This window comes from Corticimicrobacter populi (genome assembly GCF_003123725.1).
GTDB lineage: Bacteria > Pseudomonadota > Gammaproteobacteria > Burkholderiales > Burkholderiaceae_B > Corticimicrobacter > Corticimicrobacter populi.
The window spans coordinates 1-57,671 of the sequence record NZ_QETA01000007.1; the positions used below are offsets into that span (position 1 = coordinate 1).

Consider the following 57,671-nt stretch of genomic DNA (forward strand, 5'->3'; position numbering starts at 1 on the left):
TGCCATCCGGCCCGATCCAGTTGGTCGGACTGGCCCCAGGATAAACCTCGACCGCCTGCGCCGCAGGCAAGCGTCCCAGCCACAGCGAAATACCCCCCACCGTGCCCAGCTTGATGAAATCCCGACGAGTAAAACTACCCTGCTTTGCGCTTGACACCCATGACTCCTGAAAATCCTGTGCACGACCGGAAAACCGCGCTGCAAAGACCTATTACAGAGACATCTACATATGCCTCTTTAAAGTACCCAATGTAATGGAATATACACGGGCTTGAGCATCGCCGACAGATCGTTCTGGGCGATTATGCGCCTCCCCCGACATAGCTCTGGATCGATCCCACTTCTTCCCTGATGTGCGCAACCAATCGGGACGCGGCAGGATCACCGGCCGGCAACGACTGGCTCCCATGTGCATCGCCATCGCAGTCTGTCGCGCCACCCGCCAGGCAGGCGGCCAGCCTCTCCAGCTCTGCGGTCTGTGAGGCTGTCCTTGCCGTAGTCGCCGCCATGGAATAGGCTGTGATGGCATCACAAACCCGCTCGGCACTGGTCACGATGGGGAACCACGCAGCGGCCTCCCGACCCGATGGCGGCGGGTCAGCCAGCGTTTTCTGCAGGATGGCCCGCATGTTGGCCAATTGCCCGTATACGGTACGTCGACAGGTGCCCAGTGCTGCCGCATCGGCTCCTTCCTGGCCGAGTCGATCTGTCGCGCGCAGTGTGCTCAACAGATAATCCGCCATGGACTGGCGCGCCTGCTGGAAAGCACCAGCCAGTTGCCGATGGTGGGACTTGGGCCAGATCAGATAGCCAAAAATCAGCACCACCGCGCCACCGCCCAGCGTATCGACCAGACGCAGCAGTGCATAGTCGATACCCTTGGTTTCGGGACTGACCAGATCGATCAGCACCAGAACCAGCGGTGTCATCGTGAGCGTCATCACGGCATAGGAAATCTGGCGTGCCTGCGGCATGAGCAGGGCAATCAGGGCCATGATGCCGATGAACAGCGGCCCGGGAGGCAACCAGGCCAGGATGGCCGCGCCGATCAATACGCCGCCGGCCGTCCCCAGGCAACGCAGCACCGTGCGACCGAAGATCGATCCAAGATCCGGCTTCATCACCAGAAACACCGTCATCGGCAGCCAATACCAGTGGCTGCGATCATCCAGCCAGCGCAGTGCATAGGCAATGCCGACGCATAGCGCCAGCGCCAGCGCCGACAGCAAGACATCGCGCCCCGGCACCAGTCGATCCAGCCACACGCGCAGCCGCGCTTGCGAGTGCATGGCTGCCGCCTGCGAGCCCGGCGCATCCGTCCGCACAGGCCCGACGGCCACTGGCGCGGTCATTGCCATCGGCCCCCACAGAGCCACGCCCAACGCCGCCACGGCACGCGACAGCAACGGAGCCTGGGTATCGAACACAGGGACAGGCAGCCGCTGCGCATGCTTGACGGCCTCGGCCATCTGGTTCAAGTCCCGCGCCGCTGCCGACAACAGGGCAGAGTCACTACATGCCAGGATCGCAGCAAACAGCCCATCGGCCCGCCGCAGCACAGCAGCCCGCCGGTCCGCCTGGCTGCTGCGTCCCTGTGCCTGCGAACGAGTCTGCAGCATCAACGCATACACGGCAGCTAACTGTGTCGTCACTTGGCGGCGCTGTGTCTCTACGGCAGCACCACTGACCTGCCCCTCGGCCAGCCTGGACAAGGACAGCAACAGGGCTGCCAGCATTTCGCGCCGGGGACGGCTGCGCTGCAGCAACGCCTCCACACCCAGCAACAACGCATACAGTGCAGTCCCCACCAGCAACATCAGGAACATATGCAAGGCACTGCCATGCAGTGCAGGATTGCCGAGCGCCACGGTGCCCAGCACCAACGCCTGCATGGTGCCGATCGACAGGGCCGCGCTGTAGCTGCTGGCCACGCTGGCCAGAAACGAAACCCCCATCATCAGCAACACGATCCAGCCCCAGGGCAATCCCGAGGCATAACCCAGCAATGCACCGGCCGCACCCAATGGGGCCGTGATCAGCAGACGCCGGAAAAGATCCTCGTACGGACCGTCTCGTTCGCCATTCATCTGCATCAGGTAACCCAGCGCAACCAGCAGACCCAGCGCCAACTGCTGGGTCGCCAGGCCGACACCCAACGGCACGGCCATGCCCAGCGCCGCCCGCAGCGAAGGCCCCCAGCGCCAAGCGGCCGGCTTGTTGAGTCGGGTCAGTTCACGTAGCCAGGCATTGGGGCCCGGGGCATGCGACACGGCAGGCGGGGAAGCGGCGGTCATGGAGCGGCACGAAATGTCAGAAGAGGAAATGGACGTCAAGGCGATCAGGGCTGGCGGCATGCCACTCCAGCCCTGCAGTCCTGTCGAACGCGGCCTCATTCCAGCACAAACCCCCTGTCACAGGCAACCGTGGTGTAGTATCTGCCCATCCGGGAACCGCCATGATCGACTTCAAGCAAATCGAAACCTTCGTCTGGGTCGCCGAGCTGGGCGGATTTCGCGCCGCTGCGGAAAAACTCAACACCACGCAGCCTGCCATCTCGCAGCGCATCGCCGCGCTGGAGCAGACACTCAACACTCGCCTCTTCACCCGCGATACGCGCGGTATCCAGATCACCGACAAGGGCCAAGAGCTGCTGGCGCAGGCACAGCGCATGCTGGACCTGCGCAACGACATGATGCAGACAGCTTGCGCCCAGAATGCCGTGCGCGGCACCCTGCGTCTGGGCGTGGCCGAAACCATCGCCCATACCTGGTTGCACGCCCTGCTGGAACGGCTCAGCGCGCTTTATCCGGCACTGGTGGTGGAAATCCATGTCGATACCACGCAGGTCATGCGCCCGCAGGTCGCTGCCCACCAGATCGACCTGGCACTGCTGGTGGGCGTGGGTGACGATCCCAAGCTGCAACACCTGCATCTGTGCAACTACCCCGTCGTCTGGGCAGCCAGTCCGGCACTGCACCTGGATGACCGCACGCTCAAGGCTCGCGAGCTGGCTGCGTATCCCATCATCACCTACCCGGCCAACAGCCAGCCCTACCGCGCAGTACGCGGCACGCTGCTGGCGGCCGGCATCAAGACGCCACGCATGTATGGCTGCGCCTCGCTGAGTACCATCGTACACATGACCCGGCGCGGCATCGGTGTCAGTGCCATCGCCCCCGAGGTCATGCAGGACGAACTGGCCCAGGGCAGCATCCGTATTCTCGACGTGCGGGACTCACTGCCGGAACTCAGTTTCTATGCCTGCTGGCTGGATTCGCCCGACAGCTACATCGTGCGCACCGTGGCACAGGTCGCCCAGGAAGTCGCACATGCCGCACACAGCAAGTCTGCCGCCTGATTCCATTGGCTGACCTTCTGTGTGCGCCAATACGCCGACCCAGCCTCTGTTCAGACATCAGGACTTACCCTCATAGCGCTTTCCGAACATAGGGTCGGCCACTGAAAAAATCCTTTTCTTTCAATCTTATAAATTTAATTTATAAGAAAACATCCAAACGAATGATTGGACAGTCATCACCCCGTAGGCTGGAATCGCTGCCATAGGCCGTATGCGTGCTGCACTTCTGCAGGCTGTATGCACGGCACCCTTTCCTGCGAGCCGACATGACTGCTGCCATCCTCCCAGAAATCGCCCTGTCTGCCCCGGAAGTCCGGCAACGCATCCGCCGAGCCGAACTCGACGGCCCTACCGCCGGGCTGGCTCCCGGCCATGTGCAGGCCAACCTGATGATCCTGCCCAAGGATCTGGCCAACGAATTCCTGCTGTTCGCCCAACGCAACCCCAAGTCCTGCCCGCTACTCGACGTATCCAATCCCGGGCAGACGCTGCTGACGGGGCTGGGCGAGGACATCGATATTCGCACCGATACCCCGCGCTACCGCATCTGGCAGGATGGCAAGCTGGTGGCCGAGCCGACCGACCTGATGGACTGGTGGCGCGATGACCTGGTGACTTTTTCCATTGGCTGCTCATTCTCCTTCGAGGAACCGATGCTGGCCGAGGGCATCGACGTACGCCATATCAGCCAGGGCTGCAATGTGCCGATGTACCGTACCAACATCCCGACACGCCCAACCACAGGCCTGCATGGCCCGATGGTCGTCTCGATGCGTCCGCTCAAGGCCGCCGATGCCATCCGCGCCGTACAGATCACCAGCCGACTGCCTTCGGTGCATGGTGCGCCGGTGCACATCGGCGATCCGGCCCTGATCGGCATCCAGGACATCAGCCGTCCCGACTATGGCGATGCAGTCGAAATCCGCCCGGGCGAACTGCCCGTGTTCTGGGCCTGCGGCGTCACGCCGCAATCCGTCATCCAAACCGTGGCCCCGCCTTTCTGCATTACCCATGCCCCCGGCCACATGCTGATCACCGATCTGCTCAACACAAAACTGGCCGTGCTGTAAGACAGGCCATACTCTCAAGGAGAATACCCATGAAAATGTCCCGAACCCTCGCCCTGCCAACCCTGGCACTGGGCCTGCTGCTGGGCGCACAGGCCGGCGCACAGGATGTCACGCCCGACCTGCCCCGCACCGAACTCAAGGTCGTGGGTGGCCTAAGCAACCTGACCGCCTACCAGAACAACGAGCAGCCGTTCTGGACCAAGACCATTCCCGAGCGCTCCGGTGGTCAGGTCACCGCCACGGTCCAGGGCTTCAATGAGATGGGTCTCAAGGGCCCTGAGCTGCTGCGCCTGATCGGCCAGGGCGTGGTGCCCTTCGGCACGGCCACGCTGTCCTACTTCGCGGGCGACAACCCGATCAACGAAGCCATCGACCTGGCCGGTCTGGCCCCCGACGTGGCCACCGCCCGTACCGTGACCGAGGCCTTTGAGCCAGTCTATTCCGACTTTTACGGCAAGAACCGCGTCAAGGTCCTGGGGATCTCGACCTATCCCGCACAGGTGTTGTTCTGCAATGCCCCCATTACCGGTCTGGCCGACGTCAAGGGCAAGAAAGTCCGTACCAGCAGTCGCACCACCGGCGAATTCGTGCAGGCACTGGGCGGCACGGCTGTGACGCTGCCGTTTGGCGAAGTCGTGCCAGCGCTGCAGAACGGCGTGGTGGACTGCGCCATCACCGGCTCCATGTCCGGCTATTCGGCCAAGTGGTACGAAGTCAGTACCCACCTGCTGGAACTGCCGATCAACTGGAACCAGCAGATCCATGCAGCCAATCTGAACACCTGGAATCAGCTTGATCCCAAGGTGCAGGACTTCCTGCAGATCCAGATCGATGGTCTGGTCAACCAGATCTGGGATGCCGCCGCGCGCGAAACCCAGATGGGCTATGACTGCAATACCGGTGCCGCCGCCTGCGACCAGGCTGTCAAGGGCAGCATGACCCTGGTGCAGCCGACCGACGCCGATCGCGAACTGCTGCGCCAGATTACCGCCGAAGTCGTGGTGCCGAAGTGGGCCGCCCGCTGCAACGAACAGTGCGTGAAAGACTTCAACGACACCATCGGCAAGGAACTGGGCATCGTCGCCAGCAAGTAACACCGTCCGGCACATACGCCGCAGCCAGCCTGCCGGAATTTCTCGAACAGGCTGGCTGCCCGGACACCGGCACCCCGCGTGCCAGACCCGCTGCGCCCAATGACGCAGCAGATTTCCCAGAAGACCATCATGACCCACTCAATTGACCGATTCCAATGGATCAGCGCCCTGCTGCACCAGGCCAACCGGCTATCGCGCCTGACTGTCTGGCTGGCCGGTGCCATGACACTGCTGAGCGCGCTCTACGTGGCCGCCGACGTGGTCGTGCGCAAACTGTTCGGCACCAACCTGGGCGGCTCCGACGAATTGTCCGGCTATGCCTTTGCCATCAGCATTTCGTGGGCACTCTCGTTCGTCGCGCTGAACCGCGCCAACATCCGGATCGATGCGCTCTACCAGTTGCTGCCCGTGCGCATCTGCGCCTTCCTCGACTGGCTCAGCCTGGTGGGTCTGGGAATTTTCATTGCCTATCTCACACGCTATGCCATCGACGTGGCGGCGCTCTCCTGGAGCAACGGCTCGACAGCCAACAGCACCATGGCCACGCCGCTGTGGATCCCGCAGTTCATGTGGGTTGCCGGTCTGGTCTGGCTGTGCGTGGTGCTGGGCCTGATGCTGCTGCGCTCCTCGCTGGCCCTGGTCACGGGCGACCTGCGCACGGTGCAGGCCCTCTGCGGCATGCGCAGCACCCGTGAAGAAGCCGAGGAAGAAGCCGAAGCCGGCAAGCGCATGGTTCACGGCGAAGCACAACACGGAGACGCGCGATGATCGCCACTACCCTCATCCTGATGCTCGTATTCCTGGGGTTGAGCATCCCCGTCGGTGCCGCGCTCGGCCTGCTCGGCCTGGCACTCGACCCGCTGTACTCGATGCTGCCGCTGACCATGGCCATCGGCGAAGTGGCCTGGAGTACCAGCAACGAATTTCTGCTGGTCGCCATCCCGCTGTTCATCATGTTAGGCGAAATCCTGCTGCGCTCCGGTCTGGCCGAGCGCATGTACAGTGCCATGAGCCTGTGGCTGTCCTGGCTGCCGGGCGGCCTGATGCACGCCAACATCGGTGCCTGCACCGTCTTTTCGGCCACCTCCGGCTCCAGCGTGGCGACCGCCGCCACGGTCGGTACCGTCGCCATCCCGCAGATCAAGAAAAACGGCTACAACGAGCGCCTGTTCCTGGGTAGTCTGGCCGCTGGTGGCACGCTGGGCATCCTGCTGCCCCCCTCGATCAATCTGGTGATCTATGGCGTGCTGACCAACACCTCGGTACCCAAGCTGTATCTGGCCGGCATCGTACCCGGTCTAGTGCTGGCGGGCCTGTTCATGCTGATCATCATGATCGCCTGCGTGCTGCGTCCGTCCTGGGGCGGCAACAAGCTGAAGGCAAGCTGGAAACAGCGCTTCACGGCACTGGTGCACCTGCTGCCGCCGCTGGGCATCTTTCTGCTGGTGGTGGGATCGATCTATGCCGGCATCGCCACGCCGACGGAAGCCGCAGCACTCGGCGTCGTGGGCGCACTGGTCCTGGCTGCCGGCATGGGCCGCCTGAACCTGATCATGCTGCGTGACGCACTCGAAGGCACCATGAAATCCAGCGCCATGATCATGCTGATCGTGATCGGTGCCGCCTTCATGAACTTCGTGATGTCGGCCACCGGCCTGACCTCGGCCCTGACCAGCACCATCACCGACCTGGGCGTGTCGCCCGGCTGGATGTTGGTCGTGCTGGTGGTGTTCTACCTGGTGCTGGGCTGCTTCATGGAAACACTGTCGATGATGATCACCACCATCCCCATCGTCGCGCCCATCATGATTGCACTGGGCTACGATCCGATCTGGCTGGGCATCGTCATCATCATTCTGGTCGAAGCCGCCCTGATCACGCCGCCAGTGGGCCTGAACCTGTTTGTGGTGCAGAGCCTACGCAGCAAGGGCAGCCTGAATGACGTCATGATCGGTGCACTGCCGTTCGTGCCGACCATGCTGATCCTGATCGCGCTGCTGGCGCTCTTCCCCGGCATGGCGCTGTACCTGCCGACCCTGTTCAACTAGACCTGCCGGGCCGGATGCGCCTCAGCACAGGCGGGTCCGGCCTCGCTTACCACAGATACGATCCACGGATACTTTTGAAGGCCTGTCCATCATGCTGCTGACTTTCTCCCTCCACCATGCCGGCGCTTCGCGCGCTGCCGACATCGACATCCGCCAGTGCATCATCGCCGGCTGGGCCGGGCGCGATCTGGCCGCCATCGAGCACCATATCGAGGAACTGGCGGAACTGGGCGTACCCCGTCCCAGCGCCGTCCCGCTGTTCTACCGCGTAGCGGCCAACCAGTTGACGCAGGACGAAGTCGTCCAGTGCGTCGGCCCGGCCTCTTCGGGCGAAGCCGAGGTTTTCCTGTTCGAGCATGACGGCGATATGTGGGTCAGCCTGGGCTCCGACCATACCGACCGGGCACTGGAAGCACACAGCGTGGCCCTGTCCAAGCAGCTCTGCGCCAAGCCGGTGGCTCGCGATGCCTGGCGCTACGAAGATGTCGCCACGCACTGGGACCAGCTCGTCCTGCGCGCCTGGATTGTCGAAAATGGCGTCGAGACGCTGTACCAGGAAGGCACGCTGGCCAGCCTGCAACCCCCTGAGTTCCTGCTGCAGAAGCACTTCGGGCTGAACCGGATTCCGGCGGGCTCGGGCATGACCTGCGGTACGGTCGGTGCCATCGGCGGCATCCGACCCGCGCCGTCTTTCCGCATGGAACTGCATGACCCGCTGCTGGATCGCCGCATCGGCCACGGCTATACAATCGATTTTCTGCCGGAAGTCGCCTGATACGCCTGCAGCCGCCTCGTGCCCATACCCGCGGCGGCCTGCCGATGAACCGACCGATCCTGTCTTTTCCTTGAAGCGATCCCACCCCATGCTGCCCACCATTTCCCAACTGCAACGCGACCTGGACGAAGGCCGCACCACCTCTCTGGCCCTGACCGATGCCGCCCTGGCCCGCATCGACGATACCGGCGGCGAAGGCGCTCGCGCCTTTACCCAGGTCTACCGCAACCAGGCGCTGGCCGCCGCACGCGCCTCGGATCTATTGCGTGCGGCCGGTCTGCGCCGCTCGGCCATCGACGGCCTGCCGATCTCGGTCAAGGATCTGTTCGACATCACCGGCCAGCCCACCACGGCCGGCTCGGCCGTGCTGCGCGATGCCGAACCGGCCCGCGCCAATGCCCTGATCGTGCAGCGCCTGATCGATGCAGGTGCCATCATTGTGGGGCGCACCAACATGACCGAGTTCGCCTTCTCCGGCCTCGGCCTGAACCCGCACTACGGCACGCCGCGCAGCCCCTGGGACCGCGCCACCGGCCGTATTCCCGGCGGATCGTCGTCGGGTGCCGGCGTCTCGGTGGCCGATGGCATGAGCGTGGCCGCCATCGGCACCGATACCGGCGGTTCGGTACGCATCCCGTCGGCCTTCTGCGGCCTGACCGGCTTCAAGCCGACGGCCAGCCGTGTCTCCCAGCAAGGTACCCTGCCACTGTCGGCCAGCCTGGATTCAATCGGGCCGCTGGCAGCATCGGTTGAATGCTGCGCCATCCTGGACGCCATCCTGAGCGGCTCGCCCTACGCGGCCCCGCAGGCTCCCGACCTGTCGTCACTGCGCTTTGCCGTCCCTGCCAACCTCGTGCTCGACGGTGCCGACGATCATGTCCGTGCGACCTTCGCCGCCACGCTGGAGCGGCTGGCCCAGGCCGGTGCGCAGATCCGCACGATCGATATCCCCGAATTCAACGAACTGGCCCACATCAACCGCAAGGGTGGTTTTACCTGCTCGGAATCCTGGCACTGGCATCAGTCGCTGCTCGAGAGCCGCGAAGCCGAATACGACCCGCGTGTGTCGTCGCGCATTCTGCGCGGCAAGGCCATGAGTGCAGCCGACTATATCGACGTACTTCAAGCCCGTCCGCAGTGGATCGCCGGCGTCGAGTCACGCCTGCAATCGTTCGACGCACTGCTGCTACCGACCGTCCCGGTCACCGCGCCGGTAATTGCCGACCTGGAAGCTTCCGACGAAGCCTACTTTGCCGCCAACGGCCTGATTCTGCGCAATCCGACGCTGATCAATTTCCTGGACGGCTGCGCCCTGTCGCTGCCCTGCCATGCGGTGGGGACTGCGCCCGTGGGGCTGATGGTGGCGGGTATTGGCGGTCAGGACCAGCGGATCCTGGATATCGGCCAGACCATCGAAGCAACGCTGGCATAAGGATGGCAAGACAGGCGACCGGTCAGGCCGCCTGTCCAAGCTGCCACATCAATCCGCCTCGGCACGCCGCTGCAGTACACCAATAGGCGGAGCCCAGCGGGCATCACGCGGCTTCTTGGCCGTGACCAGCGTGATATCCGCCGGCTCGAATACCTCGACATTGTGCGTAATCGGCGTGGTCAGCACATACTGGGCCCGGGTCGATTTAAGGAAATGCCCCACCAACTGGATGTTGCGCACATCCAGGTGAGCAAACGGTTCATCGATGAACACGAAGCCGCCCGGCATCTCGTCGTCCTTGAGCAGGCCCACCAGCAGGATCAGCGACTTGATCACCTGCTGCCCGCCCGAGGCCTCGCCATCGTTCAGGCCAATGCTGCCCTTGCCGTCGAAGCTGAAACCGACCTTGAGTTCGGCCTGGCGCAGCACCAGATCGTCGTTTTCGAGATGTGGCAGATCGGCATGCACCTCCACGCCGGCCAGCAGGCCCAGGTCGACAATATTGCGCCGATAGCGTCGCACCGTGGCGCGCAACACATCGATATAGCGTTCGCGGGCGTTGCTGACTGATTCAGCCGCAGCGGCATTGCGTGCCTTGCACTCATCCAGCCGCAGCGACTGGCTGCCTACGGCGGCCTGCAGCAGGATATGCTTTTCCTCGACGGAGGCATCGGTTTCCCACTGCCCCTGCTCCAGTTCGCGATCAACCGCCTCGCTGCGCAACCGGGCCTGAGTCGCATTGCCGAAACGTTCGTACAGTTCGGCCAGCCGCGCCGGCGCAATCCATGATGCCGGAAAGCCACCCCGGCGTACGCGTGAATCGGCAGCACGCAGGCGCTGCGCCTCATAGCGCTCGCGCCACTCGCGCTCATGCTGGGCCGCATCGCGCTGCCCATCGGACAAGCGCTGCTGCATGCTGCGATAGCTGGCTTCGGCCTTGGTCTTGGCAATCACGGCCTGCGTACATTCGGCGTCCAGTGTATGCCAGCGTTCGCCCGCCGCGAGCCGTGCCTGCCGGAGCGCCGGCAACTGCTGCCGCGCCTGCTCGAATTCGTCGCTGCAGCGGGCCAATTCCTCCGCCGCCCGGTGCCCCTTGCCAGCCTCGACCGCAGCCTGCAACTGCCGTCGGGTTTCCTTCTGCTGCTGGGACACCACCGCCAGCTCCTGATCCAGGACGTCCAGCTTGTGCTCGAGCGCCGTCCGGCGTGCCGACACGGCAGCCGCGCCAAACTGGTGCTGGGCCGGATCGACCCAGACACTGCGCCCGCCCCGGCCATCGCGCCAATAGGCCTGCGGCGTAATCCATTCACCGCCCTGTCGGGCACCTGCACGTGTATCCTCGACCCGGCTGATCTGGGCCAGTTGCCGGAGCAGCCAACCCGGCGCGGCCGCCGAGAACTTCAGTACCGCCAGCAGGCTGTCGACAGGCGGCTGGCTCGGTACGGTCTCCGCCTCGGCCACCAGGTAGTGACGATAGCGTTCCCGTTCGGCCAGCGCCATGGCACGGCCTTCGTCATCGGCGCGTTCCAGCACCACAACCCAGCGAGCCGCACGCAACACGCCTTCGGCGGCCGCACGCCAGTGCTCATCGGTAATCTGAATGACATCGGCCATGACATGATGGCCGATACCTTCCTTGCGCAGCACCTGCAGGAACCGCTGCACTTCGGCAGGCGGGGGAGCCTGGCGTTGTCCCTGCAGCGCATCCAGCGACATCTGCAGTTCATCGCGCTGCCGATTGGCGGCATGCCAGCGGCTGTCCAGCTCGCTCTTTTCCTGCTCCAGCCGACGTACACGCTCGGCCAGTTGCGCGGCATCGGTTTCTACGGCAGCCAGGGCCTGCAGCTCCTCGGCGCGCTTGAGCGCCTCTTCTACCGGTCGCTCGACATCGCGGGCCTGCTGCAAGCGAACCTGGGCATCGCGCTTGTCGGCCTCCAGTTGCGCCACCCTTTCCTTGGCAGCCTGCTGTTCTTCGGACAGGCGCAACAGACGGGCACTGTCGTCCGCCCATTGGCGACGCTGCGCAGCGTAGTTCAGCCGTTGTCGGTGCAACTCCAGAAACCGGGTCGCCGTATCGCGACGTTCTTCGTGCCAGGCCAGCACAGGCATGACTTCGGTTGCCAGCCATTCGCGCTCGCGCAACTTGTCCTGATGCAACCGGTAGCGGGTCACGCGCAGTTCCATCTGCTCCAGCTGCGTCTGGCCATGCACCAGTTCGCGTTCGGCGGTCTCGACCTCGGCAGCCAGTTCTCGCTGGTGGCGACGGGCCTCTTCGTAGCCATCCAGCACTTCCTGATCGCCGAACACGTCGAACACCAGCCGCAACAGTTCCTTGGGCGAGTACTCGCAGAGCCGGTCGGTCTGGCCCTGCTCCAGCGCCAGCACGCGCGCGATGGCCCGCGACAGGCCAGCGCTTTCGAGCCGCTTGCGCCAGTGTTCAATACCCAACCAGTCTTTGCCCGGCAATTCGGCCAGATTCTCGATGGGTTCGTCGCCTTCGACCATGATGTAGCGACGTTGCCAGTCGCCCCCGTTGCGGTCGATGCGACAGGCCAGCGTGACCTGATCCGAATACAGCAGGTTGCGGGCAAACGGCCGGCTCGACAACTGACGCCCATGCGGCCGGTTGTCGACCGTGGCGCGCAGCCAGGTCTGGTCGGCATTGGCATGGCGTGCATAGGTCTTGTAGCTGCGCCCGCCCGAGCATTCCAGGCCCAGCAGCGTGCGCATGGCATCGAGCAGTGTGGTCTTGCCCGAGCCGTTGGGACCGGCCACGGTGATGATGGCACCATCGAGCGGCAGCGTCAGGCGCTGGCAGTAGTCCCACTGCAGCAGTTCAATCGATTGCAGGTGAAACATCAGTTTTTCTCCTGACGGGTACGCGCCAGCACATCGCCCAGCGTGCCATCAAGAATGCGCGGCGCGAGTGTGTCGTAGTCGAGCAGCAGATCCAGCAACGGGCCTTCGGCGATGACATCGCCCCGGCGCACGATGAAGCCGTGCGCCTCCAGGCGCTTGAGATTGGTATCCAGGCGGGTCTTGCGCCCCAGTTGTGCCCCGAAGTCGGCCAACAAGGCCCGGTATGACACTTCCGGGCTCACCTCGGCCGCGCTGGGCATGGGGCGATCGTTGCGGAACAGCTCTTCCTGGCTCTCGCCCTCGGCAGAAGCCGCCCGGGCAGCCTGCCGTTCGCGCTTGGGCAGCACGATCATGGACCACAGCACCACCAGCAGCGAGACGGCATCACGCGGCAGGTCGAGATTATTGTTGGCAGACAGACCGGCCTCGCCGAACACAGCCGTTTCCGCATCGCGCAACAGGGCGACGCTGACATAGTCGGCGTGGATATTGTCGATCAGGCGCAGGCCGATGCGGCCCAGCCGGTCCTGTACCGATTGCCACAGTTCGGCATCGACCAGTGCACGACGCACGCGCGGATGGCGACGCGGCAACCAGCGCTGTGCCAGCAGCTCGGCCGCCAGCAGGGCGGCATCATCGAGAGGTTCAGTCATGGGATGGATTGGAAATATCGGGAATCAGTCGTCCGGCGCTCAGGCGCGCCACATGGGGATCGTCGGTCGGTTCCAGCACCGGATCCAGTTCGGCCCGCCAGGGCAGGCGGGCCAGGTCGCCGGTCTGGCCCTGCAGGGTACGGGCCTGGGCATCGCCCAGCAGCGGTAACAGTTGCATGCGATAGGCGGCCTGCGCAAAGCGTCCGCCCAGCACGGCCTGCGCGACCGGCGGCTGGGCCGGCCCACCGTCGTCGGACGACAGTGATTGCGCATCAGACAACCAGTCGATCAATGCACCCAGTTCGACCGGCATGCGCAAGGCCTCGATCTCGCCGGCACCCGCCGTTGCCGCCGGTGGCAAACCCTGTGCCCGCTGCGGATCGGGACGGTCTCGCTCGAATTCGCCCTCGGCCACGTCGACCATTTCATGCGCACTGACGAACACCGGCTGGACGCCTGTCGCCAGCACATCGGCCAGCAAGGTATGCAAGGCAGGATGCGATTGCAGCCACAGACGCACATCGGAACTGGTCACACCGGTCGATCCCAGCGTCACCCGCTGGCGATCGGCCTGCTGCAACGCGCGCGTGAACTGGCTGGCCATCGACAGCAGCCGGGCCTGGGCATGGCCCAATGCGCGCGCCTCGCGCTCCAGACGGGGATCGTCATGTTCGCTGCGAATCAGGGCGGTCAACGCCTCGCCGGCCCGCCCAACCAGTGCCAGCGCCCGCTCGAAACGCGGTTGAGACTCGCGCAGCCGAGCTTCCGAGCCACTGGCAATGGCATCGGCAAACTCATCATAGAGTCGTGCCAATTGCGCATGCAGGTGCCGTATCTGGGCAGGATCGGACAGGCCCAGCGCCTGGGCACCGGCCACCTGGGCCAGCAATGCGCCCATCTCATCGTCGTCCTCGGGGGTACGCACCAACGGTGCCAGCAGCCCCTGCGCCTGCTGCGCCAGTGGTGACAGATGGTAATCCTGGACGGTAGCGTCCCAGACCAGCAAGCCGAGATCGCGCAAACGCTTGAGGGCCACATCGAGCGCCTCGGGCCTGAGGCCATGAAAAAGCAGGTTCAGGTCTTCACGGGAAAAGCGCCCCTGCGCCTGCGCCGCCAGCTCAAGAAAGACCCACAGCCGCAACCGGGCGGCCGACTGCCCACCGGACATCAGACCGCGCACGGCATCCAGCAGCGCCAGCCGCTGCCCCAGTATCCAGGCCAGCGGTGACTCGGCAGCAAAGCCGGGCTCGCGGAAGTAGCCCTCAAAAGCTGCGGGTTCCTGTTCATCGAACAGGTGGGAATCGGAACGGACAGCAGCCGTCATGACAGGTTCTCCATGCAGGGCGAAATTCTAACGTATCGCCCTGCGCCCTGCCCGGCCTGCCGCTCAGGCCTCGCGTAGCGCCAGCCAGCGTGCAGCCACTGCCTCGGCCAACGCCTGATTGGGATCGACACTGTGCGCCAGCAAGGCCGACCGACCATGCGCCAGCGCCAGCGGCACCTCGGTGCAGGCCAGTACCAGCCTTTGCGCGCCGCGATCGACCAGGGCCTGGGCCGCCGCCTCCAGCAGCAAGGCACCATCATCGAGCGCATTGCGCTTGATGGCATAACAGCCCGGCGTAAACAGGGTATCCAGTTCTTCCACTGTGTTTTCGAGCACCTCGTAGCCATGCTGCACCAGGCGGTCCTGGTACAGGCGGGTCTGCAGGGCACCCTGGGTGGCAATCAGCCCGATCCGCGTTGGCCCTGCGGCCTCGGTCGGCTGCGCATCCACATCATCCGAGCTACTCGGGCCAGCAACCGCCCTGTCCGCTACGACAGCCGCGTTCACGGAAAACGACAGGCCCGCGCCAGCCCCCGATCGCACCAGCGCTTCCAGCGTGGCATCGACGATATGCAGGAAAGGTACCGCACTGGCGGCCCGCAAAGGCTCAATCCAGTGGTGCACCGTATTGCAGGGGATCACAATCAGCGTCGCGCCGGCCCGGTTCAACTGGGCCACGCCCTCCAGCAACTGCGGCAGCGGAGACGGCCCCGTCCCGGCAATGGCCTGTTGGCGATCGGCAATCTGCGGCACGTTCCAGACCACGGCCGGCACATGCTCCTGGTCTATCCGCGCCGGGGTGGCCAGCACCAGCTTGTGCATGAAGTCTACCGTCGCCAGCGGCCCCATGCCGCCGAGCACACCCAGCCGGAAAGCCGGCGCAACCGCGCCGACGCTCGCCGCAATGGTCAGATCAGAGGGCATGATCGCGTGCGTAGTTTTCAAGCACGCTGCGATAGCCCGGCAAGGCTGCTGCACCGCCCGTATGGATGAAAACGATATTCTGCCCGGCCTTGAACTCGCCCTTGCGGATATAGTCCAGCAGGCCGGCAAACCCCTTGGCGCTATAGACCGGGTCGAGCAAAATGCCTTCGGTCCGGGCCAGCAGGAACAGGGCCTCGAGCGTCCCGTCGTTGGGAATGCCGTAACCCTCGCCCACGTAGTCGGACGTGACCTGCACCGCCTCGGCCGGAAATTCGCCCCGGATACCCAGCAGTTCCCAGGTCTGGCGCGCCAGCTTCGTGACATTCTCGATCTGGCGCTCGCGCGGTGCGCGCACGCTCACACCCAGCACCGGGATATGGCTGTTGTTGCCCTGCAGGCCGACCAGCAGGCCGGCCTGGGTGCCGGTACTGCCGGTCGCATGCACCACATGGTGTACATCGAGTTGCTGGTCGTTGATCTGCTGCAGCAGTTCCTGCGCCGACTCGACATAGCCCAGCGCCCCCACGGCATTGGAACCGCCACCGGGGATCAGATAGGGCGTCTCGCCCGCGGCACGCAGGCGCTCGCCCACCGCGACCAGTTCCTGGTTCATGTCCAGGCCACCGTCGCGTCGCTCGATGGTCGCCCCGAAGATACGATCCAGCAGCACGTTGCCGTTGTCGTCATAGTCGGCATCGGTATGCTGGATGCGCTCCTCGAGCAGCACCGTGGATTTCAGGCCGAAACGGGCTGCGGCCGCCACGGTCTGGCGCACATGGTTGGACTGGCGCGCGCCCTGCGTCACGATATGCGTCGCGCCCAGCGCCAGGGCCTCGCCCAGCAGGAATTCGAGCTTGCGGGTCTTGTTGCCGCCGGTGGCCAGTCCGGTGTTGTCATCGCGCTTGATATAGATCTCTGGGCCACCCAGCAGGCGGCTCAGGCGCGGCAGATGCTGCAGCGGGGTGGGTGCCTGGGTCAGACGCACACGGGGAAAATGGGACAGTTTCATGGATTGATCTCCTCAAGCAGATGACCGCTTTCTTCACGCAGAATCTGCAGGATACGCCGTTTGGCGGGGGCATAGGCAGGATCGGCCAGCAGCGCATCGGGCGTGCGTGGCCGGGCAAAGGGAACTTCGATGATTTCGCGCACCCGACCGGGGTGGGCGCTCATCATGACGATGCGGTCGCCCAGGAACAGGGCCTCATCCACATCGTGCGTCACGAAGACGATGGTCGTGCCGGTCTCTGCCCAGATCCGGTTGAGCAGTTCCTGCATGACCAGCCGGGTCTGCGCATCGAGCGCGCCGAACGGCTCATCCATCAGCAGCACCTGCGGCCCCGGCAGCCAGGCGCGGGCCAGCGCAACCCGCTGGCGCATGCCGCCCGACAATTGCCAGGGATAATGCTCCGCATAGCGTTCCAGGCCGACCTGGCGCAACAGGCGACGTGCCTCGGGCAAATAGTCGCGGGCATCGCGGCCCGCCATGCGTGGCCCGAACGCCACGTTGTCGAGCACGGTCAGCCACGGGAACAGGGTCGGCTGCTGAAACACCATGCCACGCCGGGGGTCCGGCCCGCGTATGGCCTGCCCATCCAGACTGATCGTGCCATGGTCGGGGCTGTCAAAGCCTGCCAGCAAATTGAGGACGGTGGACTTGCCGCAACCGGATGGGCCCAGCAGGCACACGAACTCTCCGGTGCGCACTTCAAGGTTGATGTCTTCCAGCACGGTCAGGCGCTGCGCCTGGCGACGGCCATGCGCAAAAGACTTGCCCACGCCCTGCAGACGGATGCTGACGGAAGCGTTCGGCACCTGCGTATGCGTCAGGTCGGGCGTGCCGCCGGCAGCGCCTTCCGGTGTCGGTACGAATACAGCGGAGATGGGATTTTTCATGCTTCTTTCCCGGCCCAGGGTGCCAGCCGGCGCTGCAGGAACACCAGCAACGCATCGAACAGATAACCGATCAGGCCCAGCAGGAAGATGCCGAGCATGACGATATCGGTACGCAGGTAAGTCCCTGCATTGATGACCATCCAGCCCAGCCCGGAATCGGCCGCCACCATTTCGGCAGCGATCAGCGAAGTCCAGCCGATCCCCACAGCCAGGCGGATCGTCGTGAATATTTCCGGCAGGGCATTGGGCAGGATCACGTACCAGAACACCTGATGCCGGCTTGCTCCAAGCGTGGCGGCAGCACGCAGGCGCTGCTGGCTGACATTGAGCACGGCAGCAGCCGCACCGACCAGCACACTCAGCAGGGTCGAAATGAAGATCAGGAAAAACTTGGCCCCTTCGTCAATGCCGAACCACAGCACCACCAGCGGAATCAGGGCAATCTTGGGCAATGGCCGCAGGAACTGCACGAACGGATCGAGCAGCGCCGACAGCCCGCGCGAACGGCCCATTGCCAGCCCTACCGGCACGCCGATGACAATGGCAGCCGCAAAAGCCACGCCGGCTCGCGCCACGCTGATGCCGATGTGATGCCACAGAGAAGACTGGCGATAGCCGTTTTCTGCAAGATCCAGCGCCGTGCGCAACACCTCGCCCAGCGGAGGCAGCAACAGCGGATCAACCCAACCTGCCCACCCCGAAACCTGCCAGCCCAGCAGAAACGCCACGACCGCGATCACACTGATCGCGGCGTATTTCCACTGCCCCCCACCGGCTGCGCCAGCCGGCGCAGCCTTGCCTGAAACTTGACCTGCCATGATTTACTGCTGCGGCGCTGCGGCGGCAGCCTGCTCCAGGTAGCGGGTATTGATGGCATCGGCGTAGGTCGCCGGTACGTCGGAAGCACGCAACTCGCCGATATCGGCCAGGAACGTCGCGGCATCATGATACGAACGGGTGATGCGCGAATCGGCCTTGGTCTGGCTGTTGCCCAGGTAGTCCACGGTCAGTTGCTCCTGGATGGACGGATACTGCAGACCACCCAGGGTACTGCGCACCGTATCGACCGGGATGTCGAGGTACTGGGCGATCTTCTGTGAGGCGGCTTCGGGATCGGCCAGGTACTCGTTCGCCTTGTCCTGTGCGACCTGGAGGAACTTCACGATCAGCTCGGGATGCTGCTCGGCGAACTCCTTGCGAGCCACATAATTGTTGAAGACCAGCACGCCATGCTCGGCCAGGTCCTTGGTCGCGAAGATTTCCTTGCCCTGGGCCGCTTCGAGCTGCTGGCTGAAGGGTCCCCAGACATAGGCGGCATCAATATCGCCGCGCTGCCAGGCAGACACGATCTCGGCCGGCTTGAGCGCCACTGTGCGGATCTTGCTGCGATCGGCACCGTCGCCCGCCAGCTTGACGGCCAGTTCAAACGCAAACTGTGCCGTCGAATTGGCCGGATAAGCCACCCGCTTGCCTTCCAGGTCCTTAAGCGAGTTGATACCATCCCTGGCAATCAGCCGCTCGCTGGTCGCGATGATTTCCTGTGCGCCGATCACTTCGATCGGCAGGCCCCGGGCAATGCCGGCGGCAGCCGGGCTGGAGCCGAAGCGCGCAATGTCGATTTCCTTGGCGGCAAACAGCGACAGCACATCGGCACCGGAATTGAAGGCCACCCATTTGACGGGCACGCCAAAGGCCTTGTCGAACGACTTGTCGATCTGGCCCAACACCCAGGTACGCGGGCCACCTGCCCATGCAAAACGGACTTCCTCAGGCGCACTCTGCGCCCAGGCGGCCCCCAGGGGTGCCAGAGAGGCAGCAGCCAGTGCCACCACCATGAGTTTTTTCAGAATACGCATATTTCCTGCCCGTCGTTTCATGTGCAATCAATCGGAAAGACACAGTCTAGGCAGATTGGCTCATTTCAAAAAATACCTTATGGTCGCTTGTTTATAACCAAATGGAATTTGACTGACTGACCGATAACCGCGACTTGCCGGGTCGGTCTCCCCCAAAGCATCTCAGGCTGCGCGCTTTTCAGCCTGACGCACATACAGCAGCACGCAGCCTACCGCGAGAATTACCACACCGATACCCGCGAAGCCTGCCGCCATGGAATCCGTCGCCGACACCAGCCCGGCAAAGGCAGGCGGACCGAGCACCACACCGAAGTAGGTGAAGAACAGCGTGCCGCCCGTCATCTGACCAGCCATGCCCTTGGGTGCCAGTTGCGCAACCTGCGCCAGATACACGCCATTCCAGCCGATCGCCGTGCCACCAAACACCATGCTGACCACGATGACGATGGCCAACGGCCAGTCCGGGCGGAACAACGCCGTCAGCAGTGACGCGCCCGCCATGGCAAACGCCAGCAGGGCCAGCACCAGGTCGGGTGCCCGGCTGCGGTCCGCCACCCAGCCCCACAGCAGCCGCCCGACGGCCCCTGCCGTCTGCGATGCCGCATGCACCAATCCAGCCGTCACCAGCGCCACACCGTATGAACCAGTCAGGTAAGTCACCAGATACGAGGTCAGGCACAGTTGCATGGCACTCAGGAAAAACGTGCACAGTGCCAGGTTGCGGATACGCCGATGCTCGAACACCATCTGCAAGGGCCGGAACACGCCGCCGATCCCCAGCCGGTGCGCCGGCGAGCGATCCGCATCGAAATCAGCCCGGATCGGCTGGGCCAGCGCCGCCACCACCAGGCAGGCCAGCCCGGCCACCAGCGCCGCCCCCTGCCATTGCCACAGCAGTACCAGTCCGGGAATCAGCAGCCCGGCCATCACGCCACCCAGTGGCACGCCCGTCTGCTTGAGCGAAAAGATCAGGCCCATGCGATGGGCCGGCGTGGTCCGCGCCAGGATATGCGAGCTGGCCGGCGTGACCGGCCCATAGCCCAGACCGATCAGCACGGCGCTCAGTACCATGGCCCCCACCTGCCCCACGGCCACGCAGGCCAGCCCCACACCACAGGACAGCAGGCAAAGCTGGCTGGTGCGGATCGCGCCGTAGCGGGCGATCAGCCCCCCGCTGGCCAGCGAGGAGAACATCGCCGCCGCATAGACAATCGCCATGAACACACCGACCAGCGTGGCCGAGAGACCGATATCCTGCGATGCCGCCGGTGCCAGCACGGGGACGGTCAGGGCCGCCATGGAGGCCAGCACCTGGATGGCAAGCGTCACGATCAGGGAAATATTCATGAAAAGGCAGCGCAAAATAAGCCGAGGCAATAAGCCGATTCCCGATGCTAGGACAAACACCCGGCCAACGGAATCGCATTTTGCCTAAGACGCCCTTCCAGATCGGCTAACCCGCAGGCCTGGCTGTGCGGCTTATTTGAACGCCGTCTCCAGAAAGCTACGCAGCTTGCGTGAATGCAGCCGCGCCTCCGGCATCTCGCGCAGCAATTCCAGCGCACGAATCCCGATATGCAAATGCTGGCCCACCTGCGTGCGATAGAACTCACTGGACATACCGGGCAGCTTCAGTTCGCCATGCAGCGGCTTATCCGACACGCACAACAGCGTGCCATAGGGCACCCGGAACCGGAAACCGTTGGCCGCGATGGTGGCAGACTCCATGTCCAGCGCAATTGCCCGTGACTGCGACAGGCGTTGCACTGGCTCGTCGTGATCGCGCAATTCCCAGTTGCGATTATCGGTCGTGGCTACGGTGCCGGTACGCATGATCCGCTTGAGTTCCCAGCCACTGACGCCCGACACCTCGGCCACTGCCTGCTCCAGCGCCACCTGGATCTCGGCCAGCGGCGGCACCGGCACCCAGGTCGGCAGGTCATCATCCAGCACATGATCCTCGCGCACATAGCCATGCGCCAGCACATAGTCACCCAGTCGCTGGGTAGTCCGCAGCCCGGCGCAATGGCCCAGCATCAGCCATGCCGATGGCCGTAGCACCGCCACATGATCGGTGATGGTCTTGGCATTGGCCGGACCAACGCCGATGTTGACGACCGTAATGCCACTGTGTCCCTCGCGCAGCAGGTGATAAGACGGCATCTGCGGCGTCCGTGTCGGCGCAGCGCCCTGCGGTTGTGCATCAGCCCCTGCCACCGTAATCACATTGCCGGGCTCCACCAGGGCGGTATAACCCCCCTCTTCGCGTGCCAGCGTATCGCGTGCCCAGGCGCAAAAGGCATCCACATAGAACTGATAATTGGTGAACAGGACGAAATGCTGGAAATACTGCGGCGCAGTCGCGGTGTAGTGCTGCAGGCGATGCAAAGAGTAATCCACCCTGGGTGCCGTGAACGGTCCCAGTGGCCGGGGACTGTCCGGCCGCCCTTTCCAGGTGCCGTTGACGATGGCATCGTCCATGACGGCCAGATCCGGCACATCGAACAGGTCACGCAAGACATGGCCCGAGCCATCCGGATAGACGCCCTCGACATAGGCTCCATCGGTCAGCGTGAAATGCAATGGAATCGGCGTATCCGACTCACCGATCTCCACCGGCACGCCATGGTTGTCGATCAGCAGGCCGATCTGCTCGCGCAGGTAATCTGCATAGAGTGCCGGCTGCGTCACCGTGGTCATGTAGACACCCGGTTCGACCACGTGCCCATATGAGAGGCGACTGTCGACTTCCTGGTGTGACGTGACGCGAATGCGGATGGCCGGATAGCAGGCACGCACACGATGATCCGGCATCTGCTGACTGCGCACGAAAGTACCGAAGGCATCGCGGATGAAAGCCGTATTGCGCGCATAGATCTCGATCAGCCGTTGCACGGCGGCCTCGGCCTCCATGAAACCCGTGAAGGGCATGAATGGCGGCTGGCGGGTGGGGCGTACGGTATGGTCGAAATCAGGCATGGGGTTCTCTGGCACGATGGATATGCGCCGATTGTAGGCGCGTGACATGTCATTTTTGAGATGAAATTAAGTAGCTTGCTATTTAATATTGCACGATATATATTGGCGACATGAACACTGCCTCCGTATCTTCTTCAACGCCCCTGCCCGATGCAGCCTACCGGCTCGACGGGCAACTGTGCTTTGCCCTCTACGCAGCGCACCTGGCGATGAACAAGGTCTACCGTCCGTTGCTGGCCGAGCTGGGCCTGACCTATCCGCAGTATCTGGTCATGCTGGTGCTGTGGGAGCACGACGGCCTGACCGTCTCGGCACTGGGCGCACGCCTGCACCTCGACTCTGCAACGCTTACCCCGTTGCTCAAGCGCCTCCAGGCCGCAGGACTGGTGACCCGTACCCGCGATCGCGAAGACGAACGCCAGGTACGCATCGGCCTGACCGATGCCGGACGTGCCATGCAACAGCGCGCCCGCAGCGTCCCCGAAGGGGCCGTCTGTGCCACCGGCTGCGCACCGACCGAACTGGATACGCTCAAGCAGGAACTCGAAGCCCTGCGTGAACGACTGGCGCGACATATCACGCCGGATTGATCTCTTTTCCCCACCCACCAAGGAATCTTGCCATGTCTCTCGAAAAAGTCGTCTACACCGCCCATGCCACCGCCACCGGCGGCCGTGATGGCCGTGCCGTATCGTCCGACAACCAGCTCGACGTCAAACTCTCCACGCCGCGTGAACTGGGAGGCAACGGTGCCGAAGGCACCAACCCCGAGCAACTGTTTGCCGCGGGCTATTCGGCATGCTTCCTGGGCGCGCTGCGCCTGGTGGCTGGTCGCGAAAAAGTCGCCCTGCCCGCTGATACGTCGATTACCGGCAGCGTCGGCATCGGCCCGATCCCGACCGGCTTCAGCATCCAGGTTGAACTGAACGTCTCCCTGCCGGGCATCGACCGCGCTGTCGGCGAAGACCTGCTGCAAAAAGCACACGTGGTCTGCCCCTACTCCAACGCCACGCGCGGCAACATCGACGTCACGCTGACGCTGGCCTGATTGCATGATGTCGTCTGACTGCGGGTGATATCCGCTTTGCAGTCACGATTTGCAGTCAAATAGCCCGTCCACATCAAGGCGCTCTCTGACCAGAGCGCCTTTTTTTCATGTCATTCGTACACACCGCTACGCCTGCATGCGAACGCGCATAGAGCAGGATGAGAATTATTCCATCCTTACATTCTCGGCATCGCTTTTATGGTCCAATACGGCTGCCCTCATTCTCAGGAAAAACCGTGAGAACCGTCTTGATTATTGTCGGTGCCGCAGTCGTTGCCTATCTGATCGCCGTCGGCATCCGTGCACTCCTGTCCAGGAAAAACAGGTAATTTCCCATGCAAACCAAGATTGAAAACATGAAAAACAAAGCCGGCTTCTTTGTCCTGGCCGCAGGCCTGTTCGTCGTCATCATCCTGTGCGCCTTCAGCGCGTTCTACCAGACCGACCAGGGCGAACGCGCCGTCGTGCTGCGCAACGGCTCATTGCAGCACGTGGCCGAACCCGGCCTCGGCTTCAAGACGCCGGTACTGGACAGCGTACGCTTTATCTCGGTGCGCGACCACAACGTCGTCATGCCGCTGGAAGCCTATTCTTTCGACCAGCAACCCGCCACCATGCAAGTATCGGTCACCTACCGGGTACCGGTAGACCGTGTCGCCGATCTCTACAGCGAATACGGCACACTGGAAGCCTTGCAGGCCCGCGTCATCGAGCGCCGCACCCCCGATGCCGTCAAGAACGTATTCGGCAAATTCACCGCCGTGCGCGCCATCCAGGAACGCGAAAAACTCGGCGTTGACGCCCTGCAGGCCGTCAATCTGGCCATGCGCGACGCCCCTGTGCAGATCGTGGGCCTGCAGGTCGAGGAAGTCGGCTTCTCCAAGGCCTACGAGCAGAGCATCGAACAGCGCATGCTGGCCCAGGTCCAGATCGAAACCACGCGCCAGCAAAAACAGACCGCCGAAATCCAGGCCGAAATCAAGGTTGTGCAGGCCAAGGCCGACGCCGACGCCAAGCGTCAGCAATTCCAGGCTGAAGCCGACGGCATCCGGCTGCGTGGCGAAGCCGAAGCGGCCGCCATCGAGGCACGCGCCAAGGCCCTGGCCTCCAATACGGGGCTGGTCAACCTGATGGCAGTCGAGAAATGGGACGGCCAGTTGCCAACGACACAGGTACCGGGATCGGCAGTGCCGTTTCTGGGGGTGAAGTAAGCGCTTGCCAAACGCCTCACCATAAAACGGGCCGGAGGCAATGTGCCTCCGGCCCGTTTTGTATCGCTGGCATAGGCCCGCAGACTTAGCAGTTGGTCTCCGGCACGCCATCGACCAGGCGAGGAATCGCCAGCGGATTGGCCCGCTGCAATGCCTGTGGCAGCAGCGCATCCGGGAAATCCTGATAGCAGACCGGTCTCAGGAAGCGCTCAATGGCCGTCGCGCCCACCGACGTAAATGCCGCATTGGACGTGGCCGGGAAAGGCCCGCCATGCACCATGGCATGAGACACCTCGACACCGGTCGGAAAGCCATTCACCAGCAGCCTGCCCGCCTTGCGCTCCAGCACGGGCACCAGTGACTGCGCAACCGTATGGTCTTCAGACTCCAGGAACAGGGTTGCCGTCAACTGACCTTCCAGCGTCTCGGCAATGCGTGCAAAAGCCTCGGTTGAATCAACCTTGACCAGCAAGCCAGCCGGACCGAATACTTCCTCCCGCAGAGCGGCAGACGCCAGGAAATGCGCTTCCGTCGTGGTGAACAGCACGGCCTGGGCGGTGTTGACGCCTTGCGACGGCAGCCCTTCAGAGACGGGCTGCACGCCCGCCGCCGCCAGGTGCGACACCCCTTTCTCGTATGCCTGGTGTATGCCTTCGGTCAGCATCACGGCGGCCTGTTTTTCGGCCATTGCAGTAGCCGCCGCAGCCAGGAATGCATCCAGAGCAGGCCCGGCCTGGGCGATCAAGAGCCCTGGGTTTGTGCAAAACTGACCGCATCCCAGTGTCAGCGAATCGACAAACGCCTTGCCCAATTGCGCCGCCTGAGCCGACAGCGCCCCCGGAAACAGGAACACCGGGTTGATGCTGCTCATTTCGGCATAGACCGGGATCGGTTCGGGCCGGGCCTGTGCCACCTGAACCAGGGCCAGACCGCCCTGCCGCGATCCGGTAAAGCCCACCGCCTTGATGGCAGGATGCGCCACCAGGGCGCTGCCCAGTTGCGTACCGGCACCAAACAACAGGGAAAACACGCCTTCCGGCATCCCCGTGGCTTGCGCGGCGGCCACGATTGCCTGCCCGACCAGTTCCGACGTCCCCAGATGCGCATTGTGCCCCTTGACGATCACCGGCGCGCCGGCGGCCAGGGCCGACGCTGTATCGCCACCCGCCACGGAAAACGCCAGTGGGAAATTACTGGCCCCGAACACGGCAACCGGTCCCAGCGGCACCTTTGCCAACCGCAGATCACTGCGCGGCAATGGCGTGCGATCCGGCAAGGCAGGGTCGACGCTGGCTGCCAGAAAGCGCCCATCACGCACCACCTGCGCAAACAGGCGCAATTGCCCCACCGTCCGACCACGTTCGCCCTGCAGGCGTGCCAGCGGCAAGCCCGTCTCGGCATGCGCACGCGCCAGCAGTTCATCACCCAATGCCATGATCTGGCTGGCGATTTCTTCAAGGAACTGTGCGCGTTGCGCCAGTGGCAAATTCCGATAAGGATCGAATGCCGCCTGCGCCAACCGCGCAGCCTGTTCGACATGCTCGGCCCCACCAAAACCAAATGTTGGCTCCAACGTCTCGCCCGTAGCAGGATTGGCGGCCTTCTGCCCGCCCGCCCCACCATGGACGCGCTGATTGCCAATCAACATCGCGCCGCTAATTGTCATCATCCATCCTTTAGAAAGAACTGCGATTACTGGCTGCCCAGATTGTCCATCAACGCCTTCAGCGCCTGCACCTCTTCTTCTTCCAGATCGGTCAACGGCGCGCGAACCGGGCCGGCAGAATGCCCTGCCAGGCGGGCACCGGCCTTGACGATACTGACGGCATAGCCTTGCTTGCGATTGCGGATTTCCAGGTAGGGCAGGAAAAACTCATCGATCAAGCGATCCGTCGTCGCATGATCTCCAGCGGCCACCGCGTTGTAGAACGCAATGGCGGTCTTGGGAATGAAGTTGAAGACAGCCGACGAATAGACAGGAATACCCATAGCCTTGTATGCAGCGGCATAGACTTCCGCTGTCGGCAGGCCACCCAGGTAGGTAAAGCGGTCGCCCAGCTTGCGACGGATACGCACCATGGGCTCGATATCACCCACGCCATCCTTGAAACCGATCAGGTTGGGATGCGCATCCGCCAGCTTCAACAGCCACTCCGCGCTGAGGCGGGAGTTGGCCCGGTTGTAGAAAACCACACCGATCTTTACGGACTTGCAGACCTGCGCCACATGGGCGGCGATACCCTCCTGGCTGGCCTCGGTCAGGTAATGCGGCAGCAGCAGCACGCCATGAGCCCCCAGGCGTTCGGCCTCCTGGGCCTGTGCAATCGCAGTACGCGTCGGGCCACCCACCCCCGCCAGGATGGGCACCTTGCCAGCACCGGCTTGCACCGCCGTGTGGATGATGGTGCCGTACTCATCGCCACTGATCGAAAACAGCTCGCCTGTGCCGCCTGCCGCGAACAATGCACTGGCCCCGTAAGGTGCCAGCCATTCGAGGCGAGCAGCATAGGCCTTTTCATTGAAATCGCCCTGTTCGTCAAAATCAGTCAGCGGAAAAGACAGCAGGCCTTGCGAAAGAATACTTTTGAGTTCCTGGGGGGTAGTCACGGCTTTCTCCTAAAGTCATCAGAACAAGATGTGCGACAACGCACTAGAAGTACGTCATCGTACAAGACAAAATAGAAAAAGCAAGCCCACAATGACTACAAAACACCTTTACGCCAAACAAATCCTGCAAAAATCAGCTTGATTAAATAATTTCCCCAAAACCTAGGGATATCCATGACCTCACATTGTTGTAGGTTGTCGTACTACTAATCTAGAATAAAAACACCCGTGTATGAACGTACTTAACAGGAAGGCTTGGCGTGGATATCGAATCAATCTGCCTGCACCGTGTGCGAGTCCCCTACGAAACTGCCCGCCGGCGCGAGTTGCAGACACACGATCCGTACAACATGGCCACCGCCCGTGCAGAAGGCATGGAATGCCTCATAATCGAAATCACGACATCCGACGGATTGACCGGATGGGGCGAAGCGTTTGGGCACAAAGCCAACCCGGCCACCTGGGCGGCCCTGTCGGACGTGGTGGGCCCCTACTTCCTCACGCTTGCAGGAACTGATCCTGTCAGCTTGCAGCAGCAGGCCAGTCGTGCGTTCCATGCATTTGGTCAGAGCGGGCCGTTTGTATACGCCTTGTCCGGCATCGACATTGCATTGTGGGACATTGCCGCCCAGCGCGCAGGTCTGCCCTTGCACCAGCTATTGGGCAGCCAGCAGACAGCCATCCCCGCCTACCCGAGCCTGCCCGCCTACGTCGATCCCGACGAAGTCGCCTACCAGGTACGCCGGGTACAGGCGCTGGGCTATCAACAGATCAAATTGCACGAAACCAGCCTGCCTGCCATGGATGCAGCGCTGGATGCATTGCAGGCGGGCGTCGAACTGATGGTCGATGTGAACTGCCCCTGGGATGCCCTGGCAGCAGAACAGGCCGCCCGGCACTTGAAAGCACGCGGCATGGGATGGCTTGAAGAACCCTTGTGGCCACCTGACGACATCGCCGGCCTGGCGCGACTGCGCACCACGACAGGCATGCGCATCGCCGCCGGCGAAAACGCCAGTGGCGTCAATGGCTTGCTGCAACTCATGCAGGGTGGAGCCATCGATATCGCACAACCCAGCGTCGCGAAGATCGGCGGCATCACCGGCATACAAGCCGTACTGAAACTGGCGGCCGCCATGCAGATACAGGTTGTGCCGCACTGTTTTTACTTTGGCCCTGGCCTGCTTGCCACTGCTCACGTCGTAGCAACCCTGCCGCAAGGCACCCCTCTGGAAGTGCCTTTCCTGGCATTTCAGGCACCACTGCACAACTGGATGGCGTTTGAGCCCGTCATGCAATTACCCACAGCACCCGGATTGGGCTTTATGCCAGATCCGCATGTCATGGAGGCACATACCCTGGCACGGCAACAACTGAACCGCCCCTGAAACCACTGACACCGCCAGCCCACTGGCAAGCATTACCCCATAAAAAACAAGATTTTCTGGTGCCGGCCAATCCGGTGCCCGCGATAACAAACCGGAGACACAATCATGACCCAGCGCTTCCCCTCGTGGCTGGCAGCCAGCCTGACTGCTATCGGCCTGAGCCTGACGGCTACCACGGCACTCGCCAGCACCACCCTCAAGATCGCCAATTTCTTTCCGGACAGCCATCCCGTCAACATTGCATTGCGTGAAGTCTTCAAGCCCGCCGTCGAAACCGGCTCTGCGGGTGAACTGAAGGTCCGGATCTACACCAACGGCACGCTGGGCGGTGACGAACGCCTGTATAACGCAGTCCGCGGGGGCACACTGGATATTGCCGTGATCGGCAACATCATGGAAAACGAAGTCGACTACGTCGGCATCGTGCAGCAACCTTTTCTCTTTACCAACTACAACCATGCCGCCAACGTGCTGCGCGGCGATATCGGCACCAGTCTGGTGGCGGATTTCCGCGACAAACTGGGTCTGGAGTTCCTGGGTTGGGGTGTTCAGGGTTTCCGGGTAATCGCCAGCAACAAGCCCATCCAGCAGATGTCAGACTTCAAAGGACTGCGCCTGCGCTTTCCCGGCATCGAGAACATGGTGGCCATTGGCCAGGCCCTGGGTGCCAACGTCACGCCACTTCCCATCAATGAAGTCTTTGGAGCCCTTGAGCAAAAGGTGGTCGATGGCGTAGAAAACCCCTACCCCAACCTGTATGCCGCCAAATGGCATGAGCTGACACATCACGTCCTGGAGTCCAACCACGTCTTCACACCCAATCTGTATGTCGCCAACGGCAAAGTCTGGGACAAACTGACACCCGAGCAGCAAAAGATAGTTCGCGATGCCATACAGGCATCCACCGCCCGTGAATGGGAGTTGCTGGTCGCGCAAGAGTCCGAGATCAAAGACAAGTTGCAGGCCGAGAATGTGGAAATCATCGTTCCCAGCCCTGCTTTCCATGCCGAACTCCAGGCTGCCGTGCAGGACTCATACCGCCGTTTCTATACGGCACGCCCCGGCGCAGAGGCCATCGTTGAACAGATCAAGACAGTCGCCACACAACCATAAGCCTGTCTCAACGGATCTCCGTCATGCTCAATACATCCTCACATCAACGGGCTGCGGCTCGTCGGCTGGACACGGTGCTGGGCGGTTGCATGGCAATCTGCCTGGCCGCCATGACCGTCCTGGTGTTCGCCAATGTCGTCCTGCGCTACGCGTTCAATTCCGGGATCACCTGGTCTGAAGAAATGTCACGCTATTTCTTCGTATTCATGATCTTTTTTGGCTCGGTCAATGCTGCCATGCTGGGCAAGCACATTTCGGTCGATATGTTTGTCCTGCGCCTGGCACCGGGTGCCCGCCGTGCGGCCCGCATCCTGGCCTGCCTGCTGTCCCTGGCTGTCTTGGCGATATTGGCGTGGGGCAGTTGGGAGCTGGCCATCATCAATCTGCAATCCCGTGGCCCGGTCACGGGGTTTCCGCTCTGGCTGCTGTTTGCCGGCAGCCTGCTGATGGCCGTCTCCATAGCCCTGATCACCTGCCGTGACCTGTGGCGTATCTGGAACGCGAGCCAGAACGCACACGATGACCAGGAGAATGCAGCATGATCGAACTGCTGGTGTTTGTAATCGCGCTGTTCGTACCGATCGCGCTGGGTGTCCCCATTGCCCTTTCGCTGATTGTCGCCAGTGTGGCCCTGATGTTTCAGCTGGATATGTTCAGTGTGCAGGTCGTGGCGGAAAACCTGGTCAGTGGTGCCAATAATTTTTCCCTGATGGCCATCCCCTTCTTCATCCTGGCGGGTGAACTGATGAATGCCGGCGGCATTACCCGGCGCATTATCGACCTGGGTCTATCGCTGGTAGGACATCGCCAGGGCGGCATGGGCTATGTCGCCATCATTGCTGCGATCATCTTTGCTTCCTTATCAGGCTCTGCCGTCGCCGATACGGTCGCCTTGGGGGCCGTGCTGATCCCGCTGATGCTGCGGGCCGGCTATGACCGAAACCGATCTACCGGACTGATTGCCTCCGGAGGCGTCATTGCCGGCGTGATTCCGCCCAGCATTCCACTGATCCTGTTTGGCGTTACCAGCGGGGTATCCATTTCCAAGCTGTTTCTGGCCGGTGTCGTGCCCGGCCTGCTGATGGGGCTGGCTCTGATTGTCACCTGGTGGCTGGTGTCCAGACGCAGCGAGCAACAACCGCTGCCCCGGCAAAGCCTGGGTGACATGCTGCGCGCCCTGCGTCAGGCCGGCTGGGCACTCCTGCTGCCGGTCATCATCGTCGGTGGCCTGCGCTTCGGCATCTTCACCCCCACCGAGGCGGGTGTGGTGGCCGCGTTCTATGCACTGTTCGTCAGCGTCGTGGTCTATCGCGAGCTCAGTCTGGCGGACCTGTTCCATGTCTTTGTGGCGGCTGCCCGCATGACCAGCATCATCATGCTGCTGGTGGCTGCCTCCTCCGTCAGTGCCTGGATGATGACCATGGCAGACATCCCCATGCTGGTGGCCGACATGCTCAGTGGTATGACCGACAGCCCGTTGCTGCTGCTGTTGCTGATCAACCTGATCGTCCTGGTCATCAGCATGACCATGGACCTCGCGCCCGTGATTCTGATACTCACACCGGTACTGATGCCAGTCATCACACAAGCCGGCATTGACCCTGTGTATTTCGGCATCATCTTCATCATCAACCTCAGCATCGGCTTGCTGACACCACCGGTCGGCACTGTGCTGGCGGCAGCGGCAAGCGTCGGCAAAACCACCATGGGCGGCGTGCTGCAAGGCATGTGGCCCTTCCTGCTGGCACAACTGGTGTTGCTGACGATGCTGATCCTGTTCCCTCAAATCGTACTGGCCCCTCTGCACTGGATGAGCTGACCATCATCTACAACCCATGGAGCGTTCTGCCTGCCCTGTCAGGCAGAACGCTCTGTCTGTTGACATGTCGTAGGATGACTTAATATACGGACTTGGGCACCCGATATGCATTTTTCAGTCAATTCCAGGCCGCCGCCTTTTTCGTATTCAGCACACAGATCCACCCTCCGACCATGAGCACCGACAGCGCACCACGCAAACGAGGCCGCAGCCTGACACAGGAAGTTGTCCTGTCTCTGACCCAGCAAATTCGCGAGGGGGAATTCCTGCCAGGCAGCAAGCTGCCTCCCGAGGCCGAGCTGATGCAGAGAGAAGGCGTCAGTCGTACAGTCGTGCGCGAAGCCATCTCCCAACTGCAGGCCGCGCGACTTGTCGAAACCCGTCATGGCGTGGGCACATTCGTGCTGGACATACCGGCTTCACCCTCCAGCGACATCAGTCTGGACTGCAACCTTGTCACGCTGCTTGATGTCATGTCGATCCTGGAATTCCGGATCAGCATCGAATCAGAGGCCGCCGGACTGGCGGCACACCGCCGGACAGCCGACGACATCCATGCCATGCGCGCAGCACTCGAGCAATTCGATGTCACCTCGGATCTTCGCAACGAAAGCAACGTCAAAGCCGACATCGCTTTTCATACTGCCATTGCCACAGCGACTGGCAATCGCTATTTTGCAGACGTGCTCAAACAGTTGGGGGCAGCCATCATTCCTCGCAACCGTGTCGACGCCGTTCGCCGCACGCCCCAGCAACAACATGAATACCTGCGCCAGATCCACGGCGAGCACCTGGTCGTACTGGGTGCCATAGAACGGCAGGATGCAGAGTCAGCCAGGGCCGCCATGCGCACTCACCTCAGCAACAGCCGTGAACGCTTGCGTACCGTGAGGGAAGTACTGGCCGAGCAGCAGGCAGGAGTCACACCTTCTGGCTCAAACAACGGCGAATACCAAGATACAGCAGCACAGCCAACACATCGATGATGGCCAGCACCGGCCAGGGACTGGTCCACTTGTCCATATTGGTGGTCCTGCCATAATAAGGCGGAACATTGCCATAGGACTCCCACAGCGTGGTCACGTTGATATACAGAACCAAGCCGCACAGCATGCTACTGACCAGGTAGAAGCAGACGCGACGTGCGACAGGTTTCATTCGACACTCCGCAGATCGAAATAACGCCGGCGCAACCGCGGACGCCACACCCACGGTGAACCACTAAAGAGTGAGTTCCACACTGATCTGGGCGTTTCGTGGAGCAATATTTCCCAACAATCCCCACCAAAGAAACTGAACTGGATACGCTCTGCCGAATCCATCGTCAGCTCGCTCAAAAAAGCTGCCGTATCCAAGGCTCCCAGCCTGGCCTGATCGAGCACCGTAGCCTGGGTGTCCACAAGGTAGATGTGCAAGCGTTCATCGTAGATAAGGTCATTACTCAGAAAGAGTATGTAATGCAGTGGCGTCGCGACACAAGCATCCAGTTGTCGCCCGAACAAGACCGTCGTCACCGCGCCCGTTGGCAACGTTACGACACAACGGGGCACACCGTCTTTGTGCGACACGACGGCCAAATCAAGATCGCCAAGGGGGATTTCTTTCATGCGACATACCTATGATCAGCGACATTGCGAACGCCACTATTTTCCCTCACCCAGCATCAACTGCAAGAACGCCAGATCCAGCCAGCGGCCAAACTTGGTTCCGACCTGTGGCATCAACGCCGTCTGCACAAAACCGCAGGCCCTGTGCAGGCGGATGGATGCCTCGTTGCCAGCCTCGATGCCAGCGACCATCACATGTTTTCCGGCCTCTCGGGCCCGCACGATCAGCGCTGTCAGCAGCGCCCGCCCCAGTCCCTTGCCATGACAGTCCGGACGCACGTATACCGAATGCTCGACGGTATGGCGAAAACCTTCGAAGGCGCGCCAGTCACCGAATGAGGCATAGCCCAGGATGCCGCCCGTCTCATCGACCGCAACCAGCACCGGATAGCCCTGCGCCTGCCGCGCTGCGATCCAGGCGACACGGTCGCTGGCGTCCACCGTTCGCTCGTTCCAGATCGCCAGCGTATCCGTGACTGCGTAGTTGTAGATGGCGGCGATCCCTGCGGCATCGCCGGCCTGTGCATCGCGTATCTGCATCTTGCCGCTCCGGTCAAAGTGCAGATTGTTGCGCTGCCAACGGCGGCTGTCCATCACCATTTTCCACGCCTGGACTGCGCATGCCGATGAACTGTGACAAGGCTGGCGACAGGATGCGGGCACGATGGCGAATCAGGTAGAAACGACGCTCGATCCGGGGCAGGGCCGTGTGCAATATCACCAGGCGTCCGGCCGCCACGAAATCCTGCACGGCCGCCCGCGACAGGCAGGTCACGCCCAGGCCTGCGGCTGCGGCCTGCTTGATGGCTTCCGAACTGCCCAGGTACATCGCGCTCTCAAAGTGATCCAGGTGTGGCAGCAGTGCCTGTTCGACCGTCTCGCGCGTGCCCGAGCCCTGCTCGCGCAACAGCCAGCAGGCCTGGCGCAACACCGTGGGCGTAATGGGTTGCTCAGGCACCACACCGCCCTCGCTATCGGGCAACACAGCCGGTCTGACATGCACAGTCTCCTCATCATCCTGTGTGTCATGAGCGGGTTCCCTTGGCCAAAGATAATCAGGCGCAGCCACGATGACCATCTCATCGTCCATCCAGTGCTCGACATGCAGATCCGGCTCATGGCAGGGGCCTTCTATCAACCCCAGATCCACTTCCATCCGTGCCACTGCCGACGCCACATCGCGGGTATTGCCGATTTCCACCTCGACGCGGGCCAGCGGCGCAGCCCTCAGATAGGCCGCCACCATGCCTGGCACGAGATAATTGCCGATGGTCGTGCTGGCCCCCAACCGAATCGACACGGGAGCCTGAACCTGCGCAGACACAGGCAAGCCGACACCGAACTGGCGCTCGATCTGGCGCGCAGACTCCAGCGTAACCCTGGCCTGAGGCAGCAAGGCACGCCCGGTCTCGTTGATCACCAGCCGCTTGCCGGCACGGTCGAACAGACGAATGCCCAGCAGCGACTCGAACTCGTTGAGCGCACCACTGATAGCCGACTGTGACAAGGCAATATGCGTCGCCGCAGCAGACGTGCTGCCGCAGTCGGCCACGGCAATGAAGATTTCCAGCTGACGCAGCGTGAGATGCATGACGGGCATCCTTCTTTATCGTTTATTCCAATAGGATATAACCATATAACCCGTTTTACAGATAGACATGGCGGCCTCACACTACCACGCATCTCTCTTGCCGTGTGTACCGCCATGCAGTCGCTGCCCATTCCGCCTGATCATAGTGCCCCGATTCCATCGCTGACCGGCAGGCCCGATGCCGGGCAGGCAAACGTCCACCACACCACAGCAGGGTCAAGTGCCCAGCGGCTCTCCAACTGGCCACACCGCCTTCGCGCCAGACTGCCCGGCCTGATTCTGGCGGGCAGTCTGGCACTGGCCGCCATGTGGATTGCCCAGCATCCCTGGCTGCAGGCACATGGGCTGGGGACCCTGACACTGGCACTCGCCCTGGGCCTGCTGGCAGGTCCGTTGCTGGGCCGCTTCGATGCCGCGACACAGGAGGGTCTGGGTTTCAGCAAGCAGATTCTGCTGCGGCTGGGCATCGTCCTGTACGGTTTGCGACTGACGCTGCAGGATATCGGCAGCATTGGTTGGCAAGGCGTCCTCTTCGATGCCATCATGCTCGGCAGCACCTTCATGCTGGCCTGGATACTGGGCACCCGGCTGTTCAAGCTGGACGAGCGCACCAGCATGCTGATCGGCGCAGGCAGCTCGATCTGCGGCGCGGCAGCCGTCATCGCCACGGCCCCCGTCCTGCAGGCCCGGCCTGACCAGGTCACGGTGGCCATTTCAACGGTCGTACTGTTCGGCACGCTGGCACTTTTCCTGTATCCCCAGCTTTATCAGCTCAATCTGCGCTATATGCTGTTCGACTGGTCTGCGGGCTGGTTCGGCCTGTTCACCGGTGCCACCATCCACGAGGTCGCGCAGGTCGTGGCCGCCGGCCAATCCATCGGCGAAGAGGCGGCCTATCTCGCCGTGGTCTCGAAGATGGTCCGCGTCATGATGCTCGCCCCTTTCCTGATCGGCCTATCGCTCTATGTCGCCCGCGTGCTGTCGCCGCGCACGTCAGATGCGGCACACACACCAGGCCGCATCGTCATTCCCTGGTTCGCTTTCGGCTTCCTGCTGGCCGCAGGGCTCAACTCATGGCTGCCCGTGCCGGTTGTGGTTCTGCAAGGCGCGCACCAACTGGATACCTTCTGCCTGGCGGCTGCCATGGCCGCCCTGGGCTGTACCACCCGCCTGTCAGTCATCCGGCAAGCTGGCTGGCGCCCCATTCTGCTGGCGGCCCTGCTGTTCGGCTGGCTGGTCGGCGGCGGCATACTGGTGGGGGGTGTGCTGGTCGACTAGGACAAAAGCGGCACAGTAGCCGTCCCAAGTCATGGTAGACAAGACAATGAAATCGTATTCAATGATTGATGGCGGCAGCACGCATGGCGAGGCTCCTTTTGTAAATACAACAGATACAAAAGACACCCTTCACGCCATCAGGGGTGATGGGTGCCCTCATTGGCCACACCATCCTGCTGCAACAGCCGAATCAGTTCATGCGTGAAATGCGGCAGGGTTTCCATGTCCCGCACGCAGATCAGCATATTGCGGATGGCCCAGGTGTTTTCCAGCTCCACCAGTTTGATCGGCAGGCTGCGAGCATGGCGCCGGGCTGCTGACTCGGGCAGGATGGAGATCCCCACATTGGCTGCCACCATGCGGCAGGCAGCCTCGAAACTGCCCACCTGGATGCGTATCCGTAACTGCCGGTTGATCTCGCCTGCGGCACGATTGAGAAAGGCGTAGATGGCACTGCCCTCGTGCAGCACGATGTAATCGCAATCCATGGTGCGCTCGAAGGGAATGCGGTCATGGTGGGCGAGTTCATGATCTTCCGACACGGCCAGCACCAGACGATCCTTCCGGTACGGCAAGGTCAGCAAGCCAGCCGTCTTGACCGAGCCTGCCACGATCCCGATATCGGTCACACCCGCACTCACCGCCTTGACGATCTCATCACTCTGGCGCTCGCTCAGGTCAATATTCACATCCGGCCAGTGCGCCAGGAAATCACTCAGTACATGCGGCAGGAACTCGGTCATCGCCGTGGTATTGGCCAGGATGCGCACGTGTCCCTTGATGCCCTTGGCATACTCCTGCAGGTCAGAGCTGAGCAGTTCGATCTGACCCAGTACCTGCCGCGCATGATGCAGGAAAGCTTCGCCAGCCGGGCGCAACGTAATGCCCTGGGCGCTGCGATTGAGCAACGGCACGCCGATCGACTGCTCAAGGTTTTTGATCCGCATGCTGGCGGCAGGCAAGGACAGGCAGGCTCGTCCTGCTGCCTTGGTCAGGCTTTTTTCCTCGGCGATATAGGTAAACAGGCGTAAATCGACAAAATCGAACTGGATGGACATGACAGAACCTCTCTGCTGCACGATGCCGGGCAGATTACCGAATAACGGCCATGAGGGCCAGTCTCATGCCATGACGGCTCTGATGACAGGTCAACGCTGGTAATCTAGCGACTGCTCAAAATAACGTATGGATACGGGTATGTCACACACATTGAACACACCACCCGACGTCCCGGTCGGCACCCTCAAGCTACTGGGTCCGCTGGGCCTGAAATATGAAGTCGGGCAGCCAGTCTCCCCCCTGGACGATGGCGATTGGCTGGTGGAAATCATTCTGGTGGAAACGGGCTCGAAAGTTGTCTATCGCTACTCTAGCCTGATGGCAGATCGCGACGCAGGCTAATGCATGCGGTTGCCCGCGGCCACCTGAGCGGACCTGTCCCCCAGCTTCAGAAGCCCATTTCCCGCACGAACACAGCGACCGCCTGACGCCAGACCGACGCCGCCCAACTGCGCGCCTCGCCCTCTATCGCCACACTGCCCACCAAAACAGGCGCAATAGCGTACTGTCCTGCCTGCTCCTGCCCAGTCATCATGACCTGCGCAGACTCCGGCAACGCTGCTAGCCGCAAGACCACTCGATACACCGCCTGCTCAGGTGCCAGCCGTTGACCATCCTTGCTGGCCGCAAGTGCACCTCCATGTACAGAGACCAGTTCCGGCACCGCCCCCAGATCATGACTTGCCGTCTGGGCAATGGTCACGACCTCGGCCTGTACCGCGGATTGTGCCGGATCGGTCGGGTAGAACCAGGCCGCATCACCCTCGCGCAGATAGGCGACATCCTGCTCGGCCACGTAGGCCTCCAGCAGCCGCTCGCCTGGTGCCACGATCGTGGCCAGCCACTCTCCGGCCTCCAGCCACTCTCCCACCCCCAGCGGTTCTGCCATATCTACCACGACACCATCGAACGGAGCCGCTACCGTCAACTGCTGCACCTGCCGCTGCAACACAGCCAGCCGCAGTTGCACCGCCGACAGCTCCTGTCGGGCCACCGGAGCCTGGGCCCGCGTATCACTGGCCAACGGATGAAAAGACGACTGCCAGCGCAGTTGCGCCAGCCGGCGGGCCACATTGTCCAGTTCATGACGCAATGCAGGTGCCTCCAGTGCCAGCAAGGGCTCACCCTGCACCACCGGTTGCCCCGGACGAATCTCCAGTTGCGCCAGTTGCGCCCCCACAGGCGCATAGATCTGGAACTGCCCTGCAGCACGCGACAACGCAGGCGCATGCACAGCCGTGCGCCACGGCACTACGGCCAGCAGCAACAAGGCCAGCAACAGCGCAACTACGGTCACGGTGCGCCGATTCCAATGCAGGTCTTGCCGCCGCTTGCCCCATTCACGCATTTCGGTCCAGACAGGCTTGAGGATGAAGGCCACGATTTCCACCAGAAACAGAATGATCCCCAGAACCTTGAACGCCATGTGATACACCAACAGGGCAATCCCCAGGAACAGGAAAAAACGATAAATCCAGACACACCAGGCATAGACAGTCAGCACCCGCTCTCGCCACGGCTCGAACACCTCGGGCGCGGCATCCCCAAAGCCGAACAGCCATTCCCGCAGCCGCCAGCGCGCCAGCGCAAACGAACGCTGCTGCAGGTTAGGGACCGCCAGCGCATCGGACATCAGGAAATACCCATCGAAGCGCATGAAAGGGTTGAGATTGACCGCCAGCGTCAGGATCCAGGTCGTGGTCGCCAGCACGAACATGGCACTGCGCAACATGCCGTCGGGCAGAAAGCTCCAGGCCAGCGTGGCCCAGGCCGCAAGCGCCGTTTCGGCCAGCATGCCGGAAGCGCCGATCATCATCCTGGGCCGCCGGCCCGGCAGGCGCCAGGCACCGGAGGTATCGGTATAGAGCACCGGCCACAGCACCATCAAGGCTACGCCCATGGTCGACACGCGACATCCATAGTGCTTGCAGACATAGGCATGGCCCAGCTCGTGCACGACCTTGGCCAGCACCAGCGTCAGCCCGGCCAGTGCGGCCCCTTCCAGCGTGAAAAAATAGGGAAAGGTATGCAGGAATTCGTCCCACTGACGCAACGCCAGCACCAGGCCCAGCACCCCGGCCAGCAGCGTCAGCCACAGGAACCCGGCATTGAGAAATACGCGGCGCACCCAGGGCAACGTGCGGGTCAGGAAGCCATCCGGCCGACACAGTGGAATGCGGATGAACAGATAGTGTCGCAACGCCTGCTGATACCAGCTTGCATGCCGGCGCGTACGCTCGGCCTGCTCCTGCAATTGCGCCAGCGCCTGCTCACCCTGGAGGCGCACCAGATGCTGCTGCTGCAGGAAACGGGCGAACTGCTCTACCTCGGTCGCCTCGACCGTCAGCGTTGTACGCGCCATCACGGCCTGTGCCACGGCCTGCGCAGATCCCTCTTGCCAGGCCGACAGCATCTCCGCCTCGACCCAGCCGATCCGGAAAAATGCCCCGCGCCCCGGATCCTCAAGTGTCCAGGAAGGTGAGCCATCCGCCAGTCGCGGCCCCTCATGCAGCAGGAGCTCATCGCGCAGAGGGGGCAGTGCGGATGGCTGAGGGGGTTGGGCTGGGTTGGAAGAAGCTCGGATATCGACAGTAGCCATTTCACCGTTCCGGTATAGAGTCGGACTCAGGAATCACTGATATATCTACATCTTTCCCAAATCTTCCTGAAGCACCAAAATATTCCTTTGACAGAATAGTTCTCGGAAGGAATAATGACTGCAAAATGGGATGTGGAATACACCGACGAACTGGCTGAGTGGTGGGCAAAACTAACCGAACTCGAGCAAGTATCCATCGATACCTCTGTTCGGCTTCTGGAAGAAAAAGGCCCAAACCTCGGGTTCCCTCATACATCCAGCATCGCAGGCTCAAGGCACGCCCATATGCGTGAACTTCGCGTGCAGCATGCTGGGCGTCCATACCGGATTCTTTACGCATTTGACCCTCGTCGCTGCGCCATCCTCTTGCTAGGTGGAGACAAGACCGGCAATGACCGTTGGTACGAAAAAAACATACCAATAGCAGACGCACTGTATGACATACACATCGGGACTTTGGGAAAAGAAAGGCGGATCAATGGCAAAAAAATTCAGTGAACTACGTGCACAGATGTCACCGGAGGCTCAGTCCCGCGCAGCCGCGCAAGCCGAAGCCATACTGGTAGACATGCAACTCCAGGAACTGCGCAAAACCCGCAAAGTGACACAAATCACAGTTGCAAAAGCCATGAGCGTTGAACAGGCAGCCATCTCAAAACTGGAACACCGCGACGACATGTACATCAGCACACTGCGGGAGTACATCAAGGCACTCGGTGGTGAACTCAAGCTGGTCGCATCTTTTCCCGATGCTGATATTCAGGTGCATCCATTTGTCCAAGATCGTTAACACCACCATGCTTTTTTAAAAAATCAGAGTGCAATTCAAAAGAACTGCACTCTGGAAATAACATCAACGGCTCAATTTGCCCTTAGCCGAAACCCTTTCGATTGCATGCAATGCGTGAACAATGCATCCTCTTTCGACTCAGAAACATTATTAACACCTATCTCGTAGCGACATTGCGACTCTACGCTCTGCGTATTATCCCGATCCACTCCGGCCTTATACCAAAACGGTTTCGGTATGGCACATGCAGCCAGAAAAATTGACAATAAGAAAATTGAATATTTTTTTGAGATCATCCCAACTCCCTATTTAAAAAATAATTGAATTATATTTTTTCGCTGCAAAACTAGCCATACTCAAGCCTCTTCCTAGTACATCACCACCCCAACCAGGCACGCAACGCCGCCAACGGCCGCCGCATCAGGTACAGGAACAGGATCGTCCTTTCGCCATACAGCTTGGCCGTTCCCTTGAGTCCGATACGAGGCAGCGCCTCCTCTGGCGCAAAGGCAGCACGCACGCGATAGGCCATCACGCCATCCGGCATCGGGCTGGCGCGATATCCCATGCGCACCATGCGGGCATCAAGCGGCGAAGCCGGTGCGATATTCAGGAAGAACTTGACCTGCGCATCCGGGGCCAGCGCGATCGCGTCTGCCACCGGCAGTGAAATATCCAGCGCAGCCTCCTGAGGGTCGGCCAACATCATGATCCGCTCGCCCAGCGCCACAGGCCGGCCGATCCAATCATTCGGATCATCGAAAATCACGATGCCATCGCGCACGGCATGGATGCGGCTGCGTGCCAGTGCCTGTTCCAGGTATTCCACATCCGCGACCGCCTGGTCACGCTTGCCCTGCAATACCCCCAGCATGGCTTTGCTGCGTGCATCGAGCAGCGCCTGCTGCTGCCCCTGACGCAATTCGGCCGCCGCCACGGCCAGTGCCTGACGGGCCGTCTCAAGCTGGCTTTCCAGTTCGCGGGCATCCAGCGTCAGCAACAATTGGCCTGCCTTGACAGCCTCATTGGGCTGCACTTCAACCTGATCCACGACGCCCTGAATCGGTGCCCGCACCATGGCAGGCTGATGGGCCACCACCTCTGCGGGTGCCAGTACCGACTGCCGTACCGGCCAGAGCAACAACACCAGCAATAATGCTGCCGCCCCCCACCAGAGGCGACGACGATGCGGACGGATAGCCGCCACACCGGTACGGCCACGCCGCGACAGCGCACGCCAAGCATGCGCATAGGCATCCGCCAGGGATTCCAGCAAGGCCCGCTCCGGCTGGGTCCAGGCCTGCTCACGCCACAGCACCAGCGCCCCCATGACAGGCCCATCCGTGCCATTCATGAAAAAAGGCAGCCATATACACTGCGCCGGCAGATGCTCGCGCCACATGGCTGCATCCTCAGCCGCCTGCATATCAACCGATAACAGTCGACTCACGGCATCTGCCGCACGGGCACCCGGCACGCCTGCGGTATGCGATACCGCTGCCTGCTGTACATGGGACTGTGCCTGCACGCGCATCCAGCCGGCCAACCAGACCACGAACGGCGCATTGCGATCCGGTGTACCCAGTCCCGACAAGGCCTGTATCTGCCCTGTATCCGCGCGCCAGAATGCAGCCTGCCGATAGGGCACAAGCTGGCAGGTATCGTTGACCATCAGCCAGCCCAGCGCCTCGGGCGTATCGCAGGCACGAGCACGGCGCTCCAGCTCGACCAGGCCAGCCAGCGCCTGAGAAACATCACTCCTCATTGCACGATGCGTCATCCGACTCTTCTCATTGCTCCGCACGATGGGGCGCAAGGTCACCACCCGCGTGTGCCTGCCCATCCGATACGGCGGCGGCTGGCGGCTCGATACTGACCGTGCCGCTCATCCCCGGCAACAACCCCTGCTCGTCGGCACCCAGTCGCCCGATGGCCCGGACCGACTGGCTGACCGGGTCCACGCTGCCTGCGATGCGGGCGATCTCGCCTGCATGTGCCTGACCCGTTTCATCCAGCAAGACGGCAAAGGGATAGCCCGGCCGCAGCCAGACCAGCCAGCGCGACGGCACGATCATTTCGACCTCGAAACCACCCGTCTCGTAAATGCCCAGCAGTTCCTTGCCTTCGGGTACGTACTCCGACACCCGCACATGCGTTTCCCCCACACGCCCGGCAAAGGGGGCCTTGATGGTGCAGCGCTGCACCATGGCACGATCCACTGCACTTTCGGCCTGTCCGACCGACACGGCCGAACGGGCCTGCGCCAGGTCCGACACACTGATGGAATCGAGCGCATCAAGCCGGTTGGCCACATTCAGTTGCTGGCGTGCCGACGACTCGGCTGCCGCCGAACGGCTCAGCCGAGCCCGATGCAGCGAGCAATCGAACTCCGCCAGCACGTCCCCAGCCTTGAAACTATCGCCCTCCCGGAACGGGAGTTTGAGCAACTTGCCCGCCAGCTCGCTGGACAGCACGGCCTGCCGGACCGCCGTGACCTGGGCACGGACGACCTGCGCTTCCTGGGCCTGTATCGTTTCGGCCATGCCTATCAGTGCCAGAGCCGTCAGCAGCGGCAGGATATGCCGCTGCAGTCCGTGGCGCGGTGAACTGCCCGCAAGGGCAGTCACATGGCGGGCAGAATGAGCATACTCAGCGCGCATAAATATCCCGCCGCATCCGCTCCTGACGCGCCTCGGCCTCGGCCGCCAGAGCCGCCTGGCGCTGCGTCTCGGCCTGATCCAGTGCGGCCTGACCGCTGACCAGGGAGCCGGTGCTGGACCACATCGACACCGCCACTGGCCGCAACGCCGGCTGCTGCGCAACCGATGAGACAACCGGTGCGGCTGCAACAGCCTGCGCGGTCTGCGCCACAGGTGTGGCGGCCTCGACTGGCACGGCCTGCTGGATCAGGCTGGACTCGGCCATCAGGCGTGGCACCTGCAGCCCCCCCATATCAATGACGCGACCGTTGTCGGCCACCGCCGCCGCCAGACCAGCCACGCTGTCATCGGCCACAGTCTGTGGCAACGGATCGATGCCGGCCGCCTGGTGGATGGCACTCATGGCATTCTGCAGATCTGCATAGCTCAAGTCACGGGCCCGAGTGGCCAACACGGTTTCCACTCGCGTGCGGATGGTTTCAAGCACGGTCTGGGCATCACTGCGCAGGGCACCTTCGGTCTGCTGCAGAATGGCCCGCTGGATGCGATCCAGCTCTTTCGAGCGCTCAAACACACTGGCAGCACGCTGGAATTCCAGGTACGACACATTCACCTGGGTCAGCACGGCCATGCGCAATGCCTGGCGACGCAATTGCGCAACCGCTTCGCGGGTATCTCCGGCCTTGCTGATGGCCGGCCACGACAGGACATTGAACAGATTCCAGCTGACCTGCATGCCGGCATCCGCCCAGTTGTTGTTGACCAGATACTTGTTGCTGTCGTAGTTCAGGCCACCGAACAGCGATACGCCCGGCAACAGCCGCAGCAGCGACATGCGTGTTTCCAGCACGGCGTTGCGCGCCAGGTAGGCCTCTTCGCGGATCTCGGGACGACGCACCATCGACAGGGTTTCAAGGTCCTCGAGGCCATAGGCCAGGCGTGGCACTTCGAGGCTGGCGGCCGCAGGCACCACCAGATCATATTGCGATGCCGGCGGCAGATTCATCAGCGATGCCAGGCGCGATTTGGCCAATGCCAGGTCGCTCTCCAGCGCCTCGACCTGACGCACCATGCCCAACAGGTCACGCTGGTACTTAAGTGCATTGATCGGTGCCAGCAGACGTTGGCGTTCAGTCTCGCGCGCCTGCGACAGCGCCGTGCGCGCCTCGCCCAGGATGGAGGACACTTCGTTCTTGAGGCGCTCGGCAGTCACGGCATTCCAGTACGCTGTCCGCACCTCGCGAATGATGTCCGCCACGACTCGGCGGCGACGCTCTTCGGAAGCGAGGATCTTGTTGGCCTGGGCCTTGGCACCGAAATAGCTCAAGCCGAAATCAAGCACATTCCAGGACAGTTGCAGGTCGGCGTTGCGGATATTCCGTTCCTGGCTGGTGGAGGGTTCCAGCGACTCGCGCCCACTTTCCACCGAATAGCTCGACGACGCGTACGTGTTGTCTCGTGTCTTGAACCCAGCACGTGCCGTCAGCTTGGGCAGCATATCGAGCCCTTGCACATCGGCCAGGTTGTCTTCCAGCGCACGTTCCATCAGCATCAGGCGATGTTGCAGGTTGTACTTGACGGCACGGGCGATGGCCTCTTCCAGCGTGATGGCCTGTGTAACCGGCTCCTGTTGTGCGTACATGGCCTCGCGATCAGCCAGGGCCAGCACGAACTGCTCTTCCTCGGCCAGCGGCTGAGGGGTAATGGCGCAACCGGCCAGCGCGGCAGCGAGGATGGTCAGGCTACCCAGGCGCACGAAGCGCTGGCGAGCGACCGAGATCTTGTCATTGTGATGCTTGTTGGACACGTCTGTTCTTCCTTCTTTCAAAATCCCAAATGGCAACCGCGCGCCATGCCGCAGCCAGCAGGAGCGAGCCCCTTGCTGCGACATGATTGCGGCACATGATCGTTATGCAGCAGCCCGTTCGCCTGCGGGCCGTTCTTCCTGTTGCGGCGCGGCTCCCAGCAGGCCAAGCAGGCGCTGGGCATCCTGTACGAGGCTGGGCGCAGCCTGCATCCGAATTTGGTCGCTGACCGCCACCTTGGCCCCTGGCTGCAAGTCCTCGGTCAGTGCGACCACAGCCTCCTGACGGCCCGCTGCGGCAACATCGGCAGCCGATTCCGGCACGTTCAGAACGACCGGCACCTGCACGGCACGGCCATCCTGTGTCTGCGCCACCAGCACCAGATCCCATTGGCCGCTGCTGCCGGTTGCGATGATCCGGCCGGTACGCGCATCCAGGCGGATTCCCTCCGGCAACGGGCTGCCATCGGCCTGCACCAGCACCACGGAAACCACGGCCTGACGGCCGGAGAACAGGCCATCGGGCAACTGGTACTGGTAGTGGCCCTGGATCGCATCCCACTGTGCCGTACCACGCACAGTCTCACGGGTCGCGTGCAACGTGCCACCACCATGGTCGGCCAGGCTGGTTGCTGCCGGACGCTCGATTCGACGCTGTTCCAGTTCACGTTCCCACTCGGAGCGCGGCGTATCGGTCAGGTAGAAAGGCAGGCCGCGCAACCCCGGATCGGCAGACAGGCCCGCCATGGTCAACGACGAATAGCCCAGCGGTCGACCGCCGATGCCGGGCACCCCAGCCCAGGCCTCAGCCAGGATCTGGTGACGCTGGGCAGTGTCGGTCTGCCAGATACCGGCATAGGGCGACGTCAACGAGCCTGATGAGGCCGAAACATCACGCGACAGGGCATGGTCGGGCTGAAGCTGGGACAGGGTCGCGCCATCCATCAGGCTATTGACTTGCAGGGCAAGCGTCACACTGCTGCTGGCACCGTGTATGTCAGTCGCCGTGATAACCACGGTATGGCTGCCAATCGCTGTGGCGGCTGGCGTACCCGAGATCGTGCCGGTCGCGGCATCGAATGTCAGTCCGGCCGGCAAACCTGTCACGGACAGGCTGAACGCATCGCCTTCCGGGTCGGAAAACAGATTGGTCGGCAACGTATACGAAAATTCCTGCTGGACCTCTGCCTGCACACCGCCCAGTTGCCCGCTGGCCTGCGGCGCATCATTGACCGCCACCAGCGTGATCGAGGACTCGACCCCGGACAGTTGCACCGTATCCGAACCACCGCCAGCCGTACTACCGCTGTCACGCACGGACACCAGGGCAATCACGCGTGGCTGGCTCACGCTCGGGTTGTCACTGGTGCTGGCATAGCGGATCCCTTCCAGCAGCCCTTCGGCCTGTGCCGCCGGCAAGCCGGAGGCTGCAGCCGTCAGCGTCAGGCGCAGGCTGGTGCCATCCTGCAAGATGGCATACGCATGCCCACCCGCCGTCAGCCCCGAAGCCCCGGCGCGCAGCACGATGGTCGTGCCGTCGATGACCAGCGTTTCATGGCCAATGTCCACGACATTGTCCAGGCGCAGGACGATCTGCGTGACGGTTTCAGAGGCACCGCGAACATCGATCGCAACATCATCAAACACGACCACCGCGCTACCATTCTCGATGTACTCCAGATTGCTGCCTGGCACCACCGTCACCACGGGCGGTACATTCGCCACATCCAGGCTGACTGTGCGCGACGCCGATGCTCCGCTCGGATCCGTGACCTTGAGAACGAATTCGAACCGGCCGGCTACGGACAGCACGCCGACGATCCTGCCAGTTGCGGGATCGAACGACAGACCGGCAGGCAGCCCTTCCACATCCAGCGTCAGGGCATCGTTGTTGGCATCCGAGAACAGCTCGGATACCGCAGGCAAGGCATAGTCGAAAGCTGCCCCCACTGCGACCGGAGGCACATTCACCGTCCCGGCAACCGGAACAGGCTCGGCATTTGCCTCGATAGCCCAGGCAAAGTCCCGCGTTGCCGACATATTGCCCTTGTCGGTTACCGTGATCCGCAACACCCCACTCCACGGAGCATCAGGCATCCCGGACAATGTCCGGGTATCAGGATCGAACGTCACGCCTGGAGGCAGATTGTCGATCTCCCATGCCAGCCGGTCGCCATCCGCATCATTGAACAGCGATTCGGGCAATACGATCGGAGGATAGTCACGACCGACGATGCGCGTCGGCAACGCGTAATCATCCGTGCCCGGCAGTGGCACGGCATTGATGGCAACCGACACTTCCAGCTCGGTGAATAGGTCGCTATCATTGAACTGGACGCGCAACACCACCGAACCTGATGTCTCGGTACCCTGCCAGGCATAATCGATCTGCCGCAATACGGCATTGGCCTGCACGGTGGTCACGGCATCACCGAAACGGACCTCCAGCGTATCCCCCTCCTGCTCGAAGGTCGCAATCACCTTGCCATCCAGCCTGATCTCGTTGCCGACCAGCTCATAGCCATCCTTGCCGGCAAAACCGAACAGACTGCCGGCATCGCCCGTCACCTTGAGGAAGGCACCGGCATAGTTACCCTGGCCATTACCCGCGGCATCCAGCTCGACATCAGAGATACGCAGCGCCGGGAAGACAGCGATGGGTTCCCCGCCCGTTGTATAGACAGGTGCCGGGACATCCGGCGCACGCAGTACATGCAGCTTGTCCCCCACGACAACAATACCGCCATCCTTGATCGGCAGGATATGGCCAACGTTGCCCAGATCAGTCAGCGAATCAGACAGGCCACCATTCTCTACTGCGTAGCGCTTGAACGAGCCATCGGCCAGCGTCACGAACAGGGCCCTGCCATGATCTGTCAGTGCAATATCCCTGACATCCGCATCGACAGCCAGCGTATGTTGATGCGTCAGCGCTCCTTTCTCGATGTCCAGACTGAAGACATCAATCTGCCGATCGCTGGAAATCAGGATGGTCCGACCATCGGCACTGACTGAAAGATGCTTCAGCCCCCCCAGGGACAACGCTTTGCCTGCCGCATCGGTTTCGGTGTTGGCGGCATAGGTAAGCAGGGAAATGCCTCCTTCGGCATCGCGCTGGTAAACAATCAGGGCCGGCTTGCCATATGACCCTGACGGACTCGTCACCACGTAGACCAGATCGCCTTTGCTGACAACCTCCGTCGGACTCCACAGATATGGCGCATTGAACATGCTCCCTTCATGCTTACCCACCCATTGCAACTCACCGCTCTGAATGTCCCGACTAAACTCGAGCAAAGCGTAGGAATTCGTCAGATAAAGACTTTCCCCATCCTCTGACAGAGTCAGGCCCTGCATGCTGTATAGCGAACTGCCATGCACAGCATAATCATCGACGATGGTTTCCTCATGCGTCAGCTTGCCATCGGCATCGCTCGAAAAACGCAGAATCGCATTGCCACTCCCCGCCAGCGCATACACACTGCTGCCGTCTCCGGACAGCACCAGTTGTTTGATCGTTTCCTGCGCGGCAAAAGTCTCGACATGCGTCAACCGCCCCGAGTCCAGATTGCGGCTGAACAAGGCAATCGCCCCTTGGTCATCAACAACATAGACACGGTCTCCGGCCGTCGACACCGTACTGAATACAGGCTTCGAAAAACCATCCAGGCCATCCAGTACCTGCAGGCTGCTCAAGTCACCCAGCGACAGCACTGGATCGACCACCATCACCGGTTTGTCATTGACGGCCTCGATCTGGATCGACAGGGCCAGCACCTCGGAGACCAGGCCACGCTGGTCGGCCAGCGTGATTGCCACTGCCACGCTGGCGGCCGGCACGTCACTGCTGTTGGCATAGGTAATCTGCCGCAGCGTATTCTGCACATCGACCGAAGTCGGTTTGACCCCTGCACCATCGCTGAAACGGATCGTCAGCACGCCATCCTGGTTGGTCAGCGTACCGATCGCCTTGCCCGCCTTCAGCAGCGTATTACCATTCACGGACAGATCATGGCCTGCCTGGAAGCCGAGCGCATCGGCTGTACTCTTGCCCTCACCCAGTCGGATCGTCAGCACCGCGCCGTCATAATTGCCCAGCCCTCCATTGAAGGCATCCATCTGGGTGTCTTGCAGGGTCGCGCCCGGGGCAAGCGGGACCGGGGCTGCCTGTTCCCGATACTCGACGTCGGCCCCATTGTCCAGAACTGGAGCTGTATTCGTTCCCTGTGCTGCATTCAGGGTCACGACCGCCTTGCTGGCAGCCTCTCCTTCATCGTTCCTCAGATTCTTGCCATCGGCATCCGTCTCGAAGCCGCCGTTATCCTTGATTCTTAACGTAAAGGTACGATCACCGCTCGGGTTTTCTCCGCCATTGCTGTAGGCCAGCCCATTCACGACCTGCGCAGCCGCTTCGGCGGAACTGCCTGTTACATAGACGATCACAGTCGTCGTGCCTGCTGTTCTGTCCAGGGTCACCATGTACGTTCGACCGGTGCCGGTCGTGGCGGTACCGCTGGTTGCCTTGTCCAGGGGAATCTTGCCCCCTCCATCGACGATCAGGACCCCGTTTTCATCAATGGCGTCTATCTTCAGGATGATTTGCCAGATTGTCTGACCGGCCTCGACCGTATCGATCTGCGTATTCTCGAACAGCTTGACCGGCTCACCTTCAGCATAGAAATCAGTCTGGACGGCATCGGTGCTGACGACAGGCGGGTTGTTAACCCCTTGCAACGCAACGTCGAGCGACAATTCGGCCAGGTTCTGGCTACCATCGTTCAACGTGATCTTGAAATTGGCAGCACTGCCATCCTTGGTTGGATCGTTGCTGCGGTTTTCGTAGACGATGCGGCGCAGGGCATTTTGTGCATCCTGACGGCTGATATCAGCAGTGAACGTCATCGTCAACACACCACCCGACACCGTAAACGAAGCCACCTGGACTCCATTGAGCAACACAGTGTTGTTATTGAATGTCCAGCCATCTCCAGTCTTGAAACTGAAGGCATCATGGGTGCCCTTACCAGTATCCATGCGCTCGACGGCAATACTGGCATTGCGGTAGTTATCGGCGGCATCCAGCTGAGGATCGGCCAGCGTCCCCCCCGGCAGCAGCGCCACTGGATCTGTCCCTTCGCGATACTGGATATCCTCGGGCTTCAATTGCACAAGCAGCAGTTTCTCGCTGTACTCATCGCCCTTGGCCAGATACAGCTGAGTGCCATCTTCGCTCAGCGTGGCACCGCGCAATGACCTCAGCCCCTCACCCAGTGCGTCGTAAGTCCGCTTCATGGTGGGGATGCCGTCGCTGCCAATGGCATACAGATCCACACCGTTGTCTCGGATAGCGATCAATGCAGACCCATCAGTCGTGGCAATCAGGTCGATGATGCCGCTTTGCCTGCTGCCCACCGTGGTCGTACCCAATTCGGAGAGCACACCGGTCGTGGCATTGATGGACAATGCACGCAACACGTTGTTGCCGCTATCGAATGCATACAGTCTGGTGCCATCCGGAGACAGCGTCAGGGTCGAGGTGAAGTATTGGGAATCAGCACCATGGTCAAGTCCCTGTGCCGCAGCCACAAACGTCAACTGGCCATCCGTACCGATCCGGAACACGCTGGCCAGCGTATTGCCGCCGGATGTGCCGACAAACAGGTAATTGCCATCGTTCGAGCGGATCAGCGCATTGGCACCATCCAGTTGGATACCGGTTTCGCCCGCATCGGAATATTGATGAGCCACGCGCCAGGCGGTGCTGCCGGAATTCCGCTCGAAAACCAGCAGGCTGCCATCGTCGGAGGTGGCATAGAGACGGTTCTGGCCGTGCTGCACGACCTGGCTGATCGTACCGTATGAACCATCCTCCGGATTGCTTGCCAGCGTTCCCATGGATGTCAGGGCCCCCGTAGTCGCATCACGCCCAAAGAGTGCCGTACCCTGGCTACCGGTCACAAACAGCATGCTGCCATCGGCAGATGCCTGGATCTGCTCTGCACCGGCCAGCGCCGCAATGGCATCGTTACCAATGCTCCACGCTCTGCTCAGGTCACCCGAACCATCTGGCTGCAGGACATGCAGTTTGCCATTCATGACATAACCGCCTGTCCCGGAAGCCTCATCCCACACAAAATCTTCCGTCACCGTCACTACATAGATCTGACCATCCACCCGAACGATATCCTTGACGCCCTTGAAGAGGCTCTCCCACGACACATCCGGGCTGGATATCTCGATCCGCTCGACCAGGCTCATGGCCCCGGGCTCGGCACCGATCATGGGCTTTTCAACAACATCGGCGGCTACCGCAACATCCGCCTGGGCGGTATCCGTTGCATCGGCTACCTCCACCGCCGTTGCCACGGCGGCCGCATCGAACATCATGCGTGCCTCCAAAGCAAGCTGCAATGGGCTGCTGCGCCCCATTTTCACCGTCGTTCGAGCCATGAGAACCTCACAAAGTTATACGAATACCGTCCAGCAGGCCGCTCCAATACCGGGCTGACCAGAACTCATTCAATTAAACGTACGCCGCTACTGCTTTTCTGTATTTCTTCGGCAATGGCCTTGAGCCGGTTGCGAAAGTCCGTCCTGACACTGCCGGCATTGAAAACGCTGCCCATTACATAGCTGTAACGCTTGTCACCATCGGTACAGATTTTCAGCCCCGGCGCAACCACCTGCCCAAAGGCCGACAACATGTGATGATCAGGCTCGACCGTGCTCAACCCCAGGAAATAGGTCTTGATTCCTACGTCGACATATTCCCGGCACAGCCCTTCGAAAGCGCTGCGGGTATTCTGTCCGGAACCCGAGTTGCCATATGGATCAAGGAACCAGTCGCCGATCAGCTTGGCAAACATGACGATATATTTGCGGTTATCACTGTTGTCCGTTTCGAAATCGAGCGGATGGACAGCATCGCCCCAGCCCGCAGCGCCTCGCATATCGGGCGACAGCGCACGGCCGGCCCAGATCAGGCCCGGGCTGTAGCGCTGATTGAAACTGGGATGCTCAGCGTTTTCCCAGATGCTTTCCTTGATTTTGCTGCGCGACTCTTCCAGGGGCAGGAAGCGGGCCCGAGGGCAGGCCAGGTCATCGACAATGTATTGGAAAAAATCGCTGTTGTTATTGCTGTAGACGTGTATCCGGTACTGATACTGCCACTCGTTGGTCTGATCCAGGCGATAGTTGACCGTAAACGCCTGTGCGGCAGGGCCTCGCCACCAATAGCGCGACTCGGTCTGCCTTCTATCGGTCAGGCAGAGCCTGTTGGTCCGTGAGTCGGGCATCAAGGGAGACGCATGAGTGGTCACGCGCGGCGTGCTGCTGTTCCATGGGAAGGTCCGGCCCAGGAAATCCACTGGCCTGGATACGATATTGGGCGGTACCCACTGGCGCAACCGGCTGAGGCGGTTTTGACCTTGCGGCGTCACGTTGACGCCATCACCATGCGGCACCACGGCAACGCGCAGATTGGCACGGGTATCGGCCGATGATCCGCCGAACAGGTCATCGACAAAGTCACTGGCGATCTCCGCCAACGCCGTACGCTCTGCGGCCGATATGGAAAAATCCCCCTCGGAAGGCAGGATAATCGCAACCTCGGTCTTGGGATTCTCCGCATAAGCTGTCGAATGCACTTCGACCGGGCCGCTCCCGGCTCCCAACAACACCGATACCGGCTGCAACTCTGCCCGCACCTTGTAGGTCCGGCCTGGCTCCTTGCGCCCCACCTCTACACGAATATCACCCAACTGGCTGGACACGACCGAATCCATGCCCAGGTTGGCGCGCACATACTCTTCGGCCAGGGCATTGAGCCGCGGAGCGCTCATGTCGGGATCCCCCATGCCATCCACGGCCACAGCCATCGCCGCAGCATCGGTCGCCCGCTTCAACTGCGCCGCCCCGGTCGTCATGCGCGTGGCATCGAACGCATAGGCCCCGGCAACCATCACGCCGGCGATTCCCAACACCATGAAGGGTGCCATGCCGCCGCGCTCGTCACGGCCAAACACGCGCACCGACATCCATGCTTTCCCCAGATACCCGGCCATTTTGCTGAACCGCGACATGTCTCTATTCCCTCTCTTCCTGCACGATCGCGCCCACCGCCTCGGCCAGCAGAACCTCGTCGAGATCCACATTGGTCGCCAGAGCACGATTCACCGACACCACGGCCAGCCTGTCCGGCAACGCCAGATGCTCCATCGAAATATCGTCTACCGTGCGGCACAGCCGCACCACGATCAGCGAGTGTGTGTCGTTCTCGGGATCTCCATTGCCATCCAGTTCGGCATCCACGGGCAGCGTGCCCTCATAGGTCCCTTCCCGCGCAGTTTCCGCGCAGACCCCATCGCCACCCCGACTCAGGCTCCACCAGATACGACGCGACGGCATGGTCACATTGCTGACCACCATCTGGTGGCGACCTCGCACATCCTTCAGCCCTTCTACCTTGAACAAGGTCTCGTACAGGCCATCCAGACCCGCCTTGCCCAGCTTCTGCTGCACCGACAGCGTGATGGCGGCAGATCCAGCCAGTTGTTCCATGCGTGTGCGCTCGATGCCGACCTTGAACAGATCCACACACAGCAAACCACCGGCCACAATGAGCGGCAGCAGCAAGGCCGTCTCGACGGCCGCACCACCACGCTCATCAAACCGCAACCTCAACAAAAATGAGTTGCAAAAACGTCCAAAAATCGCACGTATGAAAGGCATCATGCGCCGCTCTCCTGCCCTTCGGTTTCATCCAGATGACCCAATACCTGTTTGAAGCGATAGCGGAATGCATCTTCGAGCGTCAGGAAGGTGGGCAGTGGCGTGATGTATTGCTTGCGCACGTCCACCGTAATGCTCCAGACCGGTCGCGACTGTGAAGCCCTGATCGCATCGTCGTCCTCGCCCTGCGCACTGCCGGACGCAGCACGGTCATCGACGGACTGCCCGCCGCCCAATGCCTCCAGCGAGTCGAAATGCTCGACTTCGATCCGGATATCATCCGGGTCCAGATAGCCATAGGAGTAGCGCCGGTCAGCCATGCGCTCAGCCACCAGCGTCTTGACCGAGTCCACGTCGAGCCGGTCTTCGCGTCGCAGTGACTGGATAGCGGCATCCATGGCCGTACTGCCGATGCTGATGGTCAGCATGATGCGTGCCAGTTCCATGAACATCATGATGCCGACCAGCACCACCGGGATCAGGAAGGCCGTTTCGGTAGCAATTGCGCCGCACTCGTCAGACCGGGCGTATCGGCCCATGACGACATGCCGGTGCCTGATCCGTTGCAGGATGGCTATCCTGTGCAGGCACATGGTCTTACTCATCCTGATCCTGCAGCGCCAGCATCTGGCGGCTAGCAACCAGCAATTCGGCAGCAACGGGCTCACCCTCGCGGATGCGAGTGCTGTAGCGCATCAGTTGCGCCTGCAATTGCTCGGCCTGACGCTCTGAGACCAGTTGCCGCAATGCCTGATCGGCCTGTTCCGGCTGGTTTTCCAGCAGATAGGCCAGAGCCAGGTTGAGGGTCAGCGTAGGCATGTTCCTGGGCATGTCCAGCTGGCGCAACAGGCGGATGGTTTCGTCCGTCTTGCCTTGCGACAGATAGGACAGGGCCAGGTTGTTCAGCAACGTGAAATCAGCGGGATCGATCTCCTGGGCTTGACGCCAGAGTACCTGCGCCTGTTCGTGCTCGCCCTGGGCATCAAGGATCACGGCCTTGCCGTTCAGTGCCACCGTATTGACTGCATCCAGCTTCAAGGCGCAATCAAAATCCCCGAGCGCCGCATCGGTCTGGCCCAATGCCAGGCGGGCGCGGCCCAGGCCGTTGCAAAGCGCCACCCCGGTCGCCGGGGGCAATGCCATGGGGTCGCCCCCCATCTCCTGCCGGGCACGGCCAAACAAGGCCAGTGCCTGACGCGGCGAGCTGACGGTCGCCGCCACGGTGGCATATTCGAGCAGCAACGCGCCCTTGAGCTCGCCACGCTGGTCAAGACGCGCATAAATGCCTGCAGCGCCTTCCATGCGGCCGTTATCGCGCAGCATACGAGCCAGACGCAGGCCTTCGGCCAGGCTGCCAGTCAGCTCTTTGTCGGCCGCGGCCGTTGTCGATGCAGAGGTACCGCCCAGGCTGGCGCACCCTCCCAGGGCGGCAACCAGCGCAATAGCGCAGAGGGTCTTGAGGGAAGTTTTCATTCGGTCAGCATCCGGATCACGCGCACCAGGGCAGGCGTTGCCATGAGCGCAACAATGGGGGGAAGAATCATGGTCATCAGGGGCAGGCTGAGTTGTGCCGGCAGCTTGCCGGCCCGCTCTTCCAGCGTCAGGATCAGGGTAGTGCGGCTTTCGTCGGCAATGGTGCGCAGCGCCTGTGCCAACGGCGTGCCGTAACGTTCGGCCTGCACAAGCGAGGCCACCATGCTTTCGATGGCAGGCACACGGGTGCGCTCGGCAAGGTTGAGCAATGCCAGACTACGCTCGGATACCAGTTGCAGTTCGGCTTCGGTGTAGCTCAGTTCTTCCGCCATGACTGGCGCGCTCAGGGCCATCTCGCGTGCCACCACCTTGAAGATGCGGCCTAGCGGCAGGCCTGCCTCCGCGCAGATCACCATCAGGTCAAGGGCATCCGGCACGCTGCGTGTAAGCCGCTCGGCACGACGTGCGGCGCGCGACTTGACATACAGTTCCGGCAACAGCGACCCCACGAACCAGGCCACCAGCGAGATCGCCAGCCCGGTCAGCGTCAGGCGATTGGAAGCATCCAGCCAGCCCAGTTGTACCGACAACAGCAAGGCCAGGCCACTGAGCGTCTTGACAGCGATGAACAGCCCGCCGGCATCGCTGTAGCGATAGCCAGCCTGAGCCAGCAATACAGCCTGTTCGCGACGCGCCTTGTCATTGCCGGCCAGCGCATTGCCGAAGGCCGCCAGGCGATCCATCCACTGCGCCAGACGCACCGATCCGGGTCGCCCGGCATCACGCAGGATATCGGCAGCTGCACCGGCATTGAGAATATCCCGGCGCTGCGCATCCTGCTGTATGGCATAGTCGCGCAGGCGCTGGCCCAGATCGCTGCTGCGCACACCACCGGCACGCAACACCCAGCCGCCGAGGACGACACCCAGGACCAGCATCAGCAGCATGAACTGCACGAAAGGATCGGAAAAGAAGCCATCCATGTCGCTCTCCTAGGCCACTCGGCGCACCATCAAGTGCGTAATCAGCAGCCCCAGTGCAACACTGCAGACCGCGTAGACCGTGACCTTGATGCCGGCAGGATCGTTCAGCAAAAACTGGAAATCCTCGGGCGCATTGACGTACATATAGGCCATTACCGACGGTACCAGCGCCGCCACGATCTTGGCTGACGCACGTGCCTCGGAAGTTTTGGACATGACTTTCATCTTGAGTTCGGCACGCGCGCGCAAGGTTGCGCTCAGGCGATCCATCGTCTCGCCCAGCCGCCCACCGGTTTCCTGGTTGATGATCAGGATGACGGCAAAGAAACGGTATTCGGCAATCGGCACGCGCTGGGCCGAATCGATCATGGCGCGACGCAGCGGCACTCCCAGGCGCAGCCATCGATCAATCTGCAGCAATTCGGCCGATAACGGACTGCGCAGGTGCTCGGCAGCAATCGCAAAGGCACTGTGCAGGGGTACACCAGCGCGGCAAGTACGGGTAATGGCATCAATGGCCTCGGGCAGGGACGTGCGCAATGCTTCCAGATAGCGATCCAGCGCCCTGCGGTAGGTCACCAGCCCGATCAGCACAAACAGCACCAGCGCAGACAGCGATCCGACCAGCAGCGGTGCCGGTGAGCGCCGGCCCAGCAACAGGCCGCCGATCAATGCCAGTGCCGCCATCACCACCAGCCTCAGACGCAGGTTCTCACGCCAGCCCAGCACGTCGAGATTGGCATGGGCGCGTGCCAGCCAGGGCCCTACCAGCGGCCAAGAAGCCATCCGGAAGGCCTGTTGCCCATCCTGCAGGATGGAGACTTCGTCATCGCCGGCCAGACCTGGCCGACCAGCAAGTTCGGGCTGCAACTCCACCTGAAGTTGTGCCAGGCGCGCCGCAGCCTGTTCCGCCAGACGCTGGCGACGGCTGAAGGCGCGCAGCGCATAGATGCCGGCAAATACGGCCAGAAACGTCAGCAGCGTGAACAGGTCCAGCAGAGCACTCATCTCAATGCCCATCCTGCTTGAAAAGGTGTGCCTTGTCCGCATAGAACAGTGGCCGCACCCCACCCGATACGTGCTCGCCGATGACCTGCCCGGCATGGCTGATGGAGCGGGTACGGAAGGCAAACAGTTCCTGGGTCTGAATCACATCCTCTTCCATGCCGCCCAGCTCCACGATGGAGACCACACGACGCGCACCATCGCGCATGCGCTCAATCTGCACGACCAGATCAACGGCACTGGCAATCTGGCGCCGGATTGCCATCAGCGGCAGTTGCATGTTGGCCATCATCACCATGTTCTCGAGCCGCAGCAGGGCATCACGCGGCGTATTGGCGTGCACCGTGCAGAGTGAACCGTCGTGGCCGGTATTCATGGCCTGCAGCATGTCGAAGCATTCACCACCACGCACCTCGCCCAGGATGATGCGGTCGGGCCGCATCCGCAGCGAGTTGCGCATCAGGTCGCGCTGGTCGACCTTGCCGGTGCCCTCGGCGCTTTCGGGCCGGGTTTCGAGCGTGATGACGTGTTCCTGCTGCAATTGCAGTTCGGCCGCATCTTCGATGGTGATGATGCGCTCGGTCGGATCGATTTTCTGGGACAGCGCGTTGAGCAACGTGGTCTTGCCAGCCCCCGTA

The 57,671-nt window shown here is 61.9% G+C and carries 50 protein-coding genes (1 of these 50 running past the window's edge); 19 read left to right on the forward strand and 31 right to left on the reverse strand.

Annotation, left to right across the window (positions count from 1 at the left end; all coding sequences use genetic code 11):
* Together DD235_RS17300 and DD235_RS14185 are read right to left on the reverse strand one after the other, a co-directional pair.
* Nucleotides 1-157: twin-arginine translocation signal domain-containing protein (locus tag DD235_RS17300; protein ID WP_146193518.1), on the reverse strand; the 157-nt coding region annotated here is incomplete at its 3' end.
* 145 nt (nt 158-302) lie between these two features.
* Nucleotides 303-2,294 (reverse strand): FUSC family protein, encoded by a 1,992-nt coding sequence (locus DD235_RS14185; RefSeq protein ID WP_162300509.1) that lies wholly within the window; start codon nt 2,292-2,294, stop codon nt 303-305.
* A 161-nt stretch (nt 2,295-2,455) separates the two neighbouring features.
* Here DD235_RS14185 and DD235_RS14190 point away from each other — a divergent pair, with 161 nt between their 5' ends.
* From DD235_RS14190 to DD235_RS14220, 7 genes are all read left to right on the forward strand, one after another.
* Entirely contained in the window at nt 2,456-3,358 is a 903-nt protein-coding gene (locus DD235_RS14190) for a LysR family transcriptional regulator (protein ID WP_109062773.1), read from the forward strand.
* A 266-nt stretch (nt 3,359-3,624) separates the two neighbouring features.
* Nucleotides 3,625-4,428: a putative hydro-lyase gene (locus DD235_RS14195; protein WP_109062930.1), complete on the forward strand. Its 804-nt coding sequence runs from the start codon at nt 3,625-3,627 to the stop codon at nt 4,426-4,428.
* Between the two features lie 35 nt (nt 4,429-4,463).
* A complete protein-coding gene (locus DD235_RS14200) occupies nt 4,464-5,522 on the forward strand; it encodes a TRAP transporter substrate-binding protein (protein WP_109062931.1) in 1,059 nt (352 codons plus the stop codon).
* A 129-nt stretch (nt 5,523-5,651) separates the two neighbouring features.
* Nucleotides 5,652-6,290, forward strand: coding sequence for a TRAP transporter small permease subunit (locus DD235_RS14205; protein ID WP_109062932.1), 639 nt, complete (start codon nt 5,652-5,654; stop codon nt 6,288-6,290).
* Nucleotides 6,287-7,570 (forward strand): TRAP transporter large permease, encoded by a 1,284-nt coding sequence (locus DD235_RS14210; protein ID WP_109062774.1) that lies wholly within the window; start codon nt 6,287-6,289, stop codon nt 7,568-7,570. The genes DD235_RS14205 and DD235_RS14210 overlap by 4 nt, the downstream gene beginning before the upstream one ends.
* 91 nt (nt 7,571-7,661) lie before the next feature.
* Nucleotides 7,662-8,345: a DUF2848 domain-containing protein gene (locus DD235_RS14215; RefSeq protein ID WP_109062775.1), complete on the forward strand. Its 684-nt coding sequence runs from the start codon at nt 7,662-7,664 to the stop codon at nt 8,343-8,345.
* Nucleotides 8,346-8,433: 88 nt separating this feature from the next.
* A complete protein-coding gene (locus DD235_RS14220; RefSeq protein WP_109062776.1) occupies nt 8,434-9,777 on the forward strand; it encodes an amidase in 1,344 nt (447 codons plus the stop codon).
* 48 nt (nt 9,778-9,825) lie between these two features.
* Here DD235_RS14220 and DD235_RS14225 read toward each other — a convergent pair whose 3' ends face one another.
* From DD235_RS14225 to DD235_RS14270, 10 genes are all read right to left on the reverse strand, one after another.
* Complete coding sequence (locus DD235_RS14225; protein WP_109062777.1) at nt 9,826-12,636, reverse strand: ATP-binding protein; 2,811 nt, start codon at nt 12,634-12,636, stop codon at nt 9,826-9,828.
* Complete coding sequence (locus DD235_RS14230) at nt 12,636-13,289, reverse strand: hypothetical protein (RefSeq protein ID WP_109062778.1); 654 nt, start codon at nt 13,287-13,289, stop codon at nt 12,636-12,638. The genes DD235_RS14225 and DD235_RS14230 overlap by 1 nt, the downstream gene beginning before the upstream one ends.
* Nucleotides 13,282-14,613: a hypothetical protein gene (locus tag DD235_RS14235; RefSeq protein ID WP_109062779.1), complete on the reverse strand. Its 1,332-nt coding sequence runs from the start codon at nt 14,611-14,613 to the stop codon at nt 13,282-13,284. The genes DD235_RS14230 and DD235_RS14235 overlap by 8 nt, the downstream gene beginning before the upstream one ends.
* Nucleotides 14,614-14,676: 63 nt before the next feature.
* Nucleotides 14,677-15,537 carry an aspartate/glutamate racemase family protein gene (locus DD235_RS14240; RefSeq protein ID WP_109062780.1) on the reverse strand — a complete coding sequence of 287 codons (861 nt, stop codon included), beginning with the start codon at nt 15,535-15,537 and terminating at the stop codon, nt 14,677-14,679.
* On the reverse strand, nt 15,527-16,546 hold the full coding sequence (gene cuyA / locus DD235_RS14245; protein ID WP_109062781.1) for a D-cysteate sulfo-lyase: 1,020 nt from the start codon (nt 16,544-16,546) through the stop codon (nt 15,527-15,529). The genes DD235_RS14240 and cuyA overlap by 11 nt, the downstream gene beginning before the upstream one ends.
* Nucleotides 16,543-17,433, reverse strand: a complete 891-nt coding sequence (locus tag DD235_RS14250) for an ABC transporter ATP-binding protein (RefSeq protein ID WP_109062782.1) — start codon at nt 17,431-17,433, stop codon at nt 16,543-16,545. The genes cuyA and DD235_RS14250 overlap by 4 nt, the downstream gene beginning before the upstream one ends.
* Nucleotides 17,430-18,251, reverse strand: coding sequence for an ABC transporter permease (locus DD235_RS14255; protein ID WP_109062783.1), 822 nt, complete (start codon nt 18,249-18,251; stop codon nt 17,430-17,432). Before DD235_RS14255 ends, DD235_RS14250 begins: the two co-directional genes overlap by 4 nt.
* A 3-nt stretch (nt 18,252-18,254) precedes the next feature.
* Nucleotides 18,255-19,289: a taurine ABC transporter substrate-binding protein gene (locus DD235_RS14260; RefSeq protein ID WP_164497349.1), complete on the reverse strand. Its 1,035-nt coding sequence runs from the start codon at nt 19,287-19,289 to the stop codon at nt 18,255-18,257.
* Between the two features lie 162 nt (nt 19,290-19,451).
* Nucleotides 19,452-20,636, reverse strand: a complete 1,185-nt coding sequence (locus DD235_RS14265; protein ID WP_109062784.1) for an MFS transporter — start codon at nt 20,634-20,636, stop codon at nt 19,452-19,454.
* A gap of 132 nt (nt 20,637-20,768) precedes the next feature.
* On the reverse strand, nt 20,769-22,268 hold the full coding sequence (locus tag DD235_RS14270; protein WP_109062934.1) for an AMP nucleosidase: 1,500 nt from the start codon (nt 22,266-22,268) through the stop codon (nt 20,769-20,771).
* Between the two features lie 110 nt (nt 22,269-22,378).
* On the opposite strand from DD235_RS14270, the gene DD235_RS14275 reads away from it, so the two are divergent.
* From DD235_RS14275 to DD235_RS14285, 3 genes are all read left to right on the forward strand, one after another.
* The gene (locus DD235_RS14275; RefSeq protein WP_109062785.1) at nt 22,379-22,858 is read left to right on the forward strand and encodes a MarR family winged helix-turn-helix transcriptional regulator; all 480 of its coding nucleotides are present in this window, start codon (nt 22,379-22,381) and stop codon (nt 22,856-22,858) included.
* A 32-nt stretch (nt 22,859-22,890) separates the two neighbouring features.
* Complete coding sequence (locus DD235_RS14280; protein ID WP_109062786.1) at nt 22,891-23,316, forward strand: organic hydroperoxide resistance protein; 426 nt, start codon at nt 22,891-22,893, stop codon at nt 23,314-23,316.
* Nucleotides 23,317-23,672: 356 nt separating this feature from the next.
* A complete protein-coding gene (locus DD235_RS14285; RefSeq protein WP_109062935.1) occupies nt 23,673-24,527 on the forward strand; it encodes a prohibitin family protein in 855 nt (284 codons plus the stop codon).
* Nucleotides 24,528-24,612: 85 nt separating this feature from the next.
* Here DD235_RS14285 and DD235_RS14290 read toward each other — a convergent pair whose 3' ends face one another.
* The gene (locus DD235_RS14290; RefSeq protein ID WP_109062787.1) at nt 24,613-26,193 is read right to left on the reverse strand and encodes an aldehyde dehydrogenase (NADP(+)); all 1,581 of its coding nucleotides are present in this window, start codon (nt 26,191-26,193) and stop codon (nt 24,613-24,615) included.
* Nucleotides 26,194-26,219: 26 nt separating this feature from the next.
* Entirely contained in the window at nt 26,220-27,134 is a 915-nt protein-coding gene (gene kdgD, locus DD235_RS14295) for a 5-dehydro-4-deoxyglucarate dehydratase (protein ID WP_109062788.1), read from the reverse strand.
* A 260-nt stretch (nt 27,135-27,394) separates the two neighbouring features.
* Between kdgD and DD235_RS14300 the strand changes: the two genes are divergently transcribed.
* The 5 genes from DD235_RS14300 to DD235_RS14320 all read left to right on the forward strand — a co-directional run bounded on the left by DD235_RS14300 (nt 27,395) and on the right by DD235_RS14320 (nt 32,440).
* Entirely contained in the window at nt 27,395-28,522 is a 1,128-nt protein-coding gene (locus DD235_RS14300) for a mandelate racemase/muconate lactonizing enzyme family protein (protein WP_109062789.1), read from the forward strand.
* 105 nt (nt 28,523-28,627) lie between these two features.
* Entirely contained in the window at nt 28,628-29,635 is a 1,008-nt protein-coding gene (locus DD235_RS14305; protein ID WP_109062790.1) for a TRAP transporter substrate-binding protein, read from the forward strand.
* A gap of 23 nt (nt 29,636-29,658) precedes the next feature.
* Complete coding sequence (locus DD235_RS14310; RefSeq protein ID WP_109062791.1) at nt 29,659-30,177, forward strand: TRAP transporter small permease; 519 nt, start codon at nt 29,659-29,661, stop codon at nt 30,175-30,177.
* Entirely contained in the window at nt 30,177-31,454 is a 1,278-nt protein-coding gene (locus tag DD235_RS14315; protein WP_109062936.1) for a TRAP transporter large permease, read from the forward strand. Before DD235_RS14310 ends, DD235_RS14315 begins: the two co-directional genes overlap by 1 nt.
* A 173-nt stretch (nt 31,455-31,627) precedes the next feature.
* The gene (locus DD235_RS14320) at nt 31,628-32,440 is read left to right on the forward strand and encodes a FadR/GntR family transcriptional regulator (RefSeq protein ID WP_109062937.1); all 813 of its coding nucleotides are present in this window, start codon (nt 31,628-31,630) and stop codon (nt 32,438-32,440) included.
* On the opposite strand, the gene DD235_RS14325 is transcribed toward DD235_RS14320, so the two are convergent.
* The 4 genes from DD235_RS14325 to DD235_RS14340 are packed head-to-tail and all read right to left on the reverse strand — an operon-like array spanning nt 32,376 to nt 34,652.
* Nucleotides 32,376-32,612, reverse strand: a complete 237-nt coding sequence (locus DD235_RS14325; RefSeq protein ID WP_239990167.1) for a hypothetical protein — start codon at nt 32,610-32,612, stop codon at nt 32,376-32,378. The genes DD235_RS14320 and DD235_RS14325 overlap by 65 nt on opposite strands.
* Nucleotides 32,609-33,061, reverse strand: a complete 453-nt coding sequence (locus tag DD235_RS14330; RefSeq protein WP_109062792.1) for a hypothetical protein — start codon at nt 33,059-33,061, stop codon at nt 32,609-32,611. Before DD235_RS14330 ends, DD235_RS14325 begins: the two co-directional genes overlap by 4 nt.
* Nucleotides 33,062-33,097: 36 nt before the next feature.
* Nucleotides 33,098-33,601 (reverse strand): GNAT family N-acetyltransferase, encoded by a 504-nt coding sequence (locus tag DD235_RS14335; protein ID WP_109062939.1) that lies wholly within the window; start codon nt 33,599-33,601, stop codon nt 33,098-33,100.
* Between the two features lie 13 nt (nt 33,602-33,614).
* On the reverse strand, nt 33,615-34,652 hold the full coding sequence (locus DD235_RS14340) for a LysR substrate-binding domain-containing protein (protein ID WP_109062793.1): 1,038 nt from the start codon (nt 34,650-34,652) through the stop codon (nt 33,615-33,617).
* A 114-nt stretch (nt 34,653-34,766) separates the two neighbouring features.
* Between DD235_RS14340 and DD235_RS14345 the strand changes: the two genes are divergently transcribed.
* Complete coding sequence (locus tag DD235_RS14345; protein ID WP_109062794.1) at nt 34,767-35,930, forward strand: YeiH family protein; 1,164 nt, start codon at nt 34,767-34,769, stop codon at nt 35,928-35,930.
* 137 nt (nt 35,931-36,067) lie between these two features.
* On the opposite strand, the gene DD235_RS14350 is transcribed toward DD235_RS14345, so the two are convergent.
* Complete coding sequence (locus tag DD235_RS14350) at nt 36,068-36,988, reverse strand: LysR family transcriptional regulator (protein ID WP_109062795.1); 921 nt, start codon at nt 36,986-36,988, stop codon at nt 36,068-36,070.
* 139 nt (nt 36,989-37,127) lie between these two features.
* On the opposite strand from DD235_RS14350, the gene DD235_RS14355 reads away from it, so the two are divergent.
* On the forward strand, nt 37,128-37,331 hold the full coding sequence (locus tag DD235_RS14355; RefSeq protein WP_109062796.1) for a DUF5397 family protein: 204 nt from the start codon (nt 37,128-37,130) through the stop codon (nt 37,329-37,331).
* A gap of 46 nt (nt 37,332-37,377) precedes the next feature.
* Here the strand turns inward: DD235_RS14355 and DD235_RS14360 are convergent, their stop codons facing one another.
* A complete protein-coding gene (locus DD235_RS14360) occupies nt 37,378-39,588 on the reverse strand; it encodes an HlyD family secretion protein (RefSeq protein WP_109062797.1) in 2,211 nt (736 codons plus the stop codon).
* A gap of 114 nt (nt 39,589-39,702) precedes the next feature.
* Between DD235_RS14360 and DD235_RS14365 the strand changes: the two genes are divergently transcribed.
* Together DD235_RS14365 and DD235_RS14370 are read left to right on the forward strand one after the other, a co-directional pair.
* Entirely contained in the window at nt 39,703-40,086 is a 384-nt protein-coding gene (locus tag DD235_RS14365) for a type II toxin-antitoxin system RelE/ParE family toxin (RefSeq protein WP_109062798.1), read from the forward strand.
* Nucleotides 40,067-40,378 (forward strand): helix-turn-helix domain-containing protein, encoded by a 312-nt coding sequence (locus tag DD235_RS14370; RefSeq protein WP_109062799.1) that lies wholly within the window; start codon nt 40,067-40,069, stop codon nt 40,376-40,378. The genes DD235_RS14365 and DD235_RS14370 overlap by 20 nt, the downstream gene beginning before the upstream one ends.
* A 376-nt stretch (nt 40,379-40,754) precedes the next feature.
* Here the strand turns inward: DD235_RS14370 and DD235_RS14375 are convergent, their stop codons facing one another.
* The 11 genes from DD235_RS14375 to DD235_RS14425 all read right to left on the reverse strand — a co-directional run.
* On the reverse strand, nt 40,755-42,158 hold the full coding sequence (locus tag DD235_RS14375) for an efflux RND transporter periplasmic adaptor subunit (RefSeq protein WP_109062800.1): 1,404 nt from the start codon (nt 42,156-42,158) through the stop codon (nt 40,755-40,757).
* Between the two features lie 10 nt (nt 42,159-42,168).
* A complete protein-coding gene (locus tag DD235_RS14380; RefSeq protein WP_204524249.1) occupies nt 42,169-43,005 on the reverse strand; it encodes an efflux RND transporter periplasmic adaptor subunit in 837 nt (278 codons plus the stop codon).
* A gap of 22 nt (nt 43,006-43,027) precedes the next feature.
* A complete protein-coding gene (locus DD235_RS14385) occupies nt 43,028-44,845 on the reverse strand; it encodes a TolC family protein (RefSeq protein WP_239990168.1) in 1,818 nt (605 codons plus the stop codon).
* 102 nt (nt 44,846-44,947) lie between these two features.
* On the reverse strand, nt 44,948-51,292 hold the full coding sequence (locus tag DD235_RS14390; protein WP_109062803.1) for a putative Ig domain-containing protein: 6,345 nt from the start codon (nt 51,290-51,292) through the stop codon (nt 44,948-44,950).
* Between the two features lie 65 nt (nt 51,293-51,357).
* A complete protein-coding gene (locus tag DD235_RS14395; RefSeq protein ID WP_109062804.1) occupies nt 51,358-52,923 on the reverse strand; it encodes a hypothetical protein in 1,566 nt (521 codons plus the stop codon).
* Between the two features lie 4 nt (nt 52,924-52,927).
* Nucleotides 52,928-53,575, reverse strand: coding sequence for a TadE/TadG family type IV pilus assembly protein (locus DD235_RS14400; protein ID WP_109062805.1), 648 nt, complete (start codon nt 53,573-53,575; stop codon nt 52,928-52,930).
* On the reverse strand, nt 53,572-54,177 hold the full coding sequence (locus tag DD235_RS14405; RefSeq protein WP_204524250.1) for a TadE/TadG family type IV pilus assembly protein: 606 nt from the start codon (nt 54,175-54,177) through the stop codon (nt 53,572-53,574). Before DD235_RS14405 ends, DD235_RS14400 begins: the two co-directional genes overlap by 4 nt.
* Complete coding sequence (locus DD235_RS14410; protein ID WP_109062806.1) at nt 54,170-55,045, reverse strand: tetratricopeptide repeat protein; 876 nt, start codon at nt 55,043-55,045, stop codon at nt 54,170-54,172. Before DD235_RS14410 ends, DD235_RS14405 begins: the two co-directional genes overlap by 8 nt.
* Nucleotides 55,042-56,028 carry a type II secretion system F family protein gene (locus DD235_RS14415; RefSeq protein ID WP_239990169.1) on the reverse strand — a complete coding sequence of 329 codons (987 nt, stop codon included), beginning with the start codon at nt 56,026-56,028 and terminating at the stop codon, nt 55,042-55,044. The genes DD235_RS14410 and DD235_RS14415 overlap by 4 nt, the downstream gene beginning before the upstream one ends.
* Nucleotides 56,029-56,037: 9 nt before the next feature.
* On the reverse strand, nt 56,038-57,036 hold the full coding sequence (locus DD235_RS14420; protein WP_109062807.1) for a type II secretion system F family protein: 999 nt from the start codon (nt 57,034-57,036) through the stop codon (nt 56,038-56,040).
* A gap of 1 nt (nt 57,037) precedes the next feature.
* A protein-coding gene (locus DD235_RS14425; protein ID WP_109062808.1) for a TadA family conjugal transfer-associated ATPase crosses the window boundary here: on the reverse strand, nt 57,038-57,671 show its 3' end. 830 nt of this gene lie beyond the right edge of the window; the window shows 634 of its 1,464 coding nt (coding positions 831-1,464); its start codon lies off the right edge, out of view; the stop codon is at nt 57,038-57,040.

Coding starts and splice junctions, on each gene's coding strand:
- DD235_RS14265 (WP_109062784.1), bottom strand. CDS start 20,636: ATGAATATTTCCCTGATCGTGACGCTTGCCATCCAGGTGCTGGCCTCC.
- DD235_RS14340 (WP_109062793.1), bottom strand. CDS start 34,652: ATGCATCTCACGCTGCGTCAGCTGGAAATCTTCATTGCCGTGGCCGAC.
- DD235_RS14275 (WP_109062785.1), top strand. CDS start 22,379: ATGAACACTGCCTCCGTATCTTCTTCAACGCCCCTGCCCGATGCAGCC.
- DD235_RS14250 (WP_109062782.1), bottom strand. CDS start 17,433: ATGAAAAATCCCATCTCCGCTGTATTCGTACCGACACCGGAAGGCGCT.
- DD235_RS14225 (WP_109062777.1), bottom strand. CDS start 12,636: ATGTTTCACCTGCAATCGATTGAACTGCTGCAGTGGGACTACTGCCAG.
- DD235_RS14345 (WP_109062794.1), top strand. CDS start 34,767: ATGCAGTCGCTGCCCATTCCGCCTGATCATAGTGCCCCGATTCCATCG.
- DD235_RS14335 (WP_109062939.1), bottom strand. CDS start 33,601: ATGCAGATACGCGATGCACAGGCCGGCGATGCCGCAGGGATCGCCGCC.
- DD235_RS14210 (WP_109062774.1), top strand. CDS start 6,287: ATGATCGCCACTACCCTCATCCTGATGCTCGTATTCCTGGGGTTGAGC.
- DD235_RS14365 (WP_109062798.1), top strand. CDS start 39,703: ATGACTGCAAAATGGGATGTGGAATACACCGACGAACTGGCTGAGTGG.
- DD235_RS14420 (WP_109062807.1), bottom strand. CDS start 57,036: ATGAGTGCTCTGCTGGACCTGTTCACGCTGCTGACGTTTCTGGCCGTA.
- DD235_RS14190 (WP_109062773.1), top strand. CDS start 2,456: ATGATCGACTTCAAGCAAATCGAAACCTTCGTCTGGGTCGCCGAGCTG.
- DD235_RS14355 (WP_109062796.1), top strand. CDS start 37,128: ATGTCACACACATTGAACACACCACCCGACGTCCCGGTCGGCACCCTC.
- DD235_RS14305 (WP_109062790.1), top strand. CDS start 28,628: ATGACCCAGCGCTTCCCCTCGTGGCTGGCAGCCAGCCTGACTGCTATC.
- DD235_RS14240 (WP_109062780.1), bottom strand. CDS start 15,537: ATGCCCTCTGATCTGACCATTGCGGCGAGCGTCGGCGCGGTTGCGCCG.
- DD235_RS14255 (WP_109062783.1), bottom strand. CDS start 18,251: ATGGCAGGTCAAGTTTCAGGCAAGGCTGCGCCGGCTGGCGCAGCCGGT.
- DD235_RS14230 (WP_109062778.1), bottom strand. CDS start 13,289: ATGACTGAACCTCTCGATGATGCCGCCCTGCTGGCGGCCGAGCTGCTG.
- DD235_RS14195 (WP_109062930.1), top strand. CDS start 3,625: ATGACTGCTGCCATCCTCCCAGAAATCGCCCTGTCTGCCCCGGAAGTC.
- DD235_RS14400 (WP_109062805.1), bottom strand. CDS start 53,575: ATGATGCCTTTCATACGTGCGATTTTTGGACGTTTTTGCAACTCATTT.
- DD235_RS14200 (WP_109062931.1), top strand. CDS start 4,464: ATGTCCCGAACCCTCGCCCTGCCAACCCTGGCACTGGGCCTGCTGCTG.
- DD235_RS14325 (WP_239990167.1), bottom strand. CDS start 32,612: ATGAAACCTGTCGCACGTCGCGTCTGCTTCTACCTGGTCAGTAGCATG.
- DD235_RS14330 (WP_109062792.1), bottom strand. CDS start 33,061: ATGAAAGAAATCCCCCTTGGCGATCTTGATTTGGCCGTCGTGTCGCAC.
- DD235_RS14205 (WP_109062932.1), top strand. CDS start 5,652: ATGACCCACTCAATTGACCGATTCCAATGGATCAGCGCCCTGCTGCAC.
- DD235_RS14235 (WP_109062779.1), bottom strand. CDS start 14,613: ATGACGGCTGCTGTCCGTTCCGATTCCCACCTGTTCGATGAACAGGAA.
- DD235_RS14185 (WP_162300509.1), bottom strand. CDS start 2,294: ATGACCGCCGCTTCCCCGCCTGCCGTGTCGCATGCCCCGGGCCCCAAT.
- DD235_RS14390 (WP_109062803.1), bottom strand. CDS start 51,292: ATGGCTCGAACGACGGTGAAAATGGGGCGCAGCAGCCCATTGCAGCTT.
- DD235_RS14415 (WP_239990169.1), bottom strand. CDS start 56,028: ATGGATGGCTTCTTTTCCGATCCTTTCGTGCAGTTCATGCTGCTGATG.
- DD235_RS14220 (WP_109062776.1), top strand. CDS start 8,434: ATGCTGCCCACCATTTCCCAACTGCAACGCGACCTGGACGAAGGCCGC.
- DD235_RS14375 (WP_109062800.1), bottom strand. CDS start 42,158: ATGACGCATCGTGCAATGAGGAGTGATGTTTCTCAGGCGCTGGCTGGC.
- DD235_RS14320 (WP_109062937.1), top strand. CDS start 31,628: ATGAGCACCGACAGCGCACCACGCAAACGAGGCCGCAGCCTGACACAG.
- DD235_RS14215 (WP_109062775.1), top strand. CDS start 7,662: ATGCTGCTGACTTTCTCCCTCCACCATGCCGGCGCTTCGCGCGCTGCC.
- DD235_RS14260 (WP_164497349.1), bottom strand. CDS start 19,289: ATGCGTATTCTGAAAAAACTCATGGTGGTGGCACTGGCTGCTGCCTCT.
- DD235_RS14285 (WP_109062935.1), top strand. CDS start 23,673: ATGAAAAACAAAGCCGGCTTCTTTGTCCTGGCCGCAGGCCTGTTCGTC.
- DD235_RS14270 (WP_109062934.1), bottom strand. CDS start 22,268: ATGCCTGATTTCGACCATACCGTACGCCCCACCCGCCAGCCGCCATTC.
- DD235_RS14310 (WP_109062791.1), top strand. CDS start 29,659: ATGCTCAATACATCCTCACATCAACGGGCTGCGGCTCGTCGGCTGGAC.
- DD235_RS14395 (WP_109062804.1), bottom strand. CDS start 52,923: ATGTCGCGGTTCAGCAAAATGGCCGGGTATCTGGGGAAAGCATGGATG.
- DD235_RS14410 (WP_109062806.1), bottom strand. CDS start 55,045: ATGAAAACTTCCCTCAAGACCCTCTGCGCTATTGCGCTGGTTGCCGCC.
- DD235_RS14405 (WP_204524250.1), bottom strand. CDS start 54,177: ATGAGTAAGACCATGTGCCTGCACAGGATAGCCATCCTGCAACGGATC.
- cuyA (WP_109062781.1), bottom strand. CDS start 16,546: ATGAAACTGTCCCATTTTCCCCGTGTGCGTCTGACCCAGGCACCCACC.
- DD235_RS14290 (WP_109062787.1), bottom strand. CDS start 26,193: ATGACAATTAGCGGCGCGATGTTGATTGGCAATCAGCGCGTCCATGGT.
- DD235_RS14370 (WP_109062799.1), top strand. CDS start 40,067: ATGGCAAAAAAATTCAGTGAACTACGTGCACAGATGTCACCGGAGGCT.
- DD235_RS14350 (WP_109062795.1), bottom strand. CDS start 36,988: ATGTCCATCCAGTTCGATTTTGTCGATTTACGCCTGTTTACCTATATC.
- DD235_RS14360 (WP_109062797.1), bottom strand. CDS start 39,588: ATGGCTACTGTCGATATCCGAGCTTCTTCCAACCCAGCCCAACCCCCT.
- DD235_RS14280 (WP_109062786.1), top strand. CDS start 22,891: ATGTCTCTCGAAAAAGTCGTCTACACCGCCCATGCCACCGCCACCGGC.